The 57,671-nt window shown below is 37.6% G+C and carries 53 protein-coding genes, 1 riboswitch and 2 other annotated features (2 of these 56 running past the window's edge); of the genes, 3 read left to right on the forward strand and 50 right to left on the reverse strand.

The window, feature by feature from the left end; translation table 11 throughout:
* The 4 genes in view from BM012_RS03570 to BM012_RS03585 are tightly spaced (at most 53 nt apart) and all read right to left on the reverse strand, a layout consistent with a single transcriptional unit that may run on beyond the window.
* Window positions 1-404, reverse strand: the 5' portion of a protein-coding gene (locus BM012_RS03570; protein ID WP_061802164.1) for an acyl-CoA thioesterase. Its footprint begins 61 nt before the window's first position; only the first 404 of its 465 coding nucleotides appear in the window; it begins with the start codon at window positions 402-404; its stop codon lies off the left edge, out of view.
* A 53-nt stretch (window positions 405-457) separates the two neighbouring features.
* A complete protein-coding gene (sdhB, locus tag BM012_RS03575) occupies window positions 458-1,225 on the reverse strand; it encodes a succinate dehydrogenase iron-sulfur subunit (protein WP_061802165.1) in 768 nt (255 codons plus the stop codon).
* On the reverse strand, window positions 1,222-3,021 hold the full coding sequence (sdhA, locus tag BM012_RS03580) for a succinate dehydrogenase flavoprotein subunit (RefSeq protein ID WP_061802166.1): 1,800 nt from the start codon (window positions 3,019-3,021) through the stop codon (window positions 1,222-1,224). Before sdhA ends, sdhB begins: the two co-directional genes overlap by 4 nt.
* A gap of 30 nt (window positions 3,022-3,051) precedes the next feature.
* A complete protein-coding gene (locus tag BM012_RS03585) occupies window positions 3,052-3,660 on the reverse strand; it encodes a succinate dehydrogenase cytochrome b558 subunit (RefSeq protein ID WP_061802167.1) in 609 nt (202 codons plus the stop codon).
* A gap of 291 nt (window positions 3,661-3,951) precedes the next feature.
* Here BM012_RS03585 and BM012_RS03590 point away from each other — a divergent pair, with 291 nt between their 5' ends.
* Window positions 3,952-4,437, forward strand: a complete 486-nt coding sequence (locus BM012_RS03590; protein WP_061802168.1) for a YslB family protein — start codon at window positions 3,952-3,954, stop codon at window positions 4,435-4,437.
* Between the two features lie 33 nt (window positions 4,438-4,470).
* Here BM012_RS03590 and BM012_RS03595 read toward each other — a convergent pair whose 3' ends face one another.
* From BM012_RS03595 to BM012_RS03670, 16 genes are all read right to left on the reverse strand, one after another.
* Window positions 4,471-5,697: an aspartate kinase gene (locus BM012_RS03595; protein WP_061802169.1), complete on the reverse strand. Its 1,227-nt coding sequence runs from the start codon at window positions 5,695-5,697 to the stop codon at window positions 4,471-4,473.
* A gap of 128 nt (window positions 5,698-5,825) precedes the next feature.
* Window positions 5,826-6,002: riboswitch (Lysine riboswitch) on the reverse strand.
* A gap of 68 nt (window positions 6,003-6,070) precedes the next feature.
* Complete coding sequence (uvrC, locus tag BM012_RS03600) at window positions 6,071-7,861, reverse strand: excinuclease ABC subunit UvrC (protein WP_061802170.1); 1,791 nt, start codon at window positions 7,859-7,861, stop codon at window positions 6,071-6,073.
* 66 nt (window positions 7,862-7,927) lie between these two features.
* The gene (gene trxA, locus BM012_RS03605) at window positions 7,928-8,242 is read right to left on the reverse strand and encodes a thioredoxin (RefSeq protein ID WP_040056898.1); all 315 of its coding nucleotides are present in this window, start codon (window positions 8,240-8,242) and stop codon (window positions 7,928-7,930) included.
* 181 nt (window positions 8,243-8,423) lie between these two features.
* On the reverse strand, window positions 8,424-9,404 hold the full coding sequence (locus BM012_RS03610) for an electron transfer flavoprotein subunit alpha/FixB family protein (RefSeq protein WP_061802171.1): 981 nt from the start codon (window positions 9,402-9,404) through the stop codon (window positions 8,424-8,426).
* Window positions 9,405-9,420: 16 nt separating this feature from the next.
* Window positions 9,421-10,191, reverse strand: coding sequence for an electron transfer flavoprotein subunit beta/FixA family protein (locus BM012_RS03615; protein WP_061802172.1), 771 nt, complete (start codon window positions 10,189-10,191; stop codon window positions 9,421-9,423).
* A gap of 28 nt (window positions 10,192-10,219) precedes the next feature.
* The gene (locus BM012_RS03620) at window positions 10,220-10,993 is read right to left on the reverse strand and encodes an enoyl-CoA hydratase (RefSeq protein WP_061802173.1); all 774 of its coding nucleotides are present in this window, start codon (window positions 10,991-10,993) and stop codon (window positions 10,220-10,222) included.
* A gap of 24 nt (window positions 10,994-11,017) precedes the next feature.
* Window positions 11,018-11,599, reverse strand: coding sequence for a fatty acid metabolism transcriptional regulator FadR (locus BM012_RS03625; protein ID WP_061802174.1), 582 nt, complete (start codon window positions 11,597-11,599; stop codon window positions 11,018-11,020).
* Window positions 11,600-11,778: 179 nt separating this feature from the next.
* On the reverse strand, window positions 11,779-13,455 hold the full coding sequence (locus tag BM012_RS03630) for an AMP-binding protein (protein ID WP_061802175.1): 1,677 nt from the start codon (window positions 13,453-13,455) through the stop codon (window positions 11,779-11,781).
* Between the two features lie 217 nt (window positions 13,456-13,672).
* The gene (locus BM012_RS03635) at window positions 13,673-14,080 is read right to left on the reverse strand and encodes a DUF350 domain-containing protein (RefSeq protein ID WP_061802176.1); all 408 of its coding nucleotides are present in this window, start codon (window positions 14,078-14,080) and stop codon (window positions 13,673-13,675) included.
* 16 nt (window positions 14,081-14,096) lie between these two features.
* A complete protein-coding gene (locus tag BM012_RS03640; RefSeq protein WP_061802177.1) occupies window positions 14,097-16,460 on the reverse strand; it encodes an endonuclease MutS2 in 2,364 nt (787 codons plus the stop codon).
* Between the two features lie 37 nt (window positions 16,461-16,497).
* Window positions 16,498-18,210 carry a DNA polymerase/3'-5' exonuclease PolX gene (polX, locus tag BM012_RS03645; RefSeq protein WP_082802465.1) on the reverse strand — a complete coding sequence of 571 codons (1,713 nt, stop codon included), beginning with the start codon at window positions 18,208-18,210 and terminating at the stop codon, window positions 16,498-16,500.
* Between the two features lie 234 nt (window positions 18,211-18,444).
* On the reverse strand, window positions 18,445-18,984 hold the full coding sequence (locus tag BM012_RS03650) for a CvpA family protein (protein ID WP_061802178.1): 540 nt from the start codon (window positions 18,982-18,984) through the stop codon (window positions 18,445-18,447).
* A 6-nt stretch (window positions 18,985-18,990) separates the two neighbouring features.
* Entirely contained in the window at window positions 18,991-19,251 is a 261-nt protein-coding gene (zapA, locus tag BM012_RS03655; protein WP_019391245.1) for a cell division protein ZapA, read from the reverse strand.
* Between the two features lie 329 nt (window positions 19,252-19,580).
* Window positions 19,581-21,995, reverse strand: a complete 2,415-nt coding sequence (pheT, locus tag BM012_RS03660; protein ID WP_061802179.1) for a phenylalanine--tRNA ligase subunit beta — start codon at window positions 21,993-21,995, stop codon at window positions 19,581-19,583.
* Between the two features lie 14 nt (window positions 21,996-22,009).
* Window positions 22,010-23,044, reverse strand: coding sequence for a phenylalanine--tRNA ligase subunit alpha (pheS, locus tag BM012_RS03665; RefSeq protein ID WP_061802180.1), 1,035 nt, complete (start codon window positions 23,042-23,044; stop codon window positions 22,010-22,012).
* A 68-nt stretch (window positions 23,045-23,112) separates the two neighbouring features.
* Window positions 23,113-23,348, reverse strand: a binding site (T-box leader).
* Between the two features lie 62 nt (window positions 23,349-23,410).
* The gene (locus tag BM012_RS03670) at window positions 23,411-24,154 is read right to left on the reverse strand and encodes a TrmH family RNA methyltransferase (RefSeq protein ID WP_061802181.1); all 744 of its coding nucleotides are present in this window, start codon (window positions 24,152-24,154) and stop codon (window positions 23,411-23,413) included.
* Window positions 24,155-24,284: 130 nt separating this feature from the next.
* Here BM012_RS03670 and sspI point away from each other — a divergent pair, with 130 nt between their 5' ends.
* On the forward strand, window positions 24,285-24,494 hold the full coding sequence (gene sspI, locus BM012_RS03675) for a small acid-soluble spore protein SspI (RefSeq protein WP_061802182.1): 210 nt from the start codon (window positions 24,285-24,287) through the stop codon (window positions 24,492-24,494).
* Between the two features lie 32 nt (window positions 24,495-24,526).
* Here sspI and BM012_RS03680 read toward each other — a convergent pair whose 3' ends face one another.
* The 24 genes from BM012_RS03680 to BM012_RS03795 form a co-directional block, all read right to left on the reverse strand.
* Window positions 24,527-25,612, reverse strand: coding sequence for a M42 family metallopeptidase (locus BM012_RS03680; protein ID WP_061802183.1), 1,086 nt, complete (start codon window positions 25,610-25,612; stop codon window positions 24,527-24,529).
* A gap of 60 nt (window positions 25,613-25,672) precedes the next feature.
* Window positions 25,673-26,161 (reverse strand): dUTP diphosphatase, encoded by a 489-nt coding sequence (locus BM012_RS03685; RefSeq protein ID WP_061802184.1) that lies wholly within the window; start codon window positions 26,159-26,161, stop codon window positions 25,673-25,675.
* 15 nt (window positions 26,162-26,176) lie between these two features.
* The gene (locus BM012_RS03690) at window positions 26,177-26,428 is read right to left on the reverse strand and encodes a DUF1294 domain-containing protein (protein WP_082802470.1); all 252 of its coding nucleotides are present in this window, start codon (window positions 26,426-26,428) and stop codon (window positions 26,177-26,179) included.
* Between the two features lie 94 nt (window positions 26,429-26,522).
* Window positions 26,523-26,882 (reverse strand): 50S ribosomal protein L20, encoded by a 360-nt coding sequence (gene rplT / locus BM012_RS03695; RefSeq protein WP_019391237.1) that lies wholly within the window; start codon window positions 26,880-26,882, stop codon window positions 26,523-26,525.
* 31 nt (window positions 26,883-26,913) lie between these two features.
* Window positions 26,914-27,114: a 50S ribosomal protein L35 gene (rpmI, locus tag BM012_RS03700; RefSeq protein ID WP_019391236.1), complete on the reverse strand. Its 201-nt coding sequence runs from the start codon at window positions 27,112-27,114 to the stop codon at window positions 26,914-26,916.
* 30 nt (window positions 27,115-27,144) lie between these two features.
* The gene (gene infC / locus BM012_RS03705; protein ID WP_139210299.1) at window positions 27,145-27,687 is read right to left on the reverse strand and encodes a translation initiation factor IF-3; all 543 of its coding nucleotides are present in this window, start codon (window positions 27,685-27,687) and stop codon (window positions 27,145-27,147) included.
* A 40-nt stretch (window positions 27,688-27,727) separates the two neighbouring features.
* Window positions 27,728-27,857 (reverse strand) — a sequence feature (ribosomal protein L20 leader region).
* Window positions 27,858-27,986: 129 nt separating this feature from the next.
* Entirely contained in the window at window positions 27,987-29,930 is a 1,944-nt protein-coding gene (gene thrS / locus BM012_RS03710) for a threonine--tRNA ligase (protein ID WP_061802185.1), read from the reverse strand.
* A 343-nt stretch (window positions 29,931-30,273) separates the two neighbouring features.
* Complete coding sequence (gene ytxC, locus BM012_RS03715) at window positions 30,274-31,122, reverse strand: sporulation protein YtxC (protein ID WP_061802186.1); 849 nt, start codon at window positions 31,120-31,122, stop codon at window positions 30,274-30,276.
* Window positions 31,123-31,216: 94 nt separating this feature from the next.
* Window positions 31,217-32,152: a primosomal protein DnaI gene (gene dnaI, locus BM012_RS03720; RefSeq protein ID WP_061802187.1), complete on the reverse strand. Its 936-nt coding sequence runs from the start codon at window positions 32,150-32,152 to the stop codon at window positions 31,217-31,219.
* Between the two features lie 64 nt (window positions 32,153-32,216).
* Window positions 32,217-33,629: a replication initiation and membrane attachment family protein gene (locus tag BM012_RS03725; RefSeq protein ID WP_061802188.1), complete on the reverse strand. Its 1,413-nt coding sequence runs from the start codon at window positions 33,627-33,629 to the stop codon at window positions 32,217-32,219.
* A gap of 24 nt (window positions 33,630-33,653) precedes the next feature.
* Window positions 33,654-34,118, reverse strand: coding sequence for a transcriptional regulator NrdR (gene nrdR / locus BM012_RS03730; protein ID WP_019391229.1), 465 nt, complete (start codon window positions 34,116-34,118; stop codon window positions 33,654-33,656).
* A gap of 167 nt (window positions 34,119-34,285) precedes the next feature.
* Window positions 34,286-34,666: an adenosylmethionine decarboxylase gene (gene speD / locus BM012_RS03735; protein WP_019391228.1), complete on the reverse strand. Its 381-nt coding sequence runs from the start codon at window positions 34,664-34,666 to the stop codon at window positions 34,286-34,288.
* 343 nt (window positions 34,667-35,009) lie between these two features.
* Window positions 35,010-36,041 carry a glyceraldehyde-3-phosphate dehydrogenase gene (locus BM012_RS03740; protein ID WP_061802189.1) on the reverse strand — a complete coding sequence of 344 codons (1,032 nt, stop codon included), beginning with the start codon at window positions 36,039-36,041 and terminating at the stop codon, window positions 35,010-35,012.
* Window positions 36,042-36,174: 133 nt separating this feature from the next.
* Window positions 36,175-36,771, reverse strand: coding sequence for a dephospho-CoA kinase (coaE, locus tag BM012_RS03745; RefSeq protein ID WP_061802190.1), 597 nt, complete (start codon window positions 36,769-36,771; stop codon window positions 36,175-36,177).
* 21 nt (window positions 36,772-36,792) lie between these two features.
* Entirely contained in the window at window positions 36,793-37,428 is a 636-nt protein-coding gene (gene ytaF / locus BM012_RS03750; RefSeq protein ID WP_061802191.1) for a sporulation membrane protein YtaF, read from the reverse strand.
* Window positions 37,429-37,514: 86 nt separating this feature from the next.
* Entirely contained in the window at window positions 37,515-38,351 is an 837-nt protein-coding gene (gene mutM / locus BM012_RS03755) for a DNA-formamidopyrimidine glycosylase (RefSeq protein ID WP_061802192.1), read from the reverse strand.
* Between the two features lie 77 nt (window positions 38,352-38,428).
* Window positions 38,429-41,059 carry a DNA polymerase I gene (gene polA / locus BM012_RS03760; protein WP_061802193.1) on the reverse strand — a complete coding sequence of 877 codons (2,631 nt, stop codon included), beginning with the start codon at window positions 41,057-41,059 and terminating at the stop codon, window positions 38,429-38,431.
* A 246-nt stretch (window positions 41,060-41,305) separates the two neighbouring features.
* Window positions 41,306-43,066 (reverse strand): two-component system histidine kinase PnpS, encoded by a 1,761-nt coding sequence (gene pnpS, locus BM012_RS03765; RefSeq protein WP_061802194.1) that lies wholly within the window; start codon window positions 43,064-43,066, stop codon window positions 41,306-41,308.
* Complete coding sequence (locus BM012_RS03770) at window positions 43,059-43,778, reverse strand: response regulator transcription factor (protein WP_019391221.1); 720 nt, start codon at window positions 43,776-43,778, stop codon at window positions 43,059-43,061. The genes pnpS and BM012_RS03770 overlap by 8 nt, the downstream gene beginning before the upstream one ends.
* A gap of 145 nt (window positions 43,779-43,923) precedes the next feature.
* Window positions 43,924-44,394, reverse strand: a complete 471-nt coding sequence (locus BM012_RS03775; RefSeq protein ID WP_061802195.1) for a MaoC/PaaZ C-terminal domain-containing protein — start codon at window positions 44,392-44,394, stop codon at window positions 43,924-43,926.
* A gap of 85 nt (window positions 44,395-44,479) precedes the next feature.
* Complete coding sequence (mdh, locus tag BM012_RS03780) at window positions 44,480-45,418, reverse strand: malate dehydrogenase (protein WP_061802196.1); 939 nt, start codon at window positions 45,416-45,418, stop codon at window positions 44,480-44,482.
* A 34-nt stretch (window positions 45,419-45,452) separates the two neighbouring features.
* Complete coding sequence (gene icd / locus BM012_RS03785) at window positions 45,453-46,745, reverse strand: NADP-dependent isocitrate dehydrogenase (RefSeq protein WP_260393222.1); 1,293 nt, start codon at window positions 46,743-46,745, stop codon at window positions 45,453-45,455.
* Window positions 46,746-46,817: 72 nt separating this feature from the next.
* Entirely contained in the window at window positions 46,818-47,933 is a 1,116-nt protein-coding gene (gene citZ, locus BM012_RS03790; RefSeq protein ID WP_061802198.1) for a citrate synthase, read from the reverse strand.
* A gap of 332 nt (window positions 47,934-48,265) precedes the next feature.
* The gene (locus BM012_RS03795) at window positions 48,266-48,727 is read right to left on the reverse strand and encodes a DUF441 domain-containing protein (protein ID WP_061802199.1); all 462 of its coding nucleotides are present in this window, start codon (window positions 48,725-48,727) and stop codon (window positions 48,266-48,268) included.
* Between the two features lie 163 nt (window positions 48,728-48,890).
* Between BM012_RS03795 and ytvI the strand changes: the two genes are divergently transcribed.
* The gene (gene ytvI, locus BM012_RS03800; RefSeq protein ID WP_061802200.1) at window positions 48,891-50,012 is read left to right on the forward strand and encodes a sporulation integral membrane protein YtvI; all 1,122 of its coding nucleotides are present in this window, start codon (window positions 48,891-48,893) and stop codon (window positions 50,010-50,012) included.
* A 59-nt stretch (window positions 50,013-50,071) separates the two neighbouring features.
* Here the strand turns inward: ytvI and BM012_RS03805 are convergent, their stop codons facing one another.
* The 6 genes from BM012_RS03805 to dnaE all read right to left on the reverse strand — a co-directional run.
* Window positions 50,072-50,464 carry an FxsA family protein gene (locus BM012_RS03805; protein WP_061802201.1) on the reverse strand — a complete coding sequence of 131 codons (393 nt, stop codon included), beginning with the start codon at window positions 50,462-50,464 and terminating at the stop codon, window positions 50,072-50,074.
* A gap of 122 nt (window positions 50,465-50,586) precedes the next feature.
* Window positions 50,587-52,347: a pyruvate kinase gene (gene pyk, locus BM012_RS03810; RefSeq protein WP_061802202.1), complete on the reverse strand. Its 1,761-nt coding sequence runs from the start codon at window positions 52,345-52,347 to the stop codon at window positions 50,587-50,589.
* Window positions 52,348-52,509: 162 nt separating this feature from the next.
* Window positions 52,510-53,487: an acetyl-CoA carboxylase carboxyl transferase subunit alpha gene (gene accA, locus BM012_RS03815; protein ID WP_061802203.1), complete on the reverse strand. Its 978-nt coding sequence runs from the start codon at window positions 53,485-53,487 to the stop codon at window positions 52,510-52,512.
* Window positions 53,478-54,344 carry an acetyl-CoA carboxylase, carboxyltransferase subunit beta gene (accD, locus tag BM012_RS03820; protein ID WP_061802204.1) on the reverse strand — a complete coding sequence of 289 codons (867 nt, stop codon included), beginning with the start codon at window positions 54,342-54,344 and terminating at the stop codon, window positions 53,478-53,480. The genes accA and accD overlap by 10 nt, the downstream gene beginning before the upstream one ends.
* A gap of 602 nt (window positions 54,345-54,946) precedes the next feature.
* Window positions 54,947-56,176, reverse strand: coding sequence for an NADP-dependent malic enzyme (locus tag BM012_RS03825; protein ID WP_061802205.1), 1,230 nt, complete (start codon window positions 56,174-56,176; stop codon window positions 54,947-54,949).
* Between the two features lie 123 nt (window positions 56,177-56,299).
* Window positions 56,300-57,671: the final stretch of a DNA polymerase III subunit alpha gene (gene dnaE / locus BM012_RS03830; protein WP_061802206.1), read on the reverse strand. 1,889 nt of this gene lie beyond the right edge of the window; the window shows 1,372 of its 3,261 coding nt (coding positions 1,890-3,261); the start codon falls outside the window, past its right edge; the stop codon is at window positions 56,300-56,302.

A 57,671-nucleotide genomic window follows, 5' to 3' on the forward strand; every position in this document is an offset into this window, starting at 1 on the left:
GATTTACCCGTGCTTTTGGAGACCTGTACAAGAGCACCTCGTCCTGTGAAACAAATTTCCTCTTTTTCATTCATCCCAACATAATGTAAATCAACAGATGAACGTCCAGTATGCTCGATTTTCATTTTTACGCTAAGCACTTCTCCAAAGAAGACTTGCTGAACAAAATCACACTGTAAATCAGCAACAACAGGCATTGTTTCACTATCAGGCTTCTTCCATATTTCCATGAAGCCAATATGCTGAAAAAAGGCTGTTCGGGCTTCTTCAAAATAAAGGAAAGGAACGGTATTATTCATATGACCGAACATATCTGTCTCACAAAAGCGAACTCGAATCTCTCTATTAAAGGTAAAATCGTGCTTCCAAATCTCTATATTGTTAATATAACTCGGCTTCTTCATTCGTCTTCCTCCTTTGATGAAAAGAAACCTCTCCATATTGGAGAGGTTTCTTTTTATTCTGCATCGCTTCCAAAAAACTTTCGGAAAGAGCGAAGAGTAGTGTCTCTGTTTAAAGCAGCAATTGATGTTGTTAACGGAATACCTTTTGGACAAGATTTGACGCAGTTTTGTGAGTTACCGCAATTTGAAAGTCCTCCATCTTCCATTAAAGCATCAAGTCGTTCATGTTTATTCATTGCTCCAGTTGGATGTGCATTGAATAAGCGAACTTGTGATAATGGAGCAGGTCCAATGAAATTTGATTTACTGTTTACGTTGGGACAAGCTTCTAAGCATACTCCACAAGTCATACATTTTGAGAGTTCGTATGCCCATTGTCGTTTCTTCTCTGGCATACGTGGTCCCGGACCTAAATCATAAGTTCCATCAATCGGTACCCATGCTTTTACCTTTTTCAATGAGTCAAACATGCGACTACGGTCGACTTGTAGATCCCGCACAACAGGGAAAGTTTTCATTGGCTTGAGTCGAATCGGTTGTTCAAGCTTATCAACTAACGCTGTACAAGATTGACGAGGGCGTCCGTTAATAACCATTGAGCATGCTCCACAAACTTCTTCTAAACAGTTCATATCCCAGTTAATTGGTGTTGTATGCTCACCTTTTGAATTTACTGGATTTCGACGAATTTCCATTAGAGCCGAAATAACGTTCATGTTTGGACGATATTCAATCTCAAATTCCTCATCATATGGAGCTGTTTCCGGTGAATCTTGGCGTGTAATAATCAACTTAATGGTTTTTGTTTTTGTTTCCGTCATTTTCCACTAACCCCCTCTTGCTTTTTAGAGGATGATGACTCACTTGCTTTCTTTTGTGAGTAATCCCGTTTACGCGGCTTGATTAACGAAACATCTACATCTTCATAAGAAAAGTTAGGTGCTGATTCATGATTCACAAAAGTTGCCATCGTTGTTTTTAAGAATTCTTCATCGTTACGTTCAGGGAAATCTGGTTTGTAATGAGCTCCACGACTTTCATTACGGTTATAAGCACCAAGTGTGATAACACGAGCAAGTTGAAGCATATTTGCTAGTTGACGCGTAAATGCTGCTCCTTGGTTACTCCATTTTGCTGTATCATTAATATTAATATTTTGATAGCGTTCAAGAAGCTCCTGAATTTTATCATCTGTTTTCAACAATTTATCGTTATAACGTACAACTGTTACGTTATCGGTCATCCATTCTCCAAGCTCTCTATGAAGAACATAAGCGTTTTCTTTTCCATCTAGAGAAAGAATGTTTTGCCATTTTTGTTCTTGCTCTTTTACATGTCTATCATAAAGTGAAGACTCTATAGAATCTGTCCATTTGTTAAGACCTTCAATGTATTTTACTGCGTTTGGTCCTGCAACCATACCACCGTAAATAGCTGAAAGTAGAGAGTTTGCACCTAAGCGGTTTCCACCGTGCTGAGAATAATCACATTCACCAGCTGCGAAAAGACCAGGAATATTTGTCATTTGATCATAATCAACCCAAAGGCCACCCATTGAGTAGTGAACGGCAGGGAAAATCTTCATTGGTACTTTACGTGGATCATCACCCATGAATTTTTCATAAATCTCAATAATTCCACCAAGCTTAATATCTAGTTCTTTCGCATCTTTATGAGAAAGATCAAGATATACCATGTTTTCTCCGTTAATACCTAGTTTTTGATTAACACAAACATCAAAAATCTCACGAGTTGCGATATCACGCGGCACTAAGTTTCCATATGCCGGATATTTTTCCTCAAGGAAGTACCAAGGCTTTCCGTCTTTATATGTCCAAACACGGCCACCTTCACCACGCGCTGATTCGCTCATAAGACGAAGTTTATCATCTCCTGGAATTGCGGTTGGATGAATTTGAATAAACTCCCCGTTTGCATAATGTACTCCTTGTTGATAAACAATTGAAGCTGCTGATCCTGTGTTGATCATGGAGTTTGTTGATTTACCAAATACTATTCCAGGTCCACCTGTTGCCATAATTACCGCATCTGCTTTGTATGAATCAATCTCCATTGATTGCAAGTTCTGAGCGGTAATCCCTCTACAGGTTCCTTCCTCATCAATAACGGCCCCTAGGAATTCAAATCCTTCATATTTAGTTACAAGACCTGCTACTTCATAACGACGAACTTGCTCATCAAGTGCATATAAAAGTTGCTGTCCTGTTGTTGCTCCAGCAAAAGCTGTTCTATGATGCTGTGTACCTCCAAAGCGGCGGAAATCAAGCAATCCTTCTGGCGTACGGTTAAACATAACTCCCATACGGTCTAATAAATGAATGATTCCAGGTGCTGCTTCACACATTGCTTTAACAGGAGGTTGATTTGCTAAAAAGTCTCCACCATAAACTGTATCGTCAAAGTGCTCCCATGGCGAATCTCCCTCACCTTTTGTATTTACGGCTCCGTTTATTCCACCTTGCGCACAGACTGAATGAGAACGCTTCACTGGAACAATAGAAAACAAGTCTACTTTCTTACCAGATTCCGCAATTTTAATTGTTGCCATTAAACCAGCAAGTCCACCGCCGACAACAATAATTTTTCCGTTACTCATCGTAACTCACTCCTTTGAGATATGAATAAATTAAGTGAACGCTAGGATGGCGCGGACACCTACAATTGTAAGAGCGAAAAATACGCCAATCGTCACATATGTTGCAATTCTTTGAGAACGAGGAGTTACTGTTAAACCCCAGCTAACGCTAAATGACCATAAGCCGTTAGCGAAATGAAAAATAGTAGAAATAACACCAATAAGATAAAAAGCAAGTGAAACTGGGCTTGATAAGATGTTTGCCATCATATCATAGTTAACTTCGGCACCTCTCATAGCTTGAATGCGCGTTTCCCATACGTGCCATGTAATAAAAATAAGTGTAATAACACCTGTTACACGTTGAAGAACAAACATCCAGTTTCTAAAGAATCCATATCTGTTCGCATTGTTCTTGGCTGTAAAGGCAATGTATAACCCATAAACAGCATGAAAGATAATTGGTAAGAAAATCACAAAGATCTCCAATAAATAGCGAAACGGTAGTTTTTCCATGAAGTGTGCGGCAGTGTTAAATGCCTCTGGGCTTCTTGTTGCAAAGTGGTTAACAACAAGATGCTGGATAAGGAAAATCCCGATCGGTATTACACCCAGTAATGAATGTAACCTACGATAATAAAATTCTTTTGTTGCTTCCAATATCTAAACCCCCCTTGTGAAATAGAAAACATGTGTAGTCCAATAGACCCGAGCTCCCCATCCTTTTGTTGTAGTCTAATTTGTTGAAAAATGAAACCCCTTGCATTTTTCAACAAATTATAAATTGTGAAACAAATGTGACAAATTAATTGTACTCCCCCGTAATGTAAGCGTCAAGAATTGTTGTAGGTGATTTTTACTTCTAAAACCGGGAAAAGCTACTTTTTTCTTACACAAACTATATAAATCGTAAAAAATCATTTATAATGGAAAAGAAAGTGAGGTATCGGTATGGAGCAACGAGAAAAACAAGAGTTAGATAGTTTAGAAGAAGTGGAAAAAGAAGAGGAAAGGCCATCTGTTACACGAGAAGAAACCATTCCTTTATTTGGTTATGAACTGCTACGAGATATTGTTTTGCCAGATATTTTAGGAAAGGAAACAGACAACATTTCCTATTGGGCTGGTAAGAATATTGCACGCGTTTATCCACAGCCGTCCCTAGCAGATCTTCAAACTTTTTTTATCCGTGCAGGATGGGGCACTCTTACTCTAAAAAAAGAACAAAGAAGCTCACTCGAATTTGAACTTAGCGGACCTAGCGTTGAACGCCGTTTACATAATAAAGAAACATGCTCTTTCCAACTTGAGGCTGGATTTCTAGCTGAACAAATTCAAGCTCAAAAAGGATATACAGCAGAAGCTGAGCAATGGAAAAAACATCGTAACAAGGTCGTCCTTTCCATCGTTTATGACAGAAGAGATATTCTAGTATAGAAAAGGAGAACTCGCTAAACGAGTCCTCCTTTTTTATTTACCTACACGTTCATTTGTTAACTCAAATGTTTCATGAAGAGCTTCGACAGCTTTTACCATATCTTTTTGAACAACAACTGTTGAAACTTTAATCTCAGACGTGCTGACCATTTTCACCTGGACTTTACTATCTTGAAGCACCTCAAACATTTTCGCAGCAACTCCAGGATTTGAAACCATTCCAGAACCAACAATAGAGACTTTTGAAAGTCCATTTTCATGCTCAACTTCTTCATATTGCAGATTTCTTTTTTGAGCTTCTAAAACACTTAATGTACGTTGAAGTTCCTCTGTTTTTACAGAAAACGATACTGCTGACTTAGCAGACGTAACGCTTTGAACAATAATGTCTACATTAATATGATGTTTAGCAAGGAGTGAGAAGATAGAAGGAAGGGTATAAATGTCGTCCTCCATGCCAATAACCGTAACTCGGGAAATATTGTCCTCAAATGCAATTCCTCTTACTAATAAATTATCTTCCATTTCTGCTTCCTCCTTAATAATTGTTCCACGTTCTTTTTCTAAACTTGACCGAACTTCAAGCTTTACTTCATAATTTTTAGCAAACTCAACAGCTCTTGGATGAAGAACCCCTGCTCCTAGATTGGCAAGCTCTAACATCTCATCATAAGAAATAGAGTTAAGTTTTCTCGCACCTTTAACATAACGAGGATCTGTCGTATAGACACCTGTTACATCTGTGTAAATATCACATTTTTCTGCTTCAAGAGCTGCAGCAAGTGCCACAGCAGTTGTATCAGAGCCACCTCTACCTAATGTTGTAATCTCATTGTTCTCTGTAATCCCTTGGAATCCCGCGACAACGACAATTTTATTTTCTTTGAGATATTGTTTGATTCGAACTGTTTCAATATTGGTAATTCGAGCATTTCCATGTACTTCTTCTGTCTTCATTCCAGCTTGCCAACCTGTTAAAGAAACAGCATCATGACCTTTCGCTTGAAGAGCCAGAGAAAGAAGTGAAATGGTAATCTGCTCTCCTGTTGTTAAAAGCATATCCATTTCCCGCTTACTTGGGTTTTCATTGAGCTCTTTCGATAATGAAACAAGCTCATCCGTTGTTTTTCCCATTGCAGATACAACAACAACAACGTCATTACCTGCTGCTTTCTCCTCAATAACTCGATTTGCTACATTTTGAATTCTCTCGCTAGATCCTACGGAAGTTCCTCCAAATTTTTGAACAACTAAGCCCATTTTTCTAAAACCTCTCCTCAGTTCGTTTTTTCACACAAATGGTTTACTCGTAAGTAGGGCGAACGCAATAAAAAAAAGCAATGAGAGAATCTCTCATTGCTTTTTTAAAATATCTATATTTGCGCAATGTGTGAGATAGCCCTCCAAGATTGTGATCTTGACAGTCTTACATTTATTCAATGCAAAACCAGCAAAAGCTAGGATGAGCTAGCTTCCACTTCGGCAGATTTTCCTTTCTATAACAATCAACGGAACTCATTTCCCTCCTGCTATATACTCTTAAAATCCGCACCTCTATCTTCACCTCAGTAATATTGAAGTGATTATACAGTTTTTAAAATCTTTTTTATCTTATCAAATATTTAAAAAGTTTTCAATCACTTTTTTCGTTTTCTTCGCGAAGAGCGCTATAAATTGCAGTTGCTGTATCTTTTGGTATCCCTGCTCCTTGGATTTCTTCTATGCTTGCTTCTTTTAATTTCTTTAAAGAGCCAAAGTGTGTAAGCAGCGTTTTCTTTCGCTTTGCGCCAACCCCTTTAATATCGTCAAGAACAGATTGAAAAGAAGATTTTGAGCGAACTTGTCGATGAAAAGTAATCGCAAAGCGGTGCACTTCATCTTGAATGCGCTGCAGTAAGTAAAACTCTTGGCTGTTCCTTTCAAGAGGCACTACTTCTAAAGGATTTCCTATCATAATGTTTGATGTTCGGTGCTTATTATCTTTTACAAGACCTGCAACAGGAACAAACAATCCAAGTTCATTTTCAAGTACATCCTCTGCAGCTGCAATTTGACCTTTCCCTCCATCAATCACAATTAAATCTGGAAGCGGAAGATTTTCTTTTAATACACGACTATATCTTCGTCGCACAACTTCACGCATCGAATCATAGTCATTTGGACCTTCAACAGTTCGAATTTTATATTTTCGATATTCTTTTTTATATGGTTTTCCATCAACAAATACGACCATTGCTGATACAGGATCTGTTCCTTGAATGTTTGAGTTATCAAATGCTTCGATTCTATTTGGCGTAGCAATATTTAGTCTCTCACCAAGATTTTCAATTGCTTTAATTGTCCGTTCTTCATCACGTTCAATAAGCCAAAATTTTTCTTTTAAAGCAATCTTAGCGTTCTTATTTGCTAGGTTCAGCAAATCTTTCTTTTTTCCTTTTTGAGGACAGTGTGCTTTGATTTCTAAAAGACGCTCCACTATTTCACCATCAATATGCTCAGGAAGCAGCACTTCCTTTGGTTTTACATGGTTAGACTGCTGATAAAACTGCCCTAAAAAAGTGAGAAAATCTTCTTCAGGTTCACCGTAAAAAGGAAACATGGAAACATCACGTTCAATTAGTTTTCCTTGGCGAATAAAGAAAACTTGGACACACATCCATCCTTTATCATAGGAATAGCCGAAAACATCGCGATTGACGAAGTCGTTAAACATCATTTTTTGCTTTTCCATTGTCGCTTCAATATGGGAAATTTGATCTCGATATTCCTGTGCACGCTCAAACTCTAGATTTTCTGATGCGTTCATCATCTTTTCAGTAAGTTCTTCTTTAACATGCTTGAATCCGCCGTTCAAAAACTTTGCAATCTCGTCTACAAGCTCCTTATTTTGCTCCTGTGCCACTTCATAAACACACGGAGCCAAACATTGGCCAATATGATGATAAAGACAAACTCGGTCTGGAATAGTAGAACATTTTCGGAGTGGATATAAGCGATCTAACAGCCTCTTTGTCTCATTTGCTGCTTGAACGTTTGGATAAGGTCCAAAATATTTGCCTCCATCTTTTTTTACTTTTCTTGTGATAAATAAACGTGGATGGCGCTCATTGCTAATTTTAATAAATGGATAGCCTTTATCATCTTTTAGCATGACATTATATTTTGGATCGTACTTCTTAATTAAATTCATTTCTAAAATAAGCGCTTCAATGTTGGAAGACGTGACGATATATTCAAAATCAACAATAGCGTTCACAAGACGAAGCGTTTTTCCATCATGACTTCCGGTAAAGTATGAGCGTACTCTATTTTTTAATACTTTTGCTTTTCCGACATAAATAACAGTACCGTCCTTATCTTTCATCAAGTAACAGCCAGGCTGATCTGGAAGAATCGCTAGCTTTTCTTTTATGATTGCGTTCATAACGTCCCCCCTTTTCATTTTTGTCATAAGAAAAGCACCTGCAGAAGCAGGCGCCCTTTTTAAAGCTTATAGATGTTTGTTTAATGCTTCAGCAAGTGCTTCTTTTGGTTGGAAACCAACGATTTTGTCAACTTGTTCTCCGTCTTTCATAACAAGTAAAGTTGGGATACTCATTACACCAAATTTTCCTGCTGTTTCTTGGTTTTCATCTACATCAAGCTTTACAATTTTTACTTTGTCGCCCATATCTGAATCAAGTTCTTCAAGAACTGGAGCAATCATTTTACAAGGTCCGCACCATGGTGCCCAAAAGTCAACAAGTACTACCCCTTCATTTGTTTCAGCAGTAAAGTTTTGATCTGTTGCATGTGTAATTGCCATTAAAAATTCCTCCTATACCTAAGTAACTTCTTTTAAGATATTCACAGTATAACATCATTAAAATGGGAGTGCCATTTATTTGTTTCGTCATGTCTTTCCTATTACATAGTTATACCCTAAGGAAGCATTTAAAAACAGCATTTTTCATAAAAAACAAGGAAAAGGCGACAGAGTGTCGCCTTTAGCTCTTTTCTACTTTTAATTTTTTACACTCCTCTATTAAAAGCGGGATGATTTCAAACAAGTCTCCGACAATCCCATAGTCTGCTACATTAAAAATATTTGCTTCAGGGTCTTTATTAATAGCTACAATCACTTTTGAATTAGACATACCTGCTAAGTGTTGAATAGCACCAGATAAACCACATGCAATATATAAATCAGGTGTAACAACTTTTCCCGTCTGTCCAATTTGAAGCGAGTAATCACAATACTCTGCATCACATGCTCCTCTTGAAGCTCCAACTGCTCCACCTAGCACATCAGCAAGTTCTTGTAATGGCTTAAACCCTTCTTCGCTTTTTACACCTCGCCCTCCCGCTACAATCACTTTTGCTTCTGAAAGATCTACTCCACTCGTCGCTTTTTGCATAACTTCTTTTACAACTGTACGCAAATCTAGAGATGGTTGTGCAACTTCTTTTGTTTCTCCATCTCTTCCCGGATCTGCTGCAAGCTTTTCGATATTATTTGGTCGAATTGTAAAAAATAAAGGTGTGTCAGTAAGGATGCGTTTCTCAAAAGCTTTTCCTGAGTAGATAGGACGCGTTAGAATAACGTTTTCACCCACAACTTCAATATCTGTTACATCAGAAATTAAACCACTCTCAAGCTTTGCTGCAAGCTTTGGAGCAATCTCTTTTCCTTGGGAAGTATGACCTATAATAATTGCTCCTGGTTCTTCCTCCTCTAAGAGGGCCTGAAAACATTGGGAGAAACCATCAAGCGTATATGTTTTTAAGGTAGCGCTTTCAATAAAGACTACACGATCTCCACCATAGTGAAAAAATGAAGACGTATGGCGAGCAATGTCTTCTCCAACTACTCCCACTACAACTTCTCCGCCATCCGCAATCATGCGTGCTGCTGCAATCGCTTCGTACGATACACTTCGGACTTCTCCGCCTTTAAATTCCGCCAATGCCAATACTTTGCGAGCCATATTTATTCCTCCTTTTTTAAAGCACTTTTGCTTCTGAGTATAATAGGTGAACAAGCTCTTTCACCTGATCGTGTGATTCACCTTGAAGTATTTTGCCTCCTTCTTTTTCAGGTGGTAAAAACCGTTCAACAACCTTTGTTTTGGCTTCTATTTCTTCCTCTATTTCTAGATCATCTAATTCAATTTCTTCAAGCGGCTTCTTTTTAGCCTTCATAATACCGGGTAAAGACGGATAGCGCGGTTCATTTAGCCCTTGTTGAGCTGTTACAACAAGCGGGAGAGCTGCTTGAATTTTTTCTTCATCTCCTTCTACGTCCCTTATTAGTTCCACATCATTCCCATGAATTTCAATACTTGTGATAGTTGTAACACAAGCAATATTTAAAAGCTCTGCGACTCGTGGACAAACCTGTCCACTTCCTCCGTCAATAGCAACATTTCCACCAATAATCAAATCACATTGCTGTTCTTTTAAATAAGAGGCTAAAATAATGGATGTGGTATATTCATCTTCGCTTTCCATTTCATCTTCTGTATTAATGAGCACTGCTTTATCACAACCCATTGCAAGCGCCGTTCGCAGTTCTTTTTGAGAATCTTCGTTCCCCAGTGTTACAACCGTCACTTCTCCTCCATGCTTTTCTTTTAAAGAGATTGCTTCTTCTATTGCATATTCATCATAAGGATTAATAATGAACTCTGCTCCATCCTCAATAATCTCTCCTCCATCAAGCGAAATTTTTTCTTCTGTATCAAACGTACGCTTCATTAACACAATAATATTCATAACTCCACTCCTTTACTGAATATTAAGATTATTTACCTTGGAAGAATGGCTTTCTTTTTTCTAAAAAAGCAGCAATCCCTTCTGAAGCGTCCTCTGAACCGAATACTTCTTTAAATTTCCTTGCTTCTTCTTCTATTCCTTCTTCATAGCGGGCTTCTTTGGCATATTGTAAAAGATGCAAAACTGCTTTAATGGTCATAGGACTTTTTCTTGCCATTTGCCCAGCAAGCTCTGCTACTTTCTGAAAAAGCTCATTCTCTTCAAACGCCTCGTTTGCTAGACCTATGCGAACAGCTTCACTTCCAGAAATCGATTGACCTGTTAGCATCATTTCACATGCTTTTCCTATCCCGACAAGCCTTGGTAGTCGCTGCGTTCCTGCAAAGCCGGGAATAATCCCAAGTGTAAGCTCTGGGAGTCCTAAGCGGGCTTCTGCTGCAACAAACCTCATATGACACCCCATTGCCAGTTCAAGCCCTCCTCCTAAGGCTGCTCCATGAATAGCAGCAATAACTGGCTTTGGGTATGTTTCAATCTTGTTCATAAGCTTCTGCCCAAAACGAGCAAGCGACTCATAATCTTCACTTTTTTGCAGTGCTGTGAATTCTTTAATATCGGCTCCTGCACAAAAAAACTTTCCTTCTCCTCGAAGCACAATAACGCGGGTTTCATCATCTGTTTCAAGTAACGAAAAAGTATTCCAAAGCTCTTTTAAAAGAGCTGTTGACAAAGCATTTGCTTTTGGTTTATTTAGCGTAAGAGTTGTGACGTGCTGATTTTTGTTCATTTGAACGTAAGCCATCATATCCCTCCTATAGCGCAATCTTTATCTTTTACACCCTTGAAGTAGAAGCTTATGGACTTTTGGAATAAGTTTTGTAATGTCATACTTATACTCATTCATCACCCATGTTGTCACAACTTCATCAATTGTTCCAAAAATCATTTGACGTGCAAGACGAGCATCTAGTTCTTCTTGGAACTCACCGCTCTCAATGCCACTTTCTAAAATTTCATCAATGATTTCGAGGTAGCCTTTTAGAACTTCGTTAATTTGGTTTCTTATATCGCGGTTTGTTTGGCGAAGTTCAAGCTGAGTTACAGCTGCTAAGTGTTGATCTTCTGAAAGAAACGTAATGTGACGCTGAATTAGAAAGAAAAGCTTTTCAGAAGCTGTTTCTTCTTTTTGAATATCTTCTTGAATTCTTTCAATAAATTGCCCCATTTTCTCTTGAAAAAGGGATATGAGGATATCTTCCTTATTTTTAAAATAGAGATAAATGGTTCCGTCTGCTACCCCTGCTTGTTTAGCAATCTTAGATACTTGAGAGCTATGATAGCCATGTTCGGCAATGACGACAACTGCTGCATCTAAAATTTGTTTGAATTTTGGTCTATTTCGATTCATATTGTTTGCTCCCTTGCTTCATTAATTACCAACAGAGTATACCATATTCCGTACATTGATTATCATTTTGTTCTACCGAATGAAATGAATGGTTATTCATTCATAATATCATCTTAAAATATCCCGACAAACCTGTCAACAGAATTATAGTGAAATTTGGTTTGAAGGGAAAACACGATCTATTCTTGTCTTTCTTCTTCTATTAAAACACGCCTTAAGATTTTCCCAACGGCTGTTTTAGGTAAGTCTTTTCTGAACTCATAGACTTTTGGAACTTTATAGGAAGCAAGAGACAAGCGTACATACTCATCAAGTTCATCTTCTGAACATGATACACCATCTTTTAATACAACAAAAGCTTTGACCGTTTCCCCTCTGTATAAGTCAGGAATACCAATAACAACGGCTTCTTTTACTTTTGAATACCCGTATAGCACTTCTTCTACTTCACGAGGGTAAATATTATATCCACTCGCAATAATCATATCTTTTTTTCGATCAACAATGTAGAAATAGCCATCTTCATCAAAATAGCCTAAGTCTCCTGTAAAAAGCCACCCATCTTTCAACACTTGTTTTGTTTCTTCTTCTTGGTGCCAGTATCCTTTCATCACTTGAGGCCCTTTTACAGCAATCTCTCCTATTTCACCACATGGTAAAGATTCCCCTGTTTCAAGAGAAACGATTTTAGCATCCGTATTTGGCCAAGGTACACCAACACTTCCTTGTTTTCTTTTTCCCCAGAGAAAATTAGCATGTGTCACAGGGGAACTTTCTGTTAGCCCATAACCTTCTACAAGCTTCCCTCCTGTAAGATCTTCAAACTTTTCCTGAACATAAGCAGGAAGCGGTGAAGAACCACTTATACAAGCTTTAATCGAGGAAAGGTCGTATTCTGGTAAACTAGCATCATTAAGCAGTCCAACATAAATTGTGGGAGCTCCAGGAAATAGCGTTGGCTTTCTCTTGTCAATTGTTTTTAACACCTCTTTTATTTCAAATTTCGGTAAAAGAACCATTTCATATCCTTCTAGAAGAGATAAAACAAGCACTGTTGTTAATCCATACACGTGAAAAAGGGGCAAAACACCTAAAATTCTTTCATTTCCTCTTTCACATTTGTAAAGCCATGTTGTACACATCTTCGTATTAGCGACTAAGTTTTGATGTGTCAGCATTACTCCTTTCGGAAAACCCGTTGTTCCTCCTGTATATTGTAAGAGAGCTAAATCATCGCTATACACTTCTTCTTTTACCAAATTTGCTATTTTTGTTTTTAAAATGGTGGACCATTTATGCGTATTGCTGTCTTCTTTTATGTGTTGGACGGTTTTTTGAGTCTTTTTTTGGAGATATGGATAAAGAAGATTTTTTGGAAAAGGCAAGTAATCTTTGATGGATGTTACAATAAGATGCTCCACTTTTGTTAGCGCTTTCATCCTAAATCCTTTTGAATATAACAAATCTAGAGTAATAAGGAACCTTGCGCCTGAATCTTGGAGTTGATAGGAGAGTTCTCTTTCTGTATAAAGCGGGTTAATAAGTACAACAACTGCTCCTAATTGTAATACGGCATTAAAGGCGATTACAGTTTGAGGACAGTTTGGTAGCATAATAGCCACTCGATCACCTTTACGAACTCCTATCTCATAAAAATAGCAAGAAAGTTGATCAGTTTGGGCAGCTAGCTCTGTAAACGAAAGGGTTTTTCCTAGAAAGTGAATAGCAGGATTTCCTTGAAATTCTTTTGCTGCTTTTTGAAATAGCGATACGAGCGTCGCTTCACCAAGAGTGATTTCTGCCGGTATTTCAGGCGGATAGTGAATCAACCACGGTTTTTCGGATGCTTGAAGCACAAAAAATACCTCCTCAGTTTCGCATTTATTACGCACACTATGTTCATTATACAATGGAGCGCCCTGAAAAGAAAAGGATTTCAAAGAAAAACAAGAGAAGAAACATCAAAATGTTTCTTCTCTTGTTTTATGCAATAAACACTATATAAATAATCCCAATTGTCATAAATAAACCGCAAAGAATAAGCAAAAGTTTGGCTAACTTCTCCATTGTTTATCACCCTATTCCGGCTGAAATAACAAACGACATTCCAATTGAAATGACCATTGATATAAACCCAACGGCTCTGTTGTCTTGCGCAATTTCATGATCAATCTTGAATTTTGGTGTAAGAAATTCAAAAATAAAATAGCTAACTAACAGAAGAATAAAGCCAAAAACTCCCCAGCCAACCATTACAAACAACGTATTGTGTTGGCTAATTGAGCCTTGAAAAACATTTGCTACGCCAAAGATTTTTCCACCTGTAGCCATAGCAACGGCTAGATTTCCACGCTGAATTTCCTCCCAGTTTTTATAACTTGTCACAAGCTCAAAGATGACAAGAGCTAGAACAATGCATAAAATAACAACGCTATAGTTCGCTGCTGTTAATACATAAGGATTCTCCCAAAATTCCTTCACAGCGGCTCTCACTCCCTTATTTTAGTTCAGCAACGGTCACTCCAGAGCCGCCTTCTGATGCTTCCCCAAAACGAATGCTTTTGACGAAACGATGATTTTTCAAGTAGTCTTGCACACCTGTTCTTAAAGCCCCTGTTCCTTTTCCATGAATAATAGAAACACGTGGGTACCCAGCAAGAAGTGCATCATCAATATACTTCTCAACGCGCTGAATAGCATTTTCAAACCGTTCTCCGCGGAGGTCAAGCTCAAGCTTAACATGATAATCTTTGCCTTTCACTGTTGCAAGTGGTCTTGTTTCTACAGCTTTTGGAGAACTAATAAACTCTAAGTTTGACTCTTTTACTTTCATTTTCATAATACCAAGCTGTACTTCCCACTCTGTATCCGATACTTTGTCTAATAGCGTTCCTTTTTGACCGAATGTTGATACTTTCACTTCATCCCCTGGAGAAAGCTTTCTTTCTACCTTTTTCGGTTTCGGTGCCGCTTTTGTGCCTTTTCTTAATGTTGGAACTGCTTCTTCAAGATCTTTTCTCGCTTGAATTAGCTCATGTTCTTTTATACCACTTTGTTGATTAAGACGCATATTGCGCAGGTCTTTAATAATATTCTCCGCTTCTGTCCGCGCTTCCTCCACTGCTTTTGCTGCTTTTTGTTCAGCTTGCTCAAGCAGTTTATCTCTTTCATTGTTAAATTCTATAATCTGATCCTGCAGTTCACGATGAAGCTGTTCTGCCTCTTTCCTAAATAAAGCAGCTTCTTCCTTTTCACTTTCAGCTTTTTTGCGGCTGTCCTCAAGTGAAGCAATCATATTTTCTACCTTATTTGTCTCTGCTCCAATATATCCCTTTGCTTCGTTAATAACTTCTTCTGAAAGACCTAATCGGCGTGAAATCTCAAATGCATTGCTTCGTCCTGGAACCCCTAAAAGTAGTTTATATGTCGGGCGAAGGGTTTCCACATCGAACTCAACACTTGCATTCATTACTCCTTTTCGATTATATCCATACGCCTTCAGTTCAGGATAATGAGTTGTCGCTATAACACGTGCTCCTCGATTGTATACTTCATCTAGGATAGAGATAGCAAGTGCTGCTCCTTCCTGAGGATCTGTTCCAGCACCAAGCTCATCAAATAGTACAAGGCTCTTATTATCAACACCTTTTAAAATGTTAACGATATTTACCATATGAGAAGAAAACGTACTCAAGCTTTGCTCAATAGACTGTTCGTCTCCAATGTCAGCAAATACATGCTCGAATACTGCTACTTCAGAACCGTCCAAAGCCGGGATTTGAAGGCCTGCTTGTGCCATGAGTGTAAACAAACCAACTGTTTTTAACGTTACCGTTTTCCCTCCTGTATTTGGACCTGTAATAACGATGCTCGGGTACTCTCCTCCAAGCTCAATATCGTTTGCTACAACATCTTCTGCAGCAATTAATGGATGACGTGCTTTTTTCAGATTAATATATCCTTCTTCATTAAGCTTTGGTTTTGAACCTTTTAATTTATGACTGTACTGCCCTTTTGTAAACATAAAATCAATTTCTGCTAGTATATCAACGTTAACAGAAAGCTCGCGAGCAACTTCTGCTACTTCTGCCGTAATTTGTGCAAGAATACGCTCAATCTCACGCTTTTCTTCTACTCGGGCCGCTTGAAGCTCGTTGTTTAGGTTTACAATTGCTTGTGGCTCAATAAATAACGTGGCTCCTGAGGAAGATTGATCATGAATAATTCCTCCATATGCTCCTCGGTATTCTTGTTTAACCGGAAGCACATAGCGATCATTACGAATCGTTATAATGGCGTCTGAAAGCATTTTTGTCGCAGAAGAGGAACGCGTCATTTGTTCTAGCTTTTGACGGACGCGTGCTTCTGTAGAGCGTAATTTTTGGCGTAATCCTCGCAGTTTTTCACTCGCTCCGTCTAGCACTGTCCCATTATCATCAATGCTGTTCTCAATTGTTCGCTCAAGATCTGTTAAGATAATAAAACCTTCAATGTACCCTTTCAAAATAGGTAATGAAAGGTCTGTATTTTCTTCTAAACTTTCCATAAATATTGAAAGCTGTCTTGTTGCATAAATTGTGCTTGAGATTTCAAGTAGTTCACTTGCTGAAAGTGTTCCACCGATCTCTGCCCTTTTAGCACTTGCTTTTATATCATGGATACCGCCAAGTGGAACATTTCCTTTCACACGAAGCACTTGAGCTGCCTCATCAGTTGCGTTTTGCCAAGCTTCTACTTCTGTGAAACTTATGGACGGGCGAAGACTCTCTACTTTCTCTCGTCCTAGTGAAGATGCTGCATGTTTCAACAGACCTTCTTTAATTTTATCGAACTCTAATGTTTTTAAAATGCGCGCTTGCAAACATGTTCACTCCTTTTAAACCTTTGCTTTCCTTGTATTAATCGTTGCGTTTTAAAAATGCTCTCAATTCTTCTAAAGGATATGTGTTAATAACGCTCTCTTTGCGAATCCAGCCTTTTACAGCTGTCGCCACCCCAACTTTCATATCTTCAAGCATGTCCAGATTATGTGCATCTGTATTAATTACAAGCTTTACTCCTTGCTCTTGTGCTTTTTTCAAATGATGAGAAGCAAGGTCTAAGCGATGTGGATTTGCATTGAGTTCAAGTGCTGTATTTGTTTCGTGAGCAAGCTCAATTAACAAATCCACATCAACGTCATATCCATCTCTTCGTCCAATAAGTCTTCCTGTTGGATGTGCAATAATATCGACATGGTGACTATTAAGAGCTGTTTTTAATCGCTCCATAATAACTTCTCGAGACTGTGAAAAGCTTGAATGGATAGAAGCAATAACGATATCCATTTCCTGTAGAATTTCATCATCATAATCTAACGTACCATCAGGAAGAATATCCATTTCAATTCCTGAAAGGATTGTGAAATCATCATATTTTTCATTTAGCTTCTTAATTTCTTCTCGCTGTTTACGAATTCGTTCTGGTGTTAGCCCATTTGCTACCTTTAAATATTGAGAATGGTCAGTAATTGCCATGTACTCATAGCCTCTTGCACGGCATGCTTCCACCATTTCTTCGATAGAGTATGCGCCATCACTCCATGTGGAATGCATGTGCACGTCTCCTTTTATGTCTTGAAGAGAAATAAAGCGATCTTCTTTCGTTAGCTTATCTACTTCTGTTCCATCTTCACGCATTTCAGGTAAAATAAACGGCAAGTTAAAGTAGTTATAAAACTCTTCTTCAGATGAAAACGTACGGACTTCTCCTGTTTCTATATTCTCAACACCATATTCACTAATTTTCTCTCCACGCTCTTTCGCAAGCTGTCTCATTCTTACATTATGATCTTTTGAGCCTGTAAAATGGTGCAGCGTTGTTGGAAATGCCTTGTCTTCTACAAGACGAAAATCAACAGATATATCATAAACATCTTCAAGTACAACCGATACTTTCGTATTTCCACTTGCAATTACTTCTTTAATAGACGGCATTGCGAGTAAGCTATCACGAACAAGAGACGGCTCTTCTGTAGAAATAATAAAATCTAAGTCTTTCACTGTTTCTCTTATACGACGTACGCTGCCTGCTCGTGAGAAACGAATAATGCCTTTCATATCAGCAAGCGTTTGTTCGATTTTCTCCACAAGTGGTAACATAATAGCAAGCGGCAATCGTTCAGGACGTGTCCCATATTCCTCGATTGCGGCAAGAATTTTTTCCTCTGTTTTCTTACCGAAGCCGCTAAGTTCCTGTACTTTTCCTTCTTCACAGGCGGTCTTTAATGTTACCATATCCGTAACATTCAGCTGTTGATAAAGCTTTGCAATCTTTTTCCCACCTAATCCTGGCAAATCAAGAAGAGGAATTAATCCTTCTGGAACTTCTTTTTTTAACTCTTCTAGCACAGTAGATTGTCCATCTTGAATATACTCTTCAATAACAGCACTAGTTCCTTTTCCAATACCTGCGAGAGATGTGAAGCTTTCAATTTCACTCAAGCTGCGCTCATCATTCTCAAGCGCACCTGCCGCCTTTCTAAAGGCCGAAATTTTAAATGCATTATCTCCTTTTAACTCCATATATACTGCAATCTTTTCCAAAAGTTTAATAATCTCTTTTTTATTCATTTTCACACCCACTTCTTATACGTTCTTCTATTGAAGATGATACAAAGTTTTTTTAAAAAAGTACAACCTCTGCCTCTTTATAGCCTAGAAGCATATTAACTTTATTATCATATCGTATTTTGCTTATGAAAGCGAAGAAGCTCATTTTAAAGGCTAACCACCTTCTCTACCCTTACTTCTTTATCTCTCTACAAAAGAACATAAAAAAGCTCGACGAAAAATCGCCAAGCTTTTTTACATATCTTTTCCCCATAGCTCTGGAATCATATCAGAGAGATATGGAGTATGATTTACAATAATCCCTGCAAGAGATGAGTTTTGAACTTGTGCTTGTATACCGCCGACAGGAAGCAGTGCAATAATATACAACACAATAAAAACAATTACATAAATCTCTACAAATCCAAGGATGGCTCCTGCCCATTTATTAAAATGACGCAATATCGGAAGCTGCGCTACAAAATCAAAGAGCGAGCCAATAATATGAATCACCAAATTTGTCAAAAAGAAAAGAATGGCAAATGAGATGATACGGTAAAATAGCTCTTCTGCATAAGAACTTTGTACGAGAAGAGATACAGCATTTTCTCCTTCAACAGACGGATACGGAATCCATAGCTGAAGTTTTTCAGCAAGAGCATCATGATACATGTAAGCTACAAAAATAGAAAGAACAATGCTAACAAGACGAATTACTTGTAGAATTAATCCTCTCTTTAAGCCAATTAAAAACCCGTAGCATAACATTATTAACACTATAATATCGACGAGCATAGTTCTTCATTCCTTCTTATTTATGAGTTCCTCTTCTAATCTTTCAACTTCTTCTTTTAATTTTATATAATCGTTCACAACATTTACAGCTGTTAAGACCGCTAGTTTATTAATATCTAGTTGTGGGTTCTTTAAGTTAATTTCTCTCATCTTATCATCAACAATCGAAGCGACAAGGCGTACATGGCTTGTACTTTCATCACCTATTATATTATACTGTTGCCCATATATGTCGACCGTTGTTCGATTTCTTCTCCGTTTTGACACAAAAGATCCTCCGTTCCCACAAAAATCCTATTCTATATCATAACACGGATGATATGAAGAAGGAAACACCATTTCTTGTAAAATAGCTTCCTTATGTAAAAAATTCTATGACACTCTTTTACTTCTTCATTATAAACATTTACTGCCATTGTGCCACACTCTTAATGTATTTTCTATTTTAAAAATGTAGAACTTTTAAGTAAATACTCTCAATATTCTTTACGACATAACTTTTCAACAACTATACAGGATCAAAATTTGCCAGGTCAAGAAATTGATTTTCAGAGAAATAAAAAGAGAGAAGTCAAAGACTTCTCCCTTTTTCTAACTTAAGAACGTAGTGATGCATCAAATTTAGTATGAAGAGCTTCTAATACTTTTTCATGTGTTGAAGTTACTTCTTCATCTGTTAACGTGCGCTCTGGATCTAAGTAACGTAGAGAGAAAGCAATTGATTTTTTACCTTCTTCAACGTGCTCACCTTCATAAAGGTCGAAAACTTTTACATCTTTCAACAGTTTTCCACCCGTAGCACGGATTTCCTGCTCTAGCTTACCAGCTGAAATCCCTTTATCAACCACAAGAGCAATATCACGAGTAATAGACGGGAAGCGCGGAATTGTTTCATAAACAACATCCTCAACATCCGCTGAAAGAAGCGTTTGTAAATCAAGTTCAAATACATATGTTTCACGAACATCATAGCGTTTTGCGGTATGAGGATGAACTTGACCAATAATCCCAATCTCTTTTCCATCTAACGAAATAGCTGCTGTTCGACCTGGATGCATTCCGTCATGCTTACTTGCTTGGAACTCGATGCGTTCTGCTAGTCCAAGAACATCAAATAACCCTTCTAAAATTCCTTTTACAGTGAAGAAATCAACAACCTTTTTCTCCCCTTGCCACATATGCATGTGCCAAAGTCCTGAAACAGCACCTGCTAAATGTTCTCTTTCAGTTGGTAAATCTTGATTTTCTTTTGAAAGGAAAACAGAGCTTGTTTCGTATAGAGCAACAGAATCAAGCTGACGAGCAATGTTGTGTTTCACAACTTCTAATAAGTGTGGAATAAGGCTTAAACGCAGCGTTGAACGCTCTTCACTCATTGGCATAGCAAGGCGGACATGTTTTGACACTTCAAGTGCAAACTGCTCTGCTTTTTCCTCACTTGTTAGAGCATACGTAATGGCTTGAAGCATTCCTGCTCCTTCAAGATAGCGACGTACACGACGGCGTTTTTCTTGATAAATGGTTAACTGTCCTGGCGTTGATTCCCCGACAGGAAGTGTTGTAGGAATATGATCATATCCATACAAACGAGCAACTTCTTCAATTAAGTCTTCACTAATCGTAATATCTCCACGACGAGTTGGAACTGTTACAGAAATTTGCTCTCCATCTGCAATAGCTTCAAAGCGAAGACGCTTAAAGATGCTTGTTACTTCCTCAACTGTAAGCTCTGTTCCAAGTACACCATTAATTTTAGCAAGAGTAACGTCTACTTGTTTCGGCTCGGCATCTAACGTATTTTCCTCAACAACTCCGCTTACTACTTCTCCACCTGCATACTTAGCAATAAGAGCTGCTGCACGCTCAGAAGCCACACGAACGCGATTTGGATCAATCCCTTTTTCATAACGAGCACTTGCTTCACTTCTAAGACCGTGGTCTTTAGAACATTTACGAATGCTCAAACCAGCAAAGTAAGCAGATTCTAATAAAACATTTATTGTATCATCTTTCACTTCAGAGTCGGCTCCACCCATTACTCCTGCAAGAGCAATTGGCGTTTCTCCGTTTGTGATAACAAGATGATCACCTTTTAACGTTCTTTCTTGATCATCTAACGTTGTAATTTTTTCTCCTTCTACAGCATGACGAACAAGAATTTCTTTTGAACCAAGTCGATCATAGTCAAAGGCATGAAGTGGTTGCCCATATTCTAAAAGAACGTAGTTTGTAATATCAACAACATTGTTATGCGGACGAATTCCAGCTGCCATTAGACGTGTTTGCATCCATAATGGAGATGGCCCAATCTTTACATTTTTAATAATGCGTGCAATATAAAATGGATTATCTTCTTTTGCTTCAACGTTTACTCTAATATAGTCTTCTGCTTTTTCACTGCTTTCTTGAAGCTCAATGCTTGGGTATTTCACTTCGTTATCTAAGATAGCTCCAACTTCGTATGCAACTCCAAGCATGTTTAAGCAATCGGCACGGTTTGGCGTTAAGCCAAGCTCAAGAACATGGTCATCAAGATTTAAAAGCTCAAGTGCATCGCGCCCTACTTCTGCATCATCTGCAAATACAAAGATGCCTTCTTGGTATTCTTTTGGGACAAGCTTACCTTCAATACCAAGCTCTTGAAGAGAACAAATCATACCGTGGGATGCTTCACCACGAAGCTTTGCTTTTTTAATTTTGAAATTTCCTGGTAGCACAGCGCCAACTTTTGCTACCGCTACCTTTTGACCTTTAGCAACATTTGGAGCCCCACAAATAATTTGTACAGGTTCTCCTTCTCCGATATCAACAAGACATTTATTTAATTTATCAGCATTTGGATGCTGCTCACATTCTAAAACATGACCAACAACAACGCCTTTGATTCCTTTGTTTAACGTTTCTACGCCTTCTACTTCAATTCCTGTGCGGGTAATTTTCTCTGCTAGTTCGTTTGGGTCAATTCCTTCTAAATCAATATATTGCTCTAACCAACGATAAGATACAAACATATTAGAACCTCCTCTTATGCTCTTTTAAATTGTGTTGTGAATCGAACGTCGTTTGTATAGAATTCACGAATATCTTCAATTCCGTAGCGCAGCATGGCGATACGCTCTGCACCAATTCCAAATGCAAATCCTTGATACTCTTTTGAGTCAAAGCCAGCCATTTCAAGTACGTTTGGATGCACCATACCTGCTCCTAAGATTTCAATCCAGCCTGTTGTCTTACAAACATTACACCCTTTACCAGAACATTTGAAACAAGAAACATCAACTTCTACAGATGGCTCTGTAAACGGGAAGAAACTTGGACGAAGACGAATTTCACGCTCTTCTCCAAACATTTTTTTCGCAAATACTTCAAGCGTTCCTTTTAGATCACTCATACGAATGTCTTTATCAACAACAAGCCCTTCAATTTGTGTAAACTGATGTGAATGTGTTGCATCATCATTGTCACGACGATACACTTTACCAGGGCAAATAATTTTAACAGGACCTTCGCCTTCACATGCAACCATCGTACGAGCTTGAACAGAAGATGTATGCGTGCGGAGCAGCGTATCCTCTGTAATGTAAAACGTATCTTGCATATCGCGAGCAGGATGACCCTTTGGTAAATTTAAAGCTTCAAAGTTATAGTAATCTTTTTCAACTTCAGGACCTTCTGCAATGCTGTAACCCATCCCAAGGAATAGATCTTCCATTTCTTCAATAACAGCCGTAAGCGGATGATGATTTCCTGTTTTCACAGGACGCCCAGGTAATGTTACATCAATTGTTTCTGAAGCGAGTTGACGCTCTACTTCTTCCTCTTCTAGACGAGCTTGTTTTGCCGCAATTTGAGAGGCAATTTCTTCCCGTACTTCGTTTGCTAATGATCCAATAACAGGACGCTCCTCTGCTGACAGCTTCCCCATGCCGCGAAGAACTTCTGTAATAGGACCTTTTTTTCCTAAATACGCAACGCGAACGTCATTGACTTCTTTTAAATTCTGTGCGCTTTCCACTTTTCCTAACGCTTCTTCTTTCAGCTCTTGCAAACGTTCTTTCATGAACTAACATCCTCCTTTTAACTTCTGTGCTGTATTCTAAAAAACAACAATAAAAAACCTCATCCCTAGAAAGGGACGAGGTTTGATCGCGGTACCACCCTTGTTAATGTATCATAAAGATATCATTCAACTTTATTTCAATAACGGCATTTTACCGGTACACTTTTACATTTAAAATTAAATGGTCCCAGTGCCAACTCGAGAGGTGAACGTTCACTTCGTTTCTCCATAAAAATGCTTTCAGTCACGGCATCTTCTCCCTGATTGTGAAACATAAGCTACTATTCTCTGTCATTGTTTTTACAGCTATATTTTATTTCTTATAGAACTATTATAGGTAAAACATATGCAGGATGCAACAAAGGATTAAACGAAATGATAAAGGACAATGCCTGCTGCAACCGCTACGTTTAACGACTCACTTTTTCCGATGATCGGAATGTAAAGGTTTTGAGTTGTCATCTCTAAATATTCTTCCTTTACACCGTTTCCCTCATTCCCAAGCAGAATAGCAAACTTTTCGCTTTTTTCAACTTCACGATATGGTAAAGCATTTTTCAAAGATGTACCGTATACTGGGACTTCTCTTTCCTTAAGCTCAGAAATAAATGCACCAAGGTCTTTCGAAATAATTGGCACATGAAATAGAGCACCTTGTGTAGAACGAATGGTTTTTGCGTTATAAAGGTCTACTGTTCCTTTTCCTAATACAACAAGCTCAATGCCAGATGCTTCTGCCGTTCTAATAATCGTGCCTAAGTTTCCAGGGTCTTGAATACCATCAATTAATAAAACTTTTTCGGCAATGTTTCCTTTATCTTCTTCTCTCATTTCACAAACTGCTAGGATTCCTTGCGTCGTTTCAGTATCCCCTATTTCTTTAATAAGTGAACTAGGAACAATATACACTTCACATTCTTTCACATCCCAATGGCTTGGAAGTGCAATGTCTTCACTCATAATGAGTTCACGAACACCGTGCTTTAAAGCTTCTTCAACAAGATGATAGCCTTCAACAAGAAAAAGACCTTCTTTTTCTCGCTCTTTTCGTGTTTTTAACTTTTTCCACGCTTTTACACGTGGATTTTTTGCTGAGTCAATTCGTTTCACAATATATCTCCTTCTACAGCATTTGTTGCTGATTCAATCTCTGCTTCTAAAAGTATGTTAACAATACATATAATTCCTTTCACCTGAAAATAATAAAACTGTTCATTACAATGTAACGAGGTGATAAAGAATGGATTTAAACTTACGCAATGCTATTATATCGAATGTATCCGGTAATTCTCAACAAGAGCTTGAAGCAACAATTAAAGATGCAATCGAAAGCAAGGAAGAAAAAATGCTTCCTGGTCTTGGTGTTTTATTTGAAATTATTTGGGAACACTCAAATCGCGAGGATCAAGAAGAAATGCTTTCAACCCTTGAACAAGGATTAAGTAACTAATAAAAAAGGAGCTCATATGAGCTCCTTTTTTATTAGTTAAACGTAATTTCATTTACTTTATCACGGTCAAGTCTCTTCACAACTTCTGTAATCAACTTCACTGTATTTTCATAATCATCCCGATGAAGCATTGCAGCATGTGAGTGGATATAGCGCGTTGCAATTGTAATAGAAAGCGCAGGAACTCCGTTTGCTGTAAGGTGAATAGCACCAGAATCCGTCCCACCGCCTGCCATTGAATCAAATTGATACGGAATATTCAACTCATCTGCTGTATCTGTCACAAGGTCACGAAGGCCTTTATGAGAAACCATTGATGCGTCATAAAGGATAATTTGAGGACCATTCCCCATTTTACCTAATGCTTCTTTTTCTGTTACACCAGGCGTATCTCCTGCAACTCCAACATCAACACCAAATGCAATATCAGGTTCAATTTGCGTTGCAGATGTGCGAGCACCTCGTAAACCAACCTCTTCTTGAACAGTACCAACTCCATAGACAACGTTCGGATGATTTTCATTTTTTAATCCTTTTAAAACATCGATTGCAATAGCACACCCGATTCGATTATCCCAAGCTTTTGCTAGCATCATTTTTTCATTTTGCAGCACAGTAAACTCAAAATATGGGACAACTTGGTCTCCAGGACGCACGCCAAACTCCGACGCTTCCTCTTTGCTGCTTGCTCCAATGTCAATGAACATGTCTTTAATTTCAACCGGTTTTTTTCGCGCTTCTGGAGGAAGAATGTGCGGTGGTTTTGAACCGATAATCCCTGTCACATCTCCTTTAGAAGTAACAATTGTGACACGCTGGGCAAGCATAACTTGTGACCACCAGCCTCCAACCGTTTGGAAACGAATAAATCCTTTGTCATCAATATTTGTTACCATAAAGCCGACTTCATCTAAGTGACCTGCAATCATAATTTTGGGACCATTCTCATCTCCCACTTTTCTTGCAATTAAGCTTCCTAAACGATCCGTTGTCACGTCGTCTGCGTAAGATGATATGTACTTCTCCATAACGGCTCGAACTTCGCGTTCATTTCCCGGAATTCCTTTTGCGTCTGTTAAGTCTTTAAGCATTGTTAAAGTTTCATCAAGTTTAGCCACCCTATTCAGCCTCCTTAAAGGTAAATTCTTCTTTATTATATCGAAAAAGAACCTTTTATTCTAATATCCTTGCTCTTGACGCTTGAAATTTTCTTCATTTTTCTCCAAATATGCACGTTTGATATCCTCAGCGGAAAAGCCTAGAAGATGGCCAAGCTGTAAATAAGCTGAGAACATTGCCTCATAGTGCTGTTCCTCTTGGTTGACTTGAAATGCAGAAATTGTTTGATATGCGTATAAAAACTGTTCATTTATATTATTGTCATTTTCTTCTTTTTTAAAATCTTTTTCTCGGTCAATATTTATTTCAAGTCCTAGAGAAAGGATGAAATGGATTCCGTCTACATACTCTTCTAAGATTACTTCTCGTTCTGCCGGTTTCTTTAAACTCCAAAATTTAAAGCAGCGCGTTTCATTTGCAAGCTCTCCTAATTCCACAAGAAGAGCTAGCGTTTTACGTTGAATTAATGATTCTTCCTGTAATCCATGTTTTTGTTCAATATGTGTATCAAGCTCTCGTTGCATTGAAAATAACTGTGTAAAATTCATAAAGTATTCTCCTTTTTATTTCAATATTATGTAGATAAAAGCAATGTGAAGCAGCATAAAAAGCGGAAAGCCAATTTTAAAACTTGGATGTTTTGTTTTGTGACGATAAGTGTACATCCCAATGATGCCGCCAAGTGCTCCTCCAAGCAGGGCAATTAGAAAAAGCGTTTTTTCTGAAATTCGCCAAGCATGCTGTTTTGCTCTTTTTTTATCTTCTCTCATTATGAGTAAGCCAATTATATTTACAATGACATAATAAATTACCATATATAACTCCTTAATAGAAAAGCTCTCCTCTTCATTATAAAGAGCAGAGCTTTTTTCGTCCAAATAAAAAAGGTGCCACTTGGACACCTTTATATTATTTGTTTAGTTGAGCTTTTGCAGCGTTTGCTAATTCAGCAAATGATTTCTCATCAGTGATAGCTAGGTCTGCTAGCATTTTACGGTTAACTTCGATACCAGCTAGTTTAAGACCATGCATTAAACGGCTGTAAGAAAGACCGTTTGTACGTGCAGCCGCATTGATACGTGTGATCCATAGTTTACGGAAGTCACGTTTCTTTTGACGACGGTCACGGTATGCATACATTAGAGATTTCATAACTTGTTGATTTGCTACTTTATATAAACGATGTTTAGAACCGAAAAAACCTTTAGCTAACTTAAGTACTCTTTTGCGACGACGACGCGTCACTGTTCCGCCTTTTACGCGTGGCATAATAATTCCCTCCTGTGTATCTAACTATAAATTACTTAACGTTGTGTAATAATTGGTTGATGCGTTTGTAGTCTCCAGAGCTTACAAGAGCACCTTTGCGTAGTTTACGCTTTTGTTTTGTTGATTTGTTTGCAAATAAGTGACTTGTGTAACCGTGAGAACGTTTAAGTTTACCAGATCCAGTTTTCTTGAAACGTTTTGCAGCTCCACGATGTGTTTTCATTTTTGGCATGAGATGTTCCTCCTCATCTAATTTTAAAAATTATTTATCCGTCTTAGGCGTAAGCACAAGAAACATGCTACGACCGTCCATTTTCGGAGCAGACTCTACAGCAGCAATATCTGCACATTCTTCTGAAAAACGGTCAAGTACACGCTGTCCAATCTCTTTATGAGTAATGGCGCGACCTTTGAAACGAATAGCCGCTTTTACTTTATCACCTTTTGATAAAAATTTGCGTGCATTGCGAAGCTTTGTATGGAAATCATGTTCATCAATAGAAGGACTCAAACGAACCTCTTTTATATTGATCACTTTTTGATTTTTACGCGCTTCTTTTTCTTTCTTTTGTTGCTCGAAACGGTATTTACCATAATCCATAATACGGCATACCGGTGGTTTTGCGTTCGGCGCTACTAGTACTAAATCTAAGTTTACACGACCTGCCATTTCAAGCGCTTCTTGCTTAGATTTAATTCCAGCTTGATCTCCGTTTTGATCGATTAAGCGTACCTCACGAGCGCGGATGCTCTCATTGATTAAAGTGTTATCTTTGCTAATAAGTAGCCACCTCCAAGGTTTTATAGGGAATACGTTTGGGATAGACGCACTGTGTTGATAGTAGTCAATAAAAAACGTGTGAGCACAGAGCACCCACACGTCAGCTTTTATATTATCATAAAAGTTGTGTTGAAACCTATCAACTGCAAGAGCTGCGTCAATCAGGTGAGAAGCGGGTGCCTCTTCTTTCCACAAACAAGTATTCAATTTACCTTAGAAATCATATCACATGTCAACTGAGCATGTCAACAAATTGCTTTAAAGTGCAACAAAAACTATTTTAGCAGAGCACTCAAAAATATGCAACAATTTTTATCAATAAATTACTTTCCTTTTTGTTCAACTTCGTTTTTAAGAGCTGAAAGGAAGGATTCAAAACTTACAGTCTCTGACTTTTGCTCACCGTATTTTCGAACGTTTACAGCTTTCTCATCACGTTCTTTGTCTCCTACAACAAGCATGTATGGAATTTTTTGCATTTGAGCTTCACGAATCTTATATCCCATTTTTTCATCACGCTCATCAATTTCAACACGTAATCCTGCTTGACGAAGCTCATCTTCAATTTGTTTTGCATACTCTAAATGCACGTCAGGTGATACAGGAATAACTTTTGCTTGAATAGGAGCGAGCCAAGTTGGAAATGCACCTTTATACTCTTCAATAAGGAAAGCAACAAAGCGTTCCATTGTTGATACAACTCCACGGTGGATAACGACAGGACGATGCTGTTTGCCATCTTCCCCAATGTAAGTTAAATCAAAACGCTCTGGAAGTAAGAAGTCAAGCTGAACAGTTGAAAGTGTTTCGTCTTTGCCAAGAGCTGTACGGACCTGAACGTCTAGCTTAGGGCCATAGAAAGCTGCTTCTCCTTCTGCTTCATAGTAATCAAGCTCAAGATAGTCCATCGCTTCTTTAAGAAGAGTTTGAGCTTTGTTCCACATTTCATCATCATCATAATACTTCTCTGTATCTTCAGGATCACGGTAAGAAAGACGGAATGAGTAGTCGTTTAATCCAAAGTCTTGATATACTTCTTGAATTAGACGAACAACACGAACGAACTCATCTTTAATTTGATCCGGACGAACAAAAACGTGAGCATCATTAAGCGTCATACCTCGAACGCGTTGAAGTCCTGAAAGTGCTCCAGACATTTCATATCTATGCATTGTTCCAAGCTCCGCAATACGAATTGGAAGTTCGCGATAGCTATGGATATCCTGTTTATAAATCATCATGTGATGCGGGCAGTTCATCGGACGAAGAACAAGTTGTTCGTTGTCCATTTCCATAACAGGGAACATATCGTCTTGATAGTGATCCCAGTGACCAGATGTTTTATATAGTTCACTGCTTGCAAGAACTGGAGTGTATACATGGTCATAGCCAAGACGCTCTTCTTTATCTACGATATAACGTTCAATAATACGACGAATTGTTGCACCTTTTGGCATCCAAAGCGGTAGGCCTTGTCCAACTTTTTGAACGTTTGCAAATAGGTTTAATTCTTTACCAATTTTACGATGATCACGTTCTTTTGCTTCTTCAAGAAGACGCATATGTTCTTTTAGTTCATCTTTTGTAAAGAACGCTGTTCCATAAATGCGTTGAAGCATTTTATTTTTGCTATCTCCACGCCAGTAAGCTCCTGCTAAACTTAGAAGTTTGAACACTTTAATCTTGCTTGTTGAAGGTACGTGAACACCGCGACAAAGATCAAAGAATTCGCCTTGACGGTAAATAGACACTGTTTCATCCGCTGGAATAGCATCTAAAAGCTCAAGCTTTAAGTTGTCACCAATCTCAGCAAACATTTTGTGTGCTTCATCACGAGATACTTCTTCGCGAACGATTTGTAAGTTTTCATCCACAATTTTTTGCATCTCTTTTTCAATTTTAGGTAAATCTTCAGGTGTAATAGATTCTTCCATATCGATATCGTAGTAGAACCCACTTTCAATAACTGGACCAACGCCAAGTTTAACATCATTACCATATAAGCGTTTAATAGCTTGAGCCATTAAATGAGCTGTACTGTGACGAAGAATTTCAAGCGCTTCTTTTGAACCTTGTGTTAAGATTTCAATTTTTCCATTTTCTTGAATTGGGGCTGTTAAGTCAATTTCTTTTCCATTTATTTTACCTGCAATCGCTTTTTTGCGAAGTCCAGGACTAATTGAAAAAGCTACATCCTCTGTTGTTGTTCCCACTTCGAATTCTTTTACTGATCCATCTGGGAATGTTAACTTTCTTACTTCCGCCATTTCGGTCACTCCTTTTAAATGTAAAAAATAAAAAACTCGTCCCTAAAAAAAGGGACGAGTTATGTATATAATCATCGTGGTTCCACCCTTGTTTCTGCTCATGCAAAATAACCGCACTAGAACAGCTCCAAGTGTTGATAACGGGGGCTCCCGTCAGCAATTAATAAAGCACATGCTCGTTCACTACTGAAGTTTAGAGGTGGTAAACATATGAATCGTGTTAGGAAGCTCACAGCTTTATCTCCCCTCTCTGCAAACCGTATTGCATACGTTCGTGTCCTCATCATTACTTTTGTTATTTAAAAAATGTACGTTCCTATTATAAGAATAATCTTGTCGTAAATCAACCTTTACTTTGGGAAGGAGGTGGAAATTTTTGAAGTGGAAGAAGACAAACACGTTCTTCAAAAATTGTCTGGATAGTGGAAATTAAAACATGATCCCATTTATCTGTATAAAGGTGAATTTTACGCGGAGCCCATTTTAAAAGTGGGGCAATAATTCTTTCATTCACGCGTAAAGATGGATATTCTGTTAGAAACTCTTTTCTTGCTTTTTCAACGCTCTCTTTAGTTATCTCCAAAAATGGCTCTTCATAAAACCGAAATTCACCATTATACACAATGGAAATATGCTGAAACCACGTTTTCTTTTTTTGAATAATATCACGCAATTCATGAATAAAAACTTGATAGTCTTCTTCTTTCTCGTGCTCTTCAACCCCAAGCTGAATATAGTGATAAATTCGTTGATAGTACTCTTTTAACCGAAATGTTCTAAAGGCATCAAAAGAGAAAGCTAAATCTTCTTGAAGGAAATCTTGAACAGCTTCATTTACAAGTTGCCACCTTGAATTTTTGTAAAGAGAACGTTCTTTTTCATCACACTTTATAACAGAATAGATTGTTGCAAAAAGCCGCTGCTGCTCTTCCCATGTACTATATAAAGAGAGGTCTTCTAAAAGATATGAAACAAACTTCTCTTCTTTCTCTCGAATAACATACGTTGTAAAAGCAGGTACAATAATATTTTTCATTGTCGTTTCTCTATGCTCATTTATATGAATAAAAATTTTGGTATTAATTCGATTAATTGTACAAAGCCTGTTTACACGCGTTCTTCTTCGAAAATGCTTTAATAAGTTATGCATTATAATTGCTTCATCTTCTCGTTCGAACGTTACACTAATCAAACAATTCCCCCCTTACCTAACATCGTCCCTTACATATATATGGAAGGAAAGCGAAAAAAATGAGCAAGTCCATTACTTTTCGTAATAGACTTGCTCATTTTTGTTCTCTTCGGTTTTCTCCAACCAAATTCACAGGAGTTGCAAGGGCTTTAACCCGCTCTACAATTCGAGCTGCTTTCAGCGCCTCTTCTTCACCACGTTGTGAGTACGTAAAATGATGCGTAAGCTCTTTGATTCCTAAATTTGATGTAAAGAATGTCGGTAAACTTTGATGCATTCGGTACTGAAGAATTGTTCCAATAATATCATCTCGTACCCAGCTGCTCATCGCCTCTGCCCCAATGTCATCTAACATAAGTATAGGAGCTGTTTTCACAAGCTCAATTTTTTCTCCTAAGCTTGAATCCTTTAAAGAGTTTTTAAGCTCGCGTAGAAATTCAGGCAGATAAACAAGAATAGACTGAATGTTTCGCTTTGCTAACTCATTTGCGATGGCACCTAAAAAATACGTTTTTCCAACACCAAACGACCCATATATATATAAACCTTTAGCAGGCTTTCCGTTTTCGTAGTTTTGTAAAAACTCATGAACAAGCGTTAGCGCTTTAGCTCGCCCTCGCCCCATGTCAATATTACCCATTTTAGCATCCAAAATTTCACGAGGAAGATGAAGGCTTTTAATAAGGGTTTTGTACTCTTTTTCTTGATCATGGGCAATTTTATTTGGACAGCGATCATATTGTAAATCAATTGTTTTACCTTGCAAAGTAAGCTTTGGCTCATATCCTTTCACTAAATTAATACATTTATCTAATGATGGACAGCTTTTGCACTGTTTACTTTGAGTTGTATACTCATACATCTTCATTAAGCTACGATCAATCATCTTATCGTCAATTTCTGCTCGATGTTCTTGCAAAAATTCCTGCACTTCTTTTTGATTTGTCACCATCATGCGCATTTTGGAAAGCCGTGTTTTAAAATCTGGCTTTTGCATTACTTTTTTTAAAGAACGATCAATTGGCTGCACTTTCCTCACCTACCTTCACTAGTTACAAGACACTAGCTATCGTATCGCTTTTTCGACAAAAAGACTACTCTTCTGACTCGCGATAGTGCTTTAATATCTCTTCCATTTTACGCTCTTCTTCTTTTATTTTCTCTTCATCATCCAGCTTTTCAACAGAATTTTCTTCTTTTTCTTTCAACCAATCAGGAACCATTTCTTTTCTTATAGGTTTTCTTGTTTTCTTATTTGTTGACTGCTTTTTCGTCTCTTCCCACTGCTGATATTCTTTATGTTCATTCTTAGCGAGATCCATTGCTTCTTTTACTGTTTTAATTCCTTTTCGTGCCCAATGACTTGCAATCTTTTCTACGTATGACTTTGATAACTTCATATCTGTTTTAATCATCACGTAATAAATCAAAACATTCACAACCCCAGGTGTTAGCTTTTGCTTAAACATCACATCTTCAATAATTTGCAGGTCTGCTTTTGAAGCCTGAGCACCTTGTGACCATCCTTCTAGAAGCTCTCTTGGCGAAATATTATTTAAAAGAGGAATGAGCTCATCTTCAGGATTTTGCCCTATTGGCTCTTTCTCTTTCTCTTTTAATTTATCAGGCTGTGTTTTTTCGACAAGCGTTGGCAAACTTTCCCCTGATTTAAATAAATACGTGTTTTGTGCCGACTTTCGAAGATTCTCAATGTTGATTTCATCATTTTCATCAATTGCATCAATAACAACGTTTTTCATTTCTATCGGATCTATTTCATAAAGGAAGGAGATTTTTTGAATAGCTTCTCTCACTTCGCTTGTTAACGCTTTTTTAGGCACCATTGTATCACTAAGACCTGCTAGAAAAAGCTTAAAATCAAACGTGTGATCATCAAGTGATATACCGTTACTTTTTGCTTCTCCTACATATTTAAAGTTTTCTTTATTCGTTAGTGTGCTTTTTACTTCTTTTTGCACACTGCTTATTTCGCTCATATGTAGAGTTTGGAATGTGTCATTGAAAGAACGAGTAACGTCCTTGAACTGATCTTTTGGCAGAGGGGGGTACAAGAAATGTTGTTTCACATTTTGAAAAACATTTTTACCGAGTCGATTGTATAAATAAATGTTTAGAACACCATCATTAAAAAATTCGTGAGGAGTTAGCGGTGGTATTAATTCATAAACAAAAAGCCTATGCTCTTGCTCCTCCTTCACGAATGTTTTTAATAGACCAATTCCTTCTAACTTTTGACGCTCTCTATAGATTTCTGGAAGACCACACTGCATCATAGCCATTAAATAATGATGGGTGACTTCTTTTCCCCAGTGCTCTTTTTCTTTCAGCTGACTCCATAATGTCATATACAAACTGTAGCCGATTGGACCGATAAGAGGCTGATAAAGTTTTGTAATAATTTGACGATCATAGTCATGGAGAATATCATTTGTATGAACAACATAACGATCAATAGCAATCAATTCTTTCCAATGTTGAGAAGTCATATTATTCGTACCTTTCTTCTCCGGTTATTTCTGCTGTTCTTTTTTAATTAATTCTTTTAATTCATCAATAAATACGTTAATATCTTTAAATTGACGGTAAACAGAAGCAAAACGAACATAAGCTACTTCATCAATCTTTGCTAAACGTTCCATTACCATTTCACCAATAAAATCAGATGAAATTTCAGATCCTCCTTGATTGCGAAGCTCTGTTTCAATTTCTCGTACTGTTTCCTCAAGTTTTTTTAACGGTACTGCTCTTTTTTCACAAGCCCTAATAAGACCGCGTAAGATTTTTTCTCGACTAAACTCTTCACGCACGCCATCTTTTTTAACAATAATAAGCGGAATTTCTTCTACTTTTTCAAATGTTGTGAAACGATAATGACAGTATTCACATTCACGACGCCTACGAATAGCACGTCCTTCATCACTTGGTCGTGAATCTAAGACTCTTGTGCTATTTGAATGGCAAGAAGGACATTTCATATTCTCAGCTCCAACTTCTCACTTTTGTATTTTTATCTTATAGAACTTCTTTTATAAATACAAGGTTTATTACAAACAGTTCTACTTCCTACTACTTAGTTTGCCACTTATAAAAGGATATAACAAAAAAGAGGTGTACATAGACACCTCTTTTTACAGCTGTATTATTATAACGCATTTGCTTGATTTTGTTTAATTTGAACAGGACCCATTCCACGTGGAACTTCAATATTTTCACGAGTTGTTGCTCCTAGCTCTTCAGCAATGTAATCTGCTGCAATGTTAGGATCCATCTCTCCACATGTATAAACATCAATGCTTGCATAGCCGTGCTCCGGGAAACTGTGAATTGTTAAATGAGACTCCGAAATAATAACAACTCCACTTACACCTTGTGGAGCAAATTTATGAAAAGCTACTTCTCGAACTTCAGCACCTGATTTTAGTGCTGCATCAACGAACGTTTTTTCAATAAAATCCATATCATTTAACTTGTTAAAATCGCATCCCCATAGCTCTGAGATTACGTGACGACCAATTGTTTCCATACTTATGTTTCCCCCTTCAACATTTTTAATACAAATTCCTTATAAGTCTCTGATCAATAGCGCACGTTAACTACCACGGGGGAAAGTTAGTCCAAGGAGGTCCTAACCCTTTAAGTAGCTAGCCTGCAAAAGGCTTATAAGAATTTCACAAAACATAGTATACTTTGTTTATAATTATTTTGCAACACATCTTTTTTAAATAAAAAAGAGAAGTGCCACTTCGTTAGGATTTGTGAAGCTATATTTATTTATGATCTCATTTTTAAAATGAGAAATATTTCTATAGAACTTTATTTCCAATTAAAATTATGTAAAAAAGCCCACCATTAAGGTGGGCTTTTTTCTAACTCATCCCAAGTTCAGCTTGTTGAAAAAGCTCTGTTCCCACTAACTTAACAAGGTCGACAACTCTTTTGGAGTATCCCCACTCGTTATCATACCATGCTAATACTTTAATTTTCCGATCAGCCATCACAAGAGTTGATAGTCCATCAACAATAGCTGAGAACGGGTTTGTATTATAGTCAATTGAAACAAGCGGCTCTTCTGAAAAATCTAATATGCCTCGTAAGTTTTTTGCAGCAGCTTGCTGGAATGCTTTATTAACTTCTTCAATCGTTACGTTCTTTTGCACATCTACAACAAGATCGACAAGTGAAACATTTGGCGTCGGCACACGAAGAGCCATTCCATGCATTTTACCTTTCATATGAGGAAGTACAAGCGAAAGAGCTTTTGCTGCTCCAGTTGATGTTGGAATTATTGATTGGCCGCATGCACGCGCACGTCGCAAATCTTTATGTGGGTTATCAATATTTTTTTGATCATTTGTATAAGCATGAACAGTTGTCATCAAGCCGTTTTCAATTCCAAAATTTTCATCTAGAACTTTTACGACAGGTGCCAAACAGTTTGTTGTACATGAAGCATTTGAAATAATATGATGTTTCTCCAAATCTAATTTTTCCTCGTTCACACCCATTACAACTGTTATATCTTCTTGTTTTCCTGGAGCTGTTAACACTACTTTTTTCGCCCCTGCATCAATATGAAGCTGTGCTTTATCTCGTGAATTGAACTTTCCAGTTGCTTCAATAACAATATCTACTCCTAAATCTCCCCATGGCAGCAAAAGAGGATCTCTTGAGTTCAAAAGTAGCACTTTCTTTCCGTCTACCAGAAGCGCTTTCTCTAAAGGAATGACTTCACCATCAAATTTACCATGAATTGTGTCATACTTTATAAGATGTGCGAGTGTTTCAGCTGGATAACTTGCATTAATTGCTACAACATCAACACTGCTTTCTTTTATTAGGCTTCTGAATACCATTCTACCAATTCTTCCGAATCCATTAATCGCTACTTTTGCCTTCATAGCCATTCCCCTCTCAAATTATGTTATACTTTTTATCTTTTATTGTTACTTAAGTATAACACATTAAAAAGAAAACGCTATAGTTAAAAACACATTTCAAAAAAAAATAGCTAAAAGAGATGACCTCTTTTAACTATTTTAAGTTCCAACTGTCAATAATATGTGTAACTTTCTTCCTTGTTTCTTCTTTTGAGCCATTATTATTAATAATTTCATCCGATTTTGCAACTTTATCCTTAAGAGGATCCTGCGCTTTTATACGCGCTAGTGCTTCCCGTTCACTAAAGCCATTTCTCTCTATTAGACGTTTAAGCTGTACCTCTTCATCAACATATACAAGCAGTACTTTATCAACAAGATGGGTTAGATTACTTTCAAATAAAAGCGGTATATCTAATATAACGTTTCTTTCATTCTGCAAATAATAATCTCTTTTGGAAAGCATTTCTTTTCTCACTGCTGGATGAACAATAGCGTTTAATTGCTGTCTTTTTTGCTCATCATTAAACACAATCTCTCCGAGAGCACTACGATTAAGTGTCCCGTCTTCTTCAAGAATATCACGACCAAAACGTTTAACAATTTGGTTATAAGCTTCTTTTCCTGGTTCTACAACTTCACGTGCAATAATATCTGCATCAATAACAGGAATATTATGCTCTCTCAATATAGCGGAAACGGTACTTTTCCCGCTTGCAATTCCTCCTGTTAATCCAACTGTAATGGCCATGTTTCTTCTTCCTTTCACTTTTTACATTTTCCATATTCCAAGTACAATAAGTAGCACACCTGGTAAAAATGAAAAAAACTTCATCCAACTAAGTTTTGAAAAAGCATTTCCACATTTCAAACCAGCATACAAAAGGAGCGCACTCATAATCCCAACAACTATAGCAAGATAGATAGTTGAATATCCTAAAAGGGAAGCTCCTACTCCTGCCCCAAAAGCATCAAGCGAGAGGGCTAAACCAAGCATAACAGCCTCTATCCCTGTAATAGATCCTGAACGATCAAAATCCGCTGAAGTTGGTTTTCTTAAAATATGGACAACTACTCCTAATGATTTAATTTCCCAATCAAGGAGCACTTTTGGGCCTACTCTATTGTGTGGCTCATCTGACTGCTGAAAAAATTGAAATAATACCCATCCACCAAGAAATATTAAAATCCCACCGCCTACTTTCTCCATCACGTCTGGTGAAAAGACAGTAGAAAGGCCTTTTCCAACAAACATTGAAAAAACAAGAGAAAACATAGAGAAACAAGCAATAATAATGATGGATTTAAAAGGCAGCCCCATGCGGCGCAATCCATATGTTACGCCAACGCTGAAGCTATCAAGACTTACAGCAAATGCTAATAAAAATAAAGAAAGTTGTGCTGTCATTACTAGGCTCCTTCCAGTTCTTTACGATTACTATATGGAAGAAGCCCATCCATTGTTATTAAAAGCTGCTGAAGTTTATATACTTATTATATTCTAGGAAAAGGTTGGCATGATGGACAAATATGTGTCCCGCGTCCGCCTACAGTAAATTTCTCAATTTCTGTTCCACAATTTTGGCAAGGCTCGCCTTTTTTCCCATATACAAAATGTTGATGTTGGAATGTGCCAATTTCTCCTTGTGTATTCACATAAGAACGAATTGTACTTCCACCCTTTTCTACTGCCTCAGCGAGCGTTGCGACAATTTCTTGGTGAAGACGAACAATCTCGTCTTCACCAAGTGTGTGAGAAACACGTTCAGGGTGAATTCCTGCTCTAAACAGTGCTTCATCTACATAGATATTCCCAAGCCCTACAACGATTTTCTGATCCAGTAAGGCTACTTTTACCTTCCGATTCGTTTTCGCTAATCCTGCTTGTAGAGATGCAGTTGTAAACTCTTCTGCAAAAGGCTCTGGCCCCAATCCAACAAGCGGACCTGAATCAAACTCTGTTCCTTTTTTGAAAAGGTGAAGTGTTCCAAACTTGCGAACATCATTATAACGAAGCTCTGTTCCATCACTGAAAAGCATCATAACGTGATCATGTTTGTTAAGATCTTCTCCTTGCTCGACAAGACGATATTTCCCTTCCATTCTCAAATGAGATACAAGTGTATAATCATCGAGATAAAAAAGAAGAAATTTCCCTCTTCGTCCAACGTCATGAATCTTTTGTTTTATTAAAGCATCTGTAAATTGGGCAACTTCAACAGGACGCTTAATAATATTTGGCCAAAGAACGTTCACTCTTGTAATTGTTTTTCCACTCACAAGATTTACAAGTGTCTTACGAACGGTTTCGACTTCTGGTAGTTCTGGCATTGATGTCCCTTCTTTCTTATATGTTGTTAAACATAATTAGTGAAGGGAAAAGTTTCCCTTCACTAATTGTATTTTTACTATTTAGCGTCAAACCACGTTTCTCCGTACGCATGATCAACTTTCAACGGTACGCTTAATTCAATAGCATGTTCCATCACTTCTGGTACAAGTTTTTGAAGTTTCTCAATCTCACTTGTTGGAGCTTCAAAAATTAGTTCATCATGGACTTGAAGAAGAAGTTTTGCTTCTAACTCTTCCTCTTTAAGACGCTTTTGCACTTCAAGCATAGCTTTTTTAATAATATCTGCTGCACTTCCTTGAATTGGTGTATTCATAGCCGTGCGTTCTGCAAAGCTTCTCAAGTTAAAATTACGACTTGTCAGCTCTGGAAGGTAGCGACGACGATGAAGAAGTGTTGTGACATATCCTGCTTCCTTAGCATCTTGGATAATATTGTCCATATAAGCTTGGACGCCTGGGAAACTTTCTAGATAACGGTCAATGAATTCCTGGGCTTCTTTTCTTGAGATATTCAAGCTTTGTGACAGGCCGTAATCACTAATTCCATATACAATACCGAAATTGACTGCTTTTGCTTGGCGACGCATATTGTCTGTTACCTCGTTACGCTCAACTTTGAAAACATCCATAGCGGTTTGGGTATGAATATCAAGGTCGTGTTTAAATGCGTTAATAAGCTTTTCATCCTGTGCAATATGAGCAAGAACGCGCAGTTCAATTTGTGAATAGTCGGCAGCGAAAATCATCCACCCTTCATGTGAAGGTACGAAAGCTTGGCGAATCTTCTTCCCTTCCTCAAGGCGAATAGGGATATTCTGCAAGTTAGGATCTGTAGAACTTAACCGACCTGTTTGAGTTAGCGTCTGATTGAAACGTGTATGCACTTTATTGGTTTCTTTATACACCACTTTCTTCAATCCTTCAATATATGTGGACTGAAGTTTTCCTAGCTGGCGATATTGAAGAATTTCAGACACAATTTCATGCTTACTTGCCAACTTTTCTAGCACATCTGCTGACGTAGAATATCCTGTTTTTGTTTTTTTAATTGGTGGAAGACCTAAGTTTTCAAAAAGGATAACTCCAAGCTGTTTTGGTGAATTAATGTTAAATTCTTCTCCTGCTAATGCATAAATGTTTTTTTCATATTCACTCAGACGCTCTCCGATTTCTTTCCCCATTTCTTCAAGACGGTTCATATCCATATGAACTCCTTGTACTTCCATTTCTCCTAATACAAGGGCAAGGGGCATTTCAAGATCCTTGAAAAGAGACAGCTGGTTATTCTCTTCTAGATCTTTTAAAAACGGTTCCTTTAATGTTTTAATCATAAAAGCTTTACGAACGGCATGCTCGGCAAGAGACTCTTCGTTTGGAACTGCTCGCTTGGCACCTTTCCCGTATACTTCTTCATCTCCTTGAACTTGTCCCCCATAACCTTTTAGTTTGGCAACTGCTGCTACATCCTCATGAGACTGTGCAGGATCTATTAAGTAAGCAGCAATAAGCAAGTCGAAATCTACTCCACGAAGCTCTACATGATTCCACTTCAGCGCTACAGCTGCCCTTTTTATATCAAAAACAGCTTTTTTCTTACTTTCGTCTTCTAACCATTTCACAAAAACTTCTGATTGTAGAGCTGTATCACGGTCAATATAATAGCTTTCTTTCTCACCTACTAGGCCAAAACCTAGGATATCTCCGTGATGATAATTTTCATCAAAAAGCTCAACTGTTAATGCTACATTTTCTTCAAGATGCTCTTCTTTTACCTCTTTTAAAACAGTTGGGTGAATTTCTTGAAGCTCTGCGCTTTCTGTCACCTCTACATCAAGCTTCTCGAGCATGGATTTAAATCCTAGTTCCTTATAAAGAGCAACAAGCTTTTCTTTATCATAGCCTTTATATTCTGTTTCAGCTAAAGAAATTTCAATTGGTGAATCACGCATAATTGTGGCAAGCTCTTTGCTCATTAAAGCTGTTTCTTTATTTTCTTCAAGACGCTCTTTCATTTTCTTTCCGCTAATCTGATCGATGGAGTTTAGCACTTCTTCAACTGATCCGAACTCTTTTAGAAGTTTGAGGGCCGTTTTTTCTCCAATCCCCTCTACTCCTGGAATGTTATCTGATTTATCTCCCATTAATCCCTTCATATCAATAATTTGATTTGAAGAAATACCGTATGTTTCATCCATTTTTTCAGGAGTAAATGCATCTACTTCTGTAATTCCTTTTTTGGTAATTGCTACTGTTGTTTTAGGAGAGACAAGCTGAAGTAAATCTTTGTCTCCTGTAATTACTTTCACTTCGAAATCTTCTTTCTCTGCTATTAAAGAAAGCGTGCCAATAATATCATCAGCTTCATAATTTGTTAATTCATAGCGAGAAATACCGTATACATCAAGCAGCTCTCTAATAAATGAAAATTGTTCAGAGAGCTCTGGCGGTGTCTTTTGACGTCCACCTTTATATTCTGTAAATGTTTTATGTCGAAATGTTGTTTTTCCAGCATCAAATGCAACAAGCATATGGGTTGGTTTTTCTTCTTCTAAAATACGAGTCAATATCGTAGTAAAGCCGTAAATTGCATTTGTATGAATACCTTTATCATTGCTTAAAAGCGGCAATGCAAAAAATGCGCGATAAGCAATGCTATTTCCATCAACTAAGACAAGCTTTTTGGTCATTTTTCGTCCTCCATCTTTCTTTCACTTATTAGTATTGTATCAAAATCTCTCATAGAAAGAAAAATTCAGTCCTTTTTATAAACATAAAAAAAAAGAGGTGAAAACAGATTAGTCTGTTTTCACCTATCAACATTGGCTCCTTGGATGAAGGGGTTTCCACTTATTACTTTACCAATAGAATGTTAACCCTAGTTAAATCGTTTGTAAAATTGATGTAAACTTTCATCCCATATCCAAACAAGGCGGTTATTTCCCTTGTTTCTTTTTAAGGTTCACTTTAAAAGTTGTGCCTTCTCCAACAGCACTTTCCACATCAATTTGTCCATGATGTGCTTCAATCAAGTGTTTTACAATAGCAAGTCCAAGGCCTGTTCCGCCTGAATTTCGACTTCTTGCTCTGTCTACCCGGTAAAATCGTTCAAAAATACGTGGGATTTCTTCTTCTGATACGCCAATTCCAGTATCTTTCACTAATACTTCAACATCCTGGCGACCATCCCTCATCTTTAACGTGACTCTTCCCCCACTTGGCGTATACGTAATTGCATTATTAATAAGGTTAATAAAGATTTGCTTTAAACGTTCACTATCTGCTTCAATAAACATTTCCTCTTTTTCATGATAAAAAGCAAGCTCAATCCCTTTTGATTTTGCTTTTTCTTTTAAAATCATGATAATTTCTTCAATCACTTCTACTAAATTAACTTCTGCAATCGTAAGTTTATAACCTTGCTGCTCAATTTTAGATAAATCAAGCAAGTCTTGAATAAGGCTTTGCATCCGCTGACCTTCTTTGTGAATGATTTTTAGAAATTGATTTCTAATCTCCTCATCATTCCCTGCACCTTCGAGTAGGGTCTCACTAAACCCTGTAATAGACGTAATTGGTGTTTTTAGCTCATGCGATACATTCGCTACAAAGTCTTTCCTCATTTGCTCTAGTTTCTTCAACTCTGTAACATCATGAAAAACAAGGATGATACCTTTCCATTCATCATTCAGCCCGATAATAGGTGATCCATATACTTCAAAATGACGACGTTCAATATTGATCGGAATCACAATACTTTTTCGGACTCGAAGCTCTGTCATAAAAATCTCTTCGACAATCGCTGCAATTTCACGGTGTGAAAAAGCTTCGTAATACAGCTGATAAAGATAATCTGTTGGATTAATCTTAAATGTGTCTTTATATGAGCGATTAATAAGATTAATATAGCCTTTTTCATCAATCAAAATAAGACCACTATCCATATTTTCAATAAGCGTCCTTAATCTGTCTTGCTGCACTTCTTGTGAAGCAATAAGCTCCTGTAAATTCCGTGCTAAAATGTTAATCGCTTGACTTAGCATTCCTGTTTCATCAACATAGTCTTCATATGTACGAGCTTTATAGTTCCCGCGTGCAAGCTCCATCGCAACTTTTGTTGCAGATTCAATTGGCTTTGTATATTGATTCATAATTTTGACCCCTAAAAGTAAAATAACAATGAGGGCCATTCCTAAACTACCAATCAAAACTCCCCAAATTTGTTTATTAATTTCGTCTAATGAATCTATAGAAGCGCTTAATACAACACTGCCTACCTTTTGATCATTTTGAACGATTGGTGCACCGTAATAATAAACTTCAGAGTTACCACCTTCACGTACAACTCCATCTTGCTCGTTAATACGTTTTTTCACAAAGTCCTGTAAATCTTTATCTGTTACAGGAAGATTTGCTCCATTTGAATCTAATAAAATCTTCCCCTTATCAGAGAAAACGGTAGCTCTCGCTCTTAAAATTTTGCTTATTGAATCAAGTTCATCATGAAGCTCTTTTGAACCCAGTCCTTTTTCAGAGACGATAATTTCAACAAGGCTTACTTCTTTTTCTAATCGATCGTGGAAGTTTTGGACATAAAAACTTTTGAAAAGCTGACCAAGCAAAAGACCTAGTCCAATCAGCACGATAATAATTAGAGTAAGCAAAGCAAATAGGAGACGAGAGCGAAATCTATTCATCCGATTTAGGCTCCTCTAGCTTGTATCCTAATCCTCGAATTGTTTTAATATAAACAGGTTTTCTTGAGTTACGCTCAATTTTTTCTCGCAGATGACTAATATGAACATCTACAATTCTTGTATCTCCCGCAAAATCGTAATTCCATACAGCGCTTAATAACTGATCACGAGTTAATACTCGTCCTTTATGTTTCGCTAAATATAATAGAAGTTCAAATTCTTTTGGAGTAAGTTCAATTCGGTTTCCTTCAAAATAAGCCTCATAGTGCTCTGGTAAAATTCGAAGTGATCCAATAAAAACTTCATCACCAAGTCCAGATGTTTCCTCACTTTGCTGTGGGGCAAACTGTGTTCTTCTTAATATGGCTTTCACACGAGCTACAACTTCTCGTGGGCTAAACGGTTTTGTCATATAGTCGTCTGCGCCAAGTTCAAGACCTAGTACTTTATCAAATTCATCATCTTTAGCTGTTAGCATTAAGATGGGAACCATCACTTTTTGTTGACGAAGCTTTTTACACACTTCAATCCCATCCATCTTTGGAAGCATTAAATCTAGTACAATTAAATCAAGCTCCTGGCTGTTTGCTAACTCTAGCCCTTCTTCCCCATCCATAGCTGTTAAAACTTCAAAGCCTGCTTGCTGTAAGTTATACTGTAATAACGTTACGATAGATTGTTCATCATCCACTACTAATAGCTTTTTACCCATATGCGCCTCCGCTCACGTTAAACTTTTAACAAGTTTTTTTCCATTCATTATAATCATACAATGAATTTTTAAACTTCTCAAAGGGAAAAAGACCATTTTCCAATTTATTTATAGCTACTATTGGAAATGGTCTAAGGGATTGCTTTTAGAAGTTCTGAAATACGTATTCGCCTAACTCTTTTGGCCGATATGGAGCACGTACTAGGATTTCTCCTTTTATAACACTGCGACTATCTTTATTTGCTACTACTTCTATTTTAATGGTTTCAGAATCTTGGTTTAATTCTAGGATTTTAAGCGAAATTTTGATTGTTTCATAATGGTAAACAGGATGTATAAATTGAAGAGATTGACTTAAAATTTGACTCCCTGGTCCTGGAAAGTGTTTGGATATTGTAGAAGTAATCATGCCTGAGAGCATAATAGAGGGAACGATTGGTTTTTTTACAGGAGTTTGCGCTGTATAATCATGTTGAATATATAACGGGTTAGCATCGTCTGTTAATCCTAAATATAAAAGTAGCTCTCTATCCTCCATCTTTTCCTCTTTTAAAAATGTTTCACCAACAGAAAGCTCTTCTATAAACCTGCCAAGTTTTACTTTTTTCCCAAACATATAAACGCCTCCTTGAAATGAAATCGCTTACATTAATATTTAAAAAGAAAGGCTCGGAGATATGCCTCCGAACCTTTCTTTTTTATTATACAAGTACGCTCATTACTTTTTTAACAGATTCTGCAGATTGATCAAGTTGAGCACGTTCAGTATCTGTTAACTCTAACTCAATAACTTGTTCAATTCCATTTCCACCTAGAACTGTAGGAACGCCAAGGTAAATTCCTTGGTATCCATATTCACCTTCAAGGTATGCAATGGAAGGTAAGATACGGCGCTGATCTTTCACAATTGCTTCCGTCATTTCTACTAATGAAGCTGCTGGTGCGTAATAAGCACTTCCGTTTCCTAACAAACCAACAATTTCACCGCCGCCTTTTCTTGTACGCTCTACAATAGCGTCTAGGCGATCTTTCGGAATAAGTGTTTCAAGTGGAATTCCGCCTGCGTAAGAGTAGCGCACAAGCGGTACCATATCGTCTCCATGTCCACCAAGAACGAAACCTGTTACATCTTTAACAGATACGTTTAACTCTTGCGCAACAAACGTACGGAAACGTCCAGTGTCAAGCACCCCTGATTGACCAATAACACGGTTTTTCGGGAAACCAGATTCCTTATACACTGTGTATGTCATCGCATCAACAGGATTTGTTAATACAATGATATGACAATCTGGCGAATACTTTACAATTTCTTGTGTTACACTTTTCATTACTTTTTGGTTTGTTGTAACAAGATCATCGCGGCTCATTCCTGGCTTACGAGCGATACCTGCTGTAATGATGACAACATCAGAATTTGCCGTATCTTCGTAGTTAGACGTGCCAACAATGTTTGAGTCAAACCCTTCAATTGGACTAGCCTCAAGCATGTCCAATGCTTTTCCTTTTGTTGGTCCCTCTGCATTTGGAATATCGACAAGAACAACATCACCAAGCTCTTTTTGTCCTAAAAGAAATGCTGTTGTTGCTCCAGTAAAGCCTGCACCAATAACGGAGATTTTCTTACGTCTCATTGTCATCACAATTCCTCCTCTTTTTTCTTGCTTTCTAACGTTATACTGTTACTTCTTCTTCCATATTTTGAATTAGCTTATCGCCAAATTCAGAGCATTTCACTTCTGTTGCTCCGTCCATTAAACGAGCAAAGTCATATGTTACGACTTTAGAAGCAATTGTTTTATCCATTGCGCCCATTACAAGATCTGCTGCTTCTTTCCATCCTAAATGCTCAAGCATTAATACACCTGAAAGAATAACAGAAGATGGATTTACTTTATCAAGACCAGCATATTTCGGAGCTGTACCGTGTGTTGCTTCAAAAATAGCATGTCCAGTTTCATAGTTGATGTTTGCTCCTGGAGCAATTCCAATTCCACCAACTTGTGCTGCAAGAGCATCTGAAATATAGTCACCATTTAAGTTCATTGTTGCAACAACATCGAACTCACTTGGACGAGTTAGAATTTGTTGTAAGAAGATATCAGCAATAGAATCTTTCACGATGATTTTCCCAGCTTCAACAGCCTCATCCTGTGCTTTATTTGCTGCTTCTTTACCTTCTGTTTCAACAAGACGATCATACTGAGCCCATGTGAATACTTTATCACCGAATTCTTGTTCAGCTAACTCATAGCCCCAGTTTTTAAATGCGCCTTCTGTATATTTCATAATGTTCCCTTTATGTACAAGGGTTACAGATTTACGTCCTTCACTAATTGCGTAGTTGATTGCACCACGTACAAGACGTTTTGTTCCCTCTTCTGATACAGGCTTAATTCCAATACCAGATGTTTCTGGGAAGCGAATTTTATTTACTCCCATTTCATTTTGAAGGAAGTTAATAAGCTTTTTCACTTCTTCTGAACCTTTTTCATATTCAATACCAGCATAAATATCTTCTGTATTTTCACGGAAGATAACCATGTCTGTGTCTTCAGGACGTTTAACAGGAGATGGAACACCTGTGAAGTAGCGAACAGGACGTAAGCAAACAAATAAGTCTAACTCTTGACGAAGAGCAACGTTTAAAGAACGAATTCCTCCGCCAACAGGAGTTGTTAAAGGCCCTTTAATTGCAATCATATATTCACGTACAGCATCTAATGTTTCAGCAGGAAGCCATTCGCCTGTTGCATTGTAAGCTTTTTCTCCAGCTAAAACTTCCTTCCACACGATGCTACGCTCTCCATTATACGCTTTTTGAACAGCTGCTTCTAGTACTTTTGATGCTGCCGCCCAAATATCAGGACCAATTCCGTCTCCTTCGATATATGGAATGATTGGTTTATTAGGTACTTGTAATACTCCGTTGTTAACTTGAATTTTTTCTCCTTGTGTCATGAAAATAACCTCCCTAGTATTGTGTAAAAAATGATGCTGTGCTCAAGAGATCAAGTCCTGAGCACAAGATCGATTTAGTTAACGATCTTCAATAGAAACATACGCCTGTTTATCAGGTCCTATATATTCAGCGCGTGGACGAATTAAACGATTGTTGGAATACTGCTCTAGAATATGAGCAATCCATCCTGAAACGCGACTGACTGCGAAAATTGGTGTGAATAAATCATGATCTATCTTTAAAGAATGGTAGACAGATGCAGAATAAAAATCTACGTTCGGCGGTAAGTCTTTTTGACTTGTAACGAGATTTTCAATTTTCAATGACATCTCATACCATTTCTTTTCTCCAGTTACATCTGCAAGCTTTCTAGACATTTCTCTTAAATGTTTAGCGCGCGGATCTCCCTCTCGATAAACACGGTGACCAAATCCCATAATCTTCTCTTTCCCATCCAATTTAGCTTGAATGTAAGAATCGACCCTGTCCACGTCACCAATATCAGAGAGCATCTTCATTACAGCTTCGTTTGCTCCTCCATGAAGAGGTCCTTTTAAAGCGCCAATTGCAGCTGTTAAACCAGAATACATATCAGATAGTGTTGCAACACATACACGGCCTGTAAATGTCGAAGCATTCAATTCATGGTCCGCATGAAGAACAAGTGCTTTATTAAAAGCTTCAACAGCAATATCGCTTGGCTCTTCTCCATTTAACATATAAAGAAAGTTCTTCGCTAGTCCGTACTCTTTTTTCGGAGCAATTGGATCAAGCCCTTTTCTTATACGTGCAAACGTCGTAACGATTGTTGGAAGCTGCGCCTGTAAGCGAATTGCTTTGCGGTAGTTCGCTTCTTCTTCAACACTGTCCGCTTCCTCATCATACAAACCTAACAGTGATACAGCTGTTCTTAGTGCTGCCATTGGATGTACTTTCTCAACTGGATATGTTGAGAAGTGCTCTACAACTTCTTTTGGAAGCTCTGCATTTTCAGATAGCAGTCTAGTAAACTCTGATAATTCACCTTCATTAGGAAGCTTACCATGCCAAAGTAGATAAACTACCTCTTCAAATGTAGCATAGCTTGTTAAATCATCAATATTGTATCCTCGATACGTTAGCATATCGTCAATAATTGAACTTACAGCTGATGTTGTAGCTACGACTCCTTCTAAACCTCGAGTTGCTGTCATATTCTCCTCTCCTTCTATAAAAAATTTCCCCTTTTTCTCCTGCGGTATGAATTTTCCTTTTTATTCGCAGCACAGTGACTTTTTGAACAGAAAAAGGTTAATTCTCCGCTTGAGATCGTACATTTAAGCTTACCTTGAGCAAGCATTCACAAAGAAAATGCTTTCATTTTCTCGTGCACTAAAAATAGCTAGCCTTGTTTTAAGCTAGTCATTTTTGTGCCCGCTAAAAAGGTAGGTTAAATGATGTTCACCTATCATTATAAACAATTATCAGACTTTTGTGAATGATAAGTATCAATAAATTTTAAATTTTTATTATAACAAGAAAATATTCACTGAAACATTTCAACGATTTTCATACAAATATAGGCAATTCCAGCCCCAATAAGTGGCCCAACGGCAACTCCTTGAAAAAGGGCAACAGCCAAAATTGTTCCAATTACAAGAGCAGCTGTGATTTGAGGATCATTTTGAAGGAGCGTTAACCCATGTTTTGCAATAAGCGCAACAGCGATTCCTGCTCCTAGAGCAATCCAAGCATATGAAGATTTCACAGCGTCTCCAAGCTGTTTGAACCCAATTTCTCCTGTAGCAATCGGGATAAGAACTGCGATTGTTATAATTGTCACTCCTAAATTAATTCCTTTGGATTGTAGATAAGGAAACAGCTTGCTATCAAGGCCAATCAGTTTTATAACAAGTAAAAAAGCAACAGCAAAAATAAGTGATTGGTTTTTAGCAATGACTGCAATTCCAAGTAAAATAAGTAAAAATAATGTTGCTTGTGAGAACACGTCTTCATCACCTTTCTTGATTTCACAAAGTAAATATTTTCTATTTTAGAAAAGTATTTTTTTGCACATTCCAATGTAAAAAATTTAAAAATCCAGCTGTAAACTTCTAAAATTCATCATGCATATGTAAGATATAATAACTGGACATGCTAGGAGGAAAAAAATGAATCCACACTATGTTTCCATATTTGGTCGAATTCTACTCGTTGTTTCCCTCACCATTCTTTCCTTTTGGTTCCTATATCATTTATCACACTTGATTTACCCTTTTATCATTGCTTTTATCCTTTCTCTAATGATTAATCCCTTTGTAAACCTATTGGAGAATCGGTTGAGGTTTCCACGTTCTTTAGCAATATTAACGACTCTTCTTCTTCTTTTTTGTTCAGTAGCAGGTATATTAGTGCTTCTTTTCACCGAAATTGTAGCAGGAGCCGAGTACTTGGCAAAATCAGTGCCTCAAAACTTTACTCACCTTGTTTTATACATCGAACAGTTTCTAGGAGAGCAGATTATCCCGCTTTATAATAAATTATCTTCTTTTTTCAACAGTCTAGAAAACGAGCAGCAAATTGCAATGATGACGAACATCCAAAATGTTGGAGACACTCTTTCTGAAACAGTTGGAACTTTCATCCAACGGTTCTTACAAAGCATTCCGATTGTTTTTACATGGCTGCCAAATGCAGCTACGTTTTTCATTTTTTCTCTCCTTGCCACTTTTTTTATTAGTAAAGATTTAAACAAGCTCAAAGGAAAAATAAATAAAGTTTTCCCACCTAAAGTAAAAAAAAGCCTACGTACAATCGTCATTGAACTAAAGTTTGCGCTAACAGGATTCCTTAAAGCACAGCTTACGCTCATTTCGATTACAACTATTATCGTTCTTATAGGATTATTGATTTTACGAATTGATTATGCCATTACTATTGCTCTTATCGTTGGTTTTGTTGATTTACTTCCTTACTTAGGAACAGGCGTTATCCTTGTACCTTGGGCCCTTTATAGCTTTCTAAGTGGAAATAACGCACTCGGAATAGGCTTGCTTGTGCTTTATGTAGTCGTTGCTGTCCAAAGACAAATCATGGAGCCAAAAGTTCTTTCATCAAGCATTGGAATTGATCCACTTGCAACCTTAATAGCTGTCTTTATCGGCTTTCAACTTTTTGGCTTTTTTGGTCTGATTATTGGTCCAACTTCTCTTGTTCTCTTTAACACGATACACAAAGTTGGAGTTTTTCATCATCTCTTAGCCTTTATTTTAGATAACAAAAAGAAAATTTGACGTCTAAAACAACAGAGAGCTTCTACAAGTAGAAGCTCTTTTGTTTATGAAATATTTATTTAAAAACGACGCATCATGACAAACCCTTTATTTCGGAAAATAGTGCCGAGATAGCGTGAAATTATTGGTTTAAGAAGGTTTCTTGTAAAAGGAAGCAGGAATATAAGACCTGTTATATCTGTAATAAACCCAGGAATGATAAGCAATATTCCAGCAAGGAGTACACATAAACCATCCATAATTTCTTCTCCAGGAACATAACCATGTTCCATTTGATAACGAGCTTTTTGTAATACAAGAAGACCTTGTTTTTTTGAAAAATAGGCTCCTGCTATGCTTGTAGCTACTATCAATAAAAGGGTAGGAAAAAAGCCAATCGCACTTCCTATATAAATCATGGCTGCAATTTCAAGCACTATTAAAACTAAAAAGAACGGAAAAATTTTTTTCATAGCCTTTCCTCCACTCACAATAGATTTGAGGACTATCTCTATTATAAGAGTTATGACTGAAAAGATAAAGAAAACGGCTATAAAGAAAAAGTCGATGCATGAACATCGACTCTACTTTCCTTTTATAGCACGCTTGCATGTCCTTTATAAATAACGCCGCCATTCCCATCTACTGTTACATCTTGACCATCTTTAAAGATCTCTGTTGCATTTTCAATTCCTACAATGACAGGAATACCTAAACTTAAACCAACAACAGCTCCGTGACTTGTTAAGCCACCTTCTTCGGTAATAATAGCTGATGCTTTTTCTAATGAATCCATCATATCTCGATCCGTCCCAATTGTAACAACAATACTGCCTTCAGTTATTTTTTCTTGTAGTTCTTTTGCGTTTCTAGCAACAACTACTTTTCCGAATGCTGATTTACGTCCAATACCTTGTCCTTTTGCAAGCAGTTCTCCAACAACCTGCACTTTCATAAGGTTTGTTGTTCCAGATTTTCCGACAGGAACACCTGCTGTAATTACAACAACATCTCCGTTTTCAATATTGTTTGATTTACGAGCAGCACGAACTGACATATCAAGCATTTCATCAATTGTTGCCACATTCTCGCCAAGTACAGGATGAACTCCCCAAACGAGTGCAAGCTTTCTTAAAACTTTTTCATCTGTTGTAACCCCAATAATCTGCGCTTGAGGACGATACTTTGAAATCATCTTCGCTGTATAACCACTTTCAGTTGGAGCTAATATTGCATTAACATTTAAGTTCAAAGACGTATGCACAACAGATTGACCAATAGCATCTGTTACAGTAGCTCCAACTTGTTGACTTCGTTTTTTTAGAAGTTCTGGATAATTTAGAGCTTTTTCTACTCTTGTTGCAATAGCATTCATCGTTTGCACAGATTCAACAGGATAATGACCTGCTGCTGTTTCACCAGAAAGCATAATTGCGTCTGTTCCATCAAAAATAGCATTTGCTACATCACTTGCCTCTGCTCGCGTTGGGCGAGGGTTTCTTTGCATTGAATCAAGCATTTGTGTTGCCGTAATAACAGGTTTTCCTAATTCATTGCATTTTTTTATTAGCCTTTTTTGGACAAGAGGAACAGTCTCGGCAGGAATTTCAACACCTAAATCTCCACGCGCGACCATGAGACCGTCTGATACAGCTAATATCTCATCAATATTATCTACCCCTTCTTGATTTTCAATCTTCGGGATAATTTGAATATGCTCCCCACCGTTCTCTTCTAAGAGCTGGCGGATTTCCAATACATCTGAAGCTCTGCGAACAAAAGAAGCTGCAATAAAATCAACCTCTTGCTCGATGCCAAACTTAATATCATTTGCATCTTTCTCAGTCATACCAGGGAGATTTACGCTCACTCCTGGTACATTGACGCCTTTTTTATTTTTTAAAATACCTGGATTGCGGACCTTCGTGCGGATTTCTTCATGTTTTTTGTTGATATCAATTACTTCAAGTTCAATTAATCCATCATCTAATAAAATGGTTGACCCTTTCTCAACGTCATTAATTAACCCTTTGTATGTAATTGAGAACTTTTGTGGAGTTCCGATAACTTCATTCATTGATACAATAACTTCATCATCTTTTGAAAGCGAAATTTCACCGTTTTCTACCGTATGTGTTCGAATCTCAGGCCCCTTTGTATCCAAAAGAATCGCTACGGTTTTACCACTTTCACGACTAACTTCACGAATGGTTTTTACACGAGCTCCATGCTCTTCAAAATCTCCATGCGAGAAATTTAAACGTGCAACGTTCATACCCGCTTGTACTAACTTTTCAAGCATTTCTTTACTTTCACTAGCTGGACCAATTGTACAAACAATTTTTGTTTTTCTCATGATTTAGATCCTCCCACTATTTGCTTGTTACTCCACTTCTCTATTATGCTACAATTAGGGCATTTTCGAAACCCTCTGTTCTTTGTCTTTACGGAGAATTAATAGTCATTCTTCATTTATAGAAAAAAGATGCCTTTAAAAAAGGCATCTTTTTTCTGCTATCTATTTTGTAACTGTTTGTTTTTGCTCTTCTAGAAATTCGCCAATTTCGCGATATTTCTCATAGCGCTGGTTAACAAGCTCTTCTTTTGAAAGTTTTCTTAAAGATAAAAGAGATGATTTAATTGTCGCGTCAATAAATTGTGCCTGTTTCACAACATCGCGATGAGCTCCGCCGCGAATTTCTTCAATTACATCATCAATAACCCCTAATTCTTTCAAATCTGGAGCCGTGATTCTCATTGTTTCAGCTGCTTTTTTAGCAAGCGTCGAATCTTTCCAAAGAAGCGCTGCTGCTCCCTCTGGAGAAATGACAGAATAAGTGGAATTCTCAAGCATATGAAGATGATTGCTAAGACCTAATCCAATAGCACCACCACTCCCACCTTCTCCAATAACAACAGAGATAATCGGAACTGTAAATCCAGCCATTTCCATTAAGTTTTTGGCAATTGCTTCACTTTGCCCACGTTCTTCAGCTGCTTTTCCTGGATAAGCTCCTTTTGTATCGACAAAAGTAATAATCGGACGGTTAAACTTCTCGGCTTGCTTCATAAGACGAAGAGCTTTTCTATATCCTTCAGGATGTGGCATTCCGAAGTTACGACGAAGATTTTCTTTCGTGTCTTTTCCACGCTGATGGCCGATAACTGTAACAGGAAGACCATGGAATTTAGCGATGCCACCAATGATAGCTTCATCTTCACCAAAAAGACGATCGCCATGACACTCAAAAAAGTTCGTAAACAACTGCTCAATATAGTCTGCTGTTGTAGGACGTTCAGCATGTCTAGCAATCTGCACACGGTCCCATGGAGCGAGATGGTCATAAATTTCATGTTCCACACGCTTCAAGCGTTCTTCAAGCTTGCTTACTTCTCCAGATAAGTCAACGTCCGAGCTCTTAGCAAAGTTTTTAAGCTCTAGAATTTTATTGCGAAGCTCCACGACAGGGCGTTCGAATTCAAGCTCTACTGCCATTCTTCTCCACCTCCTGACTTATGCATATCAAGAATATTTCCAAGCGTTTCTTTCATATCATGCCTTTTAATGACAGCGTCAAGCTGACCATGTTTTAATAAAAATTCAGCTGTTTGAAAGTCCTCTGGAAGTTCTTCACGAATCGTTTGTTCAATAATTCGACGTCCAGCAAATCCAATAAGTGCACCAGGCTCAGCAAAATTGTAGTCACCAAGCGAAGCAAAGCTTGCAGAAACTCCTCCTGTTGTTGGATGTGTCATTACTGAAATAAACAGCTCTCCTGCTTCACCAAGACGGTTTAAAGCAACGCTTGTTTTAGCCATCTGCATAAGGCTTAATACACCCTCTTGCATACGAGCACCGCCGGAAGCTGTGAAAATCAAAAACGGCACGCTTTTTTCTACTGCTTTTTCTACCGCGCGCGTAATTTTTTCGCCAACTACAGATCCCATACTTCCCATTCTAAAATGAGAATCCATTACCGCTATAACAACATCTATACCATTGATCGTTCCTTCACCCGTTACAATTGCTTCATTCATTCCTGTTTTCTGTTGATCTTGTTGGATTTTTTCAAGGTAAGACGGAAAGTCTAACGGATTTGCAGACGTCATACCTTTGTCATATTCAACAAAACTTTCTTCATCAAGCAAACTTGAAATACGTTCATATCCTGTCATTTGATGATGATATCCACAGTTTAAACAAACTTTTAAATTCTTTTTCAATTCTTTTGTATACATGATTTTTTTACATTTCTTACACTTTGTCATAATTCCTTCTGGTACTTCTTGTCTTATATGTTCTGAAGGAATTGAAGCATATTTTTTCTTTTTAACAAACCAGTCTCTTAACAAAGTTTGCCCTCCCTTACATTTCATTAGTGTCATTGGAGTGAAAAGGCAAGCGTAAAATGCCTAAGAAGATCGCACTTGTACATATTTGCTTACGTTCAAGGTGCTTGTATTTTAGAATTAGAATAGCGGAACTTTCTAAAAGATGCTGTCAGTTTGTGACGCATGTCCTTCGACATTTTCACTTAAAATAAGCATTCATACAGTGTGAACGAAAGGTAAAAAGTGCTTCACCCATTCTATTATACAGGACTAAAGGATGAGGAGCTCCCTACTAGACGAACAAATGATAAGTTATTCCATATTAAGAATAATATAGTTATTATTACATACTTAAAAATGTTGACACATCTGCTCGAATAATAAGTCATGTTTGCTTAAAAAGCAAGGAGATTTTTGTAAAAGTTGCTTTTTCATCGCTCGAAAAGCTTTCTTTTCAAACTTCTTGTAAGCACTTAAAACGCGAGGAAGAAATTCAGAAAATCGAGTTTAAAGACCAGAAGTATGCGTTTCTTACGATGCCTCACTCTTCTTTCATTGGAAGAGCGCCTTTTTTACTAGGCGCTCTTTCAATGAATATAAAAATAGAAAGCAGGAAAACGGTTTTATTCAATAATTGTTAACTTACGCGTTTTCTCCGCTACTTCTTCTGGATTTACTTCAATACGAGCTACTCCTGTTTCCATAGCTGCTTTTGCAACCGCAGCTGCCACAGCCGGAGCTACTTCTGGGTTAAATGGAGCTGGGATTACATAGTCTGCGTTTAACTCTTCTTCAGAAATTAAACCAGCAATAGCCTCAACAGCTGCCATTTTCATTTTTTCATTAATATGTGTAGCACGCACATCAAGTGCACCACGGAAAATTCCTGGGAATGCAAGCACGTTGTTAACTTGGTTCGGGAAATCTGAACGTCCTGTTCCAATAACTTTGGCACCTGCTTCTTTTGCATCTTCAGGCATGATTTCTGGCGTTGGGTTTGCCATTGCAAAAATGATTGGATCAGTATTCATTGTTTGTACCATTTCTTTTGTAAGTGCACCTTCAACAGAAACACCAATGAATACATCTGCTTCACGAATTACGTCAGCTAAATCTCCTTCAACTCTGTCACGATTTGTATATGAAGCAACTTCTTTTTTCACATCGTTCATACCATATGAGCGACCTTCGAAAATTGCGCCTTTAGAATCACACATCACAACATCGCGCACACCATAACGGTATAAAAGTTTGATAATGGCAATTCCAGCTGCACCTGCTCCATTTGCTACAACTTTGATTTCAGACATTGATTTGCCAACAAGTTTTAATGCATTTAGGAGACCTGCAACTGTTACAATTGCTGTTCCATGTTGATCATCATGAAACACAGGAATGTTTGTTTCTTTTTTCAAACGTTCTTCAATCTCAAAGCAGTTAGGTGCTGCAATATCTTCTAAATTCACGCCACCGAACGTTGGCTCAAGCAGTTTTACAGTTTCAACAATTTTATCTACATCCGTTGTATTTAAGCAAATTGGAAACGCATCCACTCCAGCGAAACTTTTAAACAATACAGCTTTTCCTTCCATAACTGGTAAAGATGCTTCTGGGCCAATATTCCCAAGTCCAAGTACAGCTGTACCATCTGAAACTACTGCTACCATGTTGCCCTTCATTGTGTATTCATATACCTTATTAACATCATCATAGATGGCTTTACAAGGCTCTGCTACTCCTGGTGAATAAGCAAGACTTAAGTCTTTCGCATTTTTCACGGGAACTTTTGCTTTTGATTCTAATTTACCCTGATTCATACGGTGAATATGTAAAGCTTCCTCTTTCAATGACATAAAACTCTCTCCTTTGTCCGACAACTACTCAATTGTATAGAATAGTTAATAAATTTGAAGTTTTCTAATGTAAGACATTAACTCTTTTACAATATACCAAATGGGGACAGAATGTAAAGCATATTACTCACGAAGAATCACGTTTCCATCCCCTAGTATTTTCTTCAAATATTGCAAGCATTCATTACTTGGATTCACGTTAAAAGAAGGTGCTAAACGAATGGTTTTATCTTCAGTAGCATAGTAAATCATAACTGCTGTATCGCCTTTAAATCGCTTAAAAGTCTCTTCTAACTCTATGAAAACTTCTTCTTGCTTTTGCTGTGAATCTACTCTTAAATAGAGCGCTCTTAAGAAGCTTTGTTTCATATCTTCAAGTGAAATAACCTCATTAATAAGCAGCTGAAACTTATGGTTTCTTTCCTCTATTTTACCAACTATAAATATTTTACCATCAATACTTAATTTTTCTTGAAATTTTCTAAATGCATTTGGAAATACAATTCCTTCTATTTCTCCTGTTTCATCCTGCAAGTTCAAAAAAGCCATTCTCTCTCCTCGTTTTGTAAGGATTTCTCGTCGTTCCGTTACAAGAGCCCCTACTTTTACGTTTCCTTTTTTTTGCTGTCCTAAAGTGAAAAGAGGTTGTGCCCCTTCTTTTTGAAGGAACGGTCTATAAGAAGACAAAGGATGACTAGACAAGTAAAGTCCAAGTGCTTGCTTTTCATAACCAAGCTTTTCTTCCTCCGTTAAAGGCTCTGCTTTTGCATACTTTGGTTCAAACCCAAAATCCTCCATAAGACTTGCATGTTCGAAAGCAACGTCAATGGATTTGATCAATGTTGCTCTATCTTCCCCAAACTCATCAAATCCTCCCGCATAAATAAGAGAAATGAGACCATTCCGCCCAACAGCTTGTTCTGAAATGCGCATGCAAAAATCAAATAAGCTAGCGAACCTTTTCTCTTTTCTTTTTTCGATAATTTCACGAAGAGCTGTTTGCCCAATATATTTAATTGGCGCTAAACTGTAGCGAATAGCACTTTCTCCTTCCACAGTAAATGGGTAAACACTTTTATTAATAGAAGGAGGCAAAATTTCAAGGCCTTTTAATTTTGCTTCATGAACATATTGTTTAACTCTTTCCTCATTTCCAATTACGCTCGTTAGCAAAGCAGCTGTAAAGTGAGCTTTGTAGTGCGCCTTAAAGTAAGCAAGATAATAGGCAATAAGGCTATATGCGACAGCATGACTTCTGTTAAACCCATAATTTGCAAACTGCACAATTAATTGATAGAGATTTGAAGCAACTTCTATGCTATATCCTTTTTGCAAACATCCTTTGATAAAGTGCTGACGTTCTTCCTCAAGTGCACTTCGGTTCTTTTTACTTACTGCTCGTCTTAACAAATCAGCTTCCCCAAGCGTAAAACCTGCCAATCTTGAGGCAATTTGCATAATTTGCTCTTGATAAACAATAACGCCATATGTTTTC

The sequence above is a fragment of the Priestia endophytica DSM 13796 genome, assembly GCF_900115845.1.
GTDB lineage: Bacteria > Bacillota > Bacilli > Bacillales > Bacillaceae_H > Bacillus_I > Bacillus_I endophytica.

What these genes read in the sequence shown, in the direction of transcription:
- BM012_RS03775 (WP_061802195.1), bottom strand. Translation starts at nt 44,394, where the DNA reads ATGTTTGGGAAAAAAGTAAAACTTGGCAGGTTTATAGAAGAGCTTTCT.
- BM012_RS03740 (WP_061802189.1), bottom strand. Translation starts at nt 36,041, where the DNA reads ATGAAGGCAAAAGTAGCGATTAATGGATTCGGAAGAATTGGTAGAATG.
- BM012_RS03685 (WP_061802184.1), bottom strand. Translation starts at nt 26,161, where the DNA reads ATGAATTTTACACAGTTATTTTCAATGCAACGAGAGCTTGATACACAT.
- mutM (WP_061802192.1), bottom strand. Translation starts at nt 38,351, where the DNA reads ATGCCAGAACTACCAGAAGTCGAAACCGTTCGTAAGACACTTGTAAAT.
- BM012_RS03610 (WP_061802171.1), bottom strand. Translation starts at nt 9,404, where the DNA reads ATGGCTCGCAAAGTATTGGCATTGGCGGAATTTAAAGGCGGAGAAGTC.
- ytaF (WP_061802191.1), bottom strand. Translation starts at nt 37,428, where the DNA reads ATGACAGCACAACTTTCTTTATTTTTATTAGCATTTGCTGTAAGTCTT.
- pheS (WP_061802180.1), bottom strand. Translation starts at nt 23,044, where the DNA reads ATGAAAGAACGTTTGCAAGAGCTGAAAGAAGAAGCGTTAGGAAAAGTG.
- pheT (WP_061802179.1), bottom strand. Translation starts at nt 21,995, where the DNA reads ATGTTTGTATCTTATCGTTGGTTAGAGCAATATATTGATTTAGAAGGA.
- uvrC (WP_061802170.1), bottom strand. Translation starts at nt 7,861, where the DNA reads ATGAACGCAATCATAAAAGAAAAGCTAGCGATTCTTCCAGATCAGCCT.
- nrdR (WP_019391229.1), bottom strand. Translation starts at nt 34,118, where the DNA reads ATGAAATGTCCTTCTTGCCATTCAAATAGCACAAGAGTCTTAGATTCA.
- thrS (WP_061802185.1), bottom strand. Translation starts at nt 29,930, where the DNA reads ATGGCGGAAGTAAGAAAGTTAACATTCCCAGATGGATCAGTAAAAGAA.
- polA (WP_061802193.1), bottom strand. Translation starts at nt 41,059, where the DNA reads ATGACCAAAAAGCTTGTCTTAGTTGATGGAAATAGCATTGCTTATCGC.
- BM012_RS03725 (WP_061802188.1), bottom strand. Translation starts at nt 33,629, where the DNA reads ATGACTTCTCAACATTGGAAAGAATTGATTGCTATTGATCGTTATGTT.
- accA (WP_061802203.1), bottom strand. Translation starts at nt 53,487, where the DNA reads ATGGCAGTAGAGCTTGAATTCGAACGCCCTGTCGTGGAGCTTCGCAAT.
- rplT (WP_019391237.1), bottom strand. Translation starts at nt 26,882, where the DNA reads ATGCCACGCGTAAAAGGCGGAACAGTGACGCGTCGTCGTCGCAAAAGA.
- BM012_RS03690 (WP_082802470.1), bottom strand. Translation starts at nt 26,428, where the DNA reads ATGGTAATTTATTATGTCATTGTAAATATAATTGGCTTACTCATAATG.
- coaE (WP_061802190.1), bottom strand. Translation starts at nt 36,771, where the DNA reads ATGGCCATTACAGTTGGATTAACAGGAGGAATTGCAAGCGGGAAAAGT.
- BM012_RS03805 (WP_061802201.1), bottom strand. Translation starts at nt 50,464, where the DNA reads ATGAAAAAAATTTTTCCGTTCTTTTTAGTTTTAATAGTGCTTGAAATT.
- ytvI (WP_061802200.1), top strand. Translation starts at nt 48,891, where the DNA reads ATGAATCCACACTATGTTTCCATATTTGGTCGAATTCTACTCGTTGTT.
- citZ (WP_061802198.1), bottom strand. Translation starts at nt 47,933, where the DNA reads ATGACAGCAACTCGAGGTTTAGAAGGAGTCGTAGCTACAACATCAGCT.
- BM012_RS03625 (WP_061802174.1), bottom strand. Translation starts at nt 11,599, where the DNA reads ATGAATCGAAATAGACCAAAATTCAAACAAATTTTAGATGCAGCAGTT.
- BM012_RS03615 (WP_061802172.1), bottom strand. Translation starts at nt 10,191, where the DNA reads ATGAATATTATTGTGTTAATGAAGCGTACGTTTGATACAGAAGAAAAA.
- pyk (WP_061802202.1), bottom strand. Translation starts at nt 52,347, where the DNA reads ATGAGAAAAACAAAAATTGTTTGTACAATTGGTCCAGCTAGTGAAAGT.
- polX (WP_082802465.1), bottom strand. Translation starts at nt 18,210, where the DNA reads ATGAATAAAAAAGAGATTATTAAACTTTTGGAAAAGATTGCAGTATAT.
- BM012_RS03825 (WP_061802205.1), bottom strand. Translation starts at nt 56,176, where the DNA reads ATGTCATTGAAAGAGGAAGCTTTACATATTCACCGTATGAATCAGGGT.
- BM012_RS03650 (WP_061802178.1), bottom strand. Translation starts at nt 18,984, where the DNA reads ATGCTCGTCGATATTATAGTGTTAATAATGTTATGCTACGGGTTTTTA.
- BM012_RS03595 (WP_061802169.1), bottom strand. Translation starts at nt 5,697, where the DNA reads ATGGGCTTAGTTGTTCAAAAATTTGGAGGAACTTCCGTAGGATCTAGC.
- pnpS (WP_061802194.1), bottom strand. Translation starts at nt 43,066, where the DNA reads ATGAATAGATTTCGCTCTCGTCTCCTATTTGCTTTGCTTACTCTAATT.
- sdhA (WP_061802166.1), bottom strand. Translation starts at nt 3,021, where the DNA reads ATGAGTAACGGAAAAATTATTGTTGTCGGCGGTGGACTTGCTGGTTTA.
- speD (WP_019391228.1), bottom strand. Translation starts at nt 34,666, where the DNA reads ATGGAAACAATTGGTCGTCACGTAATCTCAGAGCTATGGGGATGCGAT.
- BM012_RS03620 (WP_061802173.1), bottom strand. Translation starts at nt 10,993, where the DNA reads ATGGCTTACGTTCAAATGAACAAAAATCAGCACGTCACAACTCTTACG.
- mdh (WP_061802196.1), bottom strand. Translation starts at nt 45,418, where the DNA reads ATGACAATGAGACGTAAGAAAATCTCCGTTATTGGTGCAGGCTTTACT.
- sspI (WP_061802182.1), top strand. Translation starts at nt 24,285, where the DNA reads ATGGATTTAAACTTACGCAATGCTATTATATCGAATGTATCCGGTAAT.
- BM012_RS03590 (WP_061802168.1), top strand. Translation starts at nt 3,952, where the DNA reads ATGGAGCAACGAGAAAAACAAGAGTTAGATAGTTTAGAAGAAGTGGAA.
- trxA (WP_040056898.1), bottom strand. Translation starts at nt 8,242, where the DNA reads ATGGCAATTACACATGCAACAGATCAAAACTTTACTGCTGAAACAAAT.
- BM012_RS03770 (WP_019391221.1), bottom strand. Translation starts at nt 43,778, where the DNA reads ATGGGTAAAAAGCTATTAGTAGTGGATGATGAACAATCTATCGTAACG.
- rpmI (WP_019391236.1), bottom strand. Translation starts at nt 27,114, where the DNA reads ATGCCAAAAATGAAAACACATCGTGGAGCTGCAAAACGTTTCAAGAAA.
- sdhB (WP_061802165.1), bottom strand. Translation starts at nt 1,225, where the DNA reads ATGACGGAAACAAAAACAAAAACCATTAAGTTGATTATTACACGCCAA.